This window comes from Streptomyces broussonetiae (assembly GCF_009796285.1).
Lineage (GTDB): Bacteria > Actinomycetota > Actinomycetes > Streptomycetales > Streptomycetaceae > Streptomyces > Streptomyces broussonetiae.
In genome coordinates this window covers 4,601,598-4,654,954 of the sequence record NZ_CP047020.1, presented here as the reverse complement: position 1 = coordinate 4,654,954, position 53,357 = coordinate 4,601,598, and the positions used below count along the sequence as shown (strand labels likewise).

At 71.5% G+C, this 53,357-nt stretch carries 59 protein-coding genes and 4 pseudogenes; 34 read left to right on the top strand and 29 right to left on the bottom strand.

Annotated features, from left to right (window positions below; genetic code table 11):
- Window positions 1-185: 185 nt before the first annotated feature.
- Both GQF42_RS21575 and GQF42_RS21570 read left to right on the top strand, forming a co-directional pair.
- Entirely contained in the window at window positions 186-359 is a 174-nt protein-coding gene (locus GQF42_RS21575) for a hypothetical protein (protein WP_158922339.1), read from the top strand.
- Window positions 334-1,001: pseudogene (locus tag GQF42_RS21570) on the top strand (ATP-binding cassette domain-containing protein); the annotation flags it as partial. The gene GQF42_RS21575 and the pseudogene GQF42_RS21570, both read left to right, overlap by 26 nt.
- 387 nt (window positions 1,002-1,388) lie before the next feature.
- Here the strand turns inward: GQF42_RS21570 and GQF42_RS21565 are convergent.
- From GQF42_RS21565 to GQF42_RS21540, 6 genes are all read right to left on the bottom strand, one after another.
- A complete protein-coding gene (locus tag GQF42_RS21565; protein ID WP_375992746.1) occupies window positions 1,389-2,801 on the bottom strand; it encodes a sensor histidine kinase in 1,413 nt (470 codons plus the stop codon).
- 50 nt (window positions 2,802-2,851) lie between these two features.
- The gene (locus GQF42_RS21560; RefSeq protein WP_158922336.1) at window positions 2,852-3,586 is read right to left on the bottom strand and encodes a response regulator transcription factor; all 735 of its coding nucleotides are present in this window, start codon (window positions 3,584-3,586) and stop codon (window positions 2,852-2,854) included.
- Between the two features lie 101 nt (window positions 3,587-3,687).
- Window positions 3,688-3,912 (bottom strand): hypothetical protein, encoded by a 225-nt coding sequence (locus tag GQF42_RS21555; RefSeq protein ID WP_158922334.1) that lies wholly within the window; start codon window positions 3,910-3,912, stop codon window positions 3,688-3,690.
- Between the two features lie 43 nt (window positions 3,913-3,955).
- Window positions 3,956-4,957: a S1C family serine protease gene (locus GQF42_RS21550; protein WP_158922331.1), complete on the bottom strand. Its 1,002-nt coding sequence runs from the start codon at window positions 4,955-4,957 to the stop codon at window positions 3,956-3,958.
- A gap of 129 nt (window positions 4,958-5,086) precedes the next feature.
- A complete protein-coding gene (locus tag GQF42_RS21545) occupies window positions 5,087-6,109 on the bottom strand; it encodes a LacI family DNA-binding transcriptional regulator (protein ID WP_158922329.1) in 1,023 nt (340 codons plus the stop codon).
- A gap of 149 nt (window positions 6,110-6,258) precedes the next feature.
- Window positions 6,259-7,050, bottom strand: coding sequence for a winged helix-turn-helix transcriptional regulator (locus GQF42_RS21540; RefSeq protein ID WP_158922328.1), 792 nt, complete (start codon window positions 7,048-7,050; stop codon window positions 6,259-6,261).
- Between the two features lie 181 nt (window positions 7,051-7,231).
- Between GQF42_RS21540 and GQF42_RS21535 the strand changes: the two genes are divergently transcribed.
- Genes GQF42_RS21535 through GQF42_RS21525 form a run of 3 tightly spaced genes read left to right on the top strand, consistent with a single transcriptional unit; the run spans window position 7,232 to window position 9,697 of the window.
- A complete protein-coding gene (locus tag GQF42_RS21535) occupies window positions 7,232-8,083 on the top strand; it encodes an alpha/beta hydrolase family protein (RefSeq protein ID WP_158922326.1) in 852 nt (283 codons plus the stop codon).
- Between the two features lie 57 nt (window positions 8,084-8,140).
- Entirely contained in the window at window positions 8,141-8,395 is a 255-nt protein-coding gene (locus GQF42_RS21530) for a MoaD/ThiS family protein (RefSeq protein WP_053658162.1), read from the top strand.
- 6 nt (window positions 8,396-8,401) lie between these two features.
- Window positions 8,402-9,697 (top strand): hypothetical protein, encoded by a 1,296-nt coding sequence (locus GQF42_RS21525; RefSeq protein ID WP_158922324.1) that lies wholly within the window; start codon window positions 8,402-8,404, stop codon window positions 9,695-9,697.
- A gap of 124 nt (window positions 9,698-9,821) precedes the next feature.
- Here the strand turns inward: GQF42_RS21525 and GQF42_RS21520 are convergent, their stop codons facing one another.
- From GQF42_RS21520 to GQF42_RS21510, 4 genes are all read right to left on the bottom strand, one after another.
- Window positions 9,822-10,109: a DUF1416 domain-containing protein gene (locus GQF42_RS21520; RefSeq protein WP_067049055.1), complete on the bottom strand. Its 288-nt coding sequence runs from the start codon at window positions 10,107-10,109 to the stop codon at window positions 9,822-9,824.
- A gap of 32 nt (window positions 10,110-10,141) precedes the next feature.
- Complete coding sequence (locus tag GQF42_RS21515; RefSeq protein ID WP_158922322.1) at window positions 10,142-10,987, bottom strand: sulfurtransferase; 846 nt, start codon at window positions 10,985-10,987, stop codon at window positions 10,142-10,144.
- Window positions 10,988-11,117: 130 nt separating this feature from the next.
- On the bottom strand, window positions 11,118-11,198 hold the full coding sequence (locus GQF42_RS47715; RefSeq protein ID WP_351055874.1) for an Ms5788A family Cys-rich leader peptide: 81 nt from the start codon (window positions 11,196-11,198) through the stop codon (window positions 11,118-11,120).
- A gap of 199 nt (window positions 11,199-11,397) precedes the next feature.
- Window positions 11,398-12,141 carry an LmeA family phospholipid-binding protein gene (locus tag GQF42_RS21510; protein WP_158922320.1) on the bottom strand — a complete coding sequence of 248 codons (744 nt, stop codon included), beginning with the start codon at window positions 12,139-12,141 and terminating at the stop codon, window positions 11,398-11,400.
- A gap of 184 nt (window positions 12,142-12,325) precedes the next feature.
- Here GQF42_RS21510 and GQF42_RS21505 point away from each other — a divergent pair, with 184 nt between their 5' ends.
- Together GQF42_RS21505 and GQF42_RS21500 are read left to right on the top strand one after the other, a co-directional pair.
- Window positions 12,326-12,589: a DUF3099 domain-containing protein gene (locus tag GQF42_RS21505; protein ID WP_158922317.1), complete on the top strand. Its 264-nt coding sequence runs from the start codon at window positions 12,326-12,328 to the stop codon at window positions 12,587-12,589.
- A 143-nt stretch (window positions 12,590-12,732) separates the two neighbouring features.
- A pseudogene (locus tag GQF42_RS21500) lies at window positions 12,733-13,119 on the top strand (SDR family oxidoreductase); the annotation flags it as partial.
- Window positions 13,120-13,159: 40 nt separating this feature from the next.
- Here the strand turns inward: GQF42_RS21500 and GQF42_RS21495 are convergent.
- From GQF42_RS21495 to GQF42_RS21485, 3 genes are read right to left on the bottom strand one after another with little or no spacing between them, the layout of a single operon-like run.
- Window positions 13,160-13,522 (bottom strand): DsrE family protein, encoded by a 363-nt coding sequence (locus GQF42_RS21495; protein ID WP_158922315.1) that lies wholly within the window; start codon window positions 13,520-13,522, stop codon window positions 13,160-13,162.
- Window positions 13,519-13,764, bottom strand: coding sequence for a hypothetical protein (locus tag GQF42_RS21490; protein WP_199272747.1), 246 nt, complete (start codon window positions 13,762-13,764; stop codon window positions 13,519-13,521). Before GQF42_RS21490 ends, GQF42_RS21495 begins: the two co-directional genes overlap by 4 nt.
- Complete coding sequence (locus GQF42_RS21485; protein WP_158922313.1) at window positions 13,761-13,955, bottom strand: hypothetical protein; 195 nt, start codon at window positions 13,953-13,955, stop codon at window positions 13,761-13,763. The genes GQF42_RS21490 and GQF42_RS21485 overlap by 4 nt, the downstream gene beginning before the upstream one ends.
- Window positions 13,956-14,129: 174 nt before the next feature.
- On the opposite strand from GQF42_RS21485, the gene GQF42_RS21480 reads away from it, so the two are divergent.
- Together GQF42_RS21480 and GQF42_RS21475 are read left to right on the top strand one after the other, a co-directional pair.
- Window positions 14,130-14,972, top strand: a complete 843-nt coding sequence (locus GQF42_RS21480) for a helix-turn-helix domain-containing protein (protein WP_158922311.1) — start codon at window positions 14,130-14,132, stop codon at window positions 14,970-14,972.
- The gene (locus tag GQF42_RS21475) at window positions 14,954-15,157 is read left to right on the top strand and encodes a DUF397 domain-containing protein (protein WP_158922309.1); all 204 of its coding nucleotides are present in this window, start codon (window positions 14,954-14,956) and stop codon (window positions 15,155-15,157) included. The genes GQF42_RS21480 and GQF42_RS21475 overlap by 19 nt, the downstream gene beginning before the upstream one ends.
- A 14-nt stretch (window positions 15,158-15,171) precedes the next feature.
- Here the strand turns inward: GQF42_RS21475 and GQF42_RS21470 are convergent, their stop codons facing one another.
- Complete coding sequence (locus GQF42_RS21470; protein ID WP_158922307.1) at window positions 15,172-15,549, bottom strand: hypothetical protein; 378 nt, start codon at window positions 15,547-15,549, stop codon at window positions 15,172-15,174.
- A gap of 40 nt (window positions 15,550-15,589) precedes the next feature.
- Window positions 15,590-16,936: a zinc ribbon domain-containing protein gene (locus tag GQF42_RS21465; protein ID WP_158922305.1), complete on the bottom strand. Its 1,347-nt coding sequence runs from the start codon at window positions 16,934-16,936 to the stop codon at window positions 15,590-15,592.
- Here GQF42_RS21465 and GQF42_RS21460 point away from each other — a divergent pair.
- A complete protein-coding gene (locus tag GQF42_RS21460) occupies window positions 16,908-17,276 on the top strand; it encodes a hypothetical protein (RefSeq protein ID WP_158922302.1) in 369 nt (122 codons plus the stop codon). The genes GQF42_RS21465 and GQF42_RS21460 overlap by 29 nt on opposite strands.
- A gap of 3 nt (window positions 17,277-17,279) precedes the next feature.
- Here the strand turns inward: GQF42_RS21460 and GQF42_RS21455 are convergent, their stop codons facing one another.
- Genes GQF42_RS21455 through GQF42_RS21445 form a run of 3 tightly spaced genes read right to left on the bottom strand, consistent with a single transcriptional unit; the run spans window position 17,280 to window position 20,571 of the window.
- The gene (locus GQF42_RS21455; protein ID WP_158922300.1) at window positions 17,280-18,941 is read right to left on the bottom strand and encodes a protein kinase family protein; all 1,662 of its coding nucleotides are present in this window, start codon (window positions 18,939-18,941) and stop codon (window positions 17,280-17,282) included.
- 20 nt (window positions 18,942-18,961) lie between these two features.
- Window positions 18,962-19,891 (bottom strand): protein phosphatase 2C domain-containing protein, encoded by a 930-nt coding sequence (locus tag GQF42_RS21450; RefSeq protein ID WP_158922298.1) that lies wholly within the window; start codon window positions 19,889-19,891, stop codon window positions 18,962-18,964.
- A complete protein-coding gene (locus GQF42_RS21445; protein WP_158922296.1) occupies window positions 19,888-20,571 on the bottom strand; it encodes a vWA domain-containing protein in 684 nt (227 codons plus the stop codon). The genes GQF42_RS21450 and GQF42_RS21445 overlap by 4 nt, the downstream gene beginning before the upstream one ends.
- Before the next feature lie 484 nt (window positions 20,572-21,055).
- Between GQF42_RS21445 and GQF42_RS21440 the strand changes: the two genes are divergently transcribed.
- The gene (locus tag GQF42_RS21440) at window positions 21,056-22,921 is read left to right on the top strand and encodes a hypothetical protein (protein WP_158922294.1); all 1,866 of its coding nucleotides are present in this window, start codon (window positions 21,056-21,058) and stop codon (window positions 22,919-22,921) included.
- A 259-nt stretch (window positions 22,922-23,180) separates the two neighbouring features.
- Window positions 23,181-23,756, top strand: coding sequence for an FABP family protein (locus GQF42_RS21430; RefSeq protein ID WP_158922292.1), 576 nt, complete (start codon window positions 23,181-23,183; stop codon window positions 23,754-23,756).
- 54 nt (window positions 23,757-23,810) lie between these two features.
- Here GQF42_RS21430 and GQF42_RS21425 read toward each other — a convergent pair whose 3' ends face one another.
- The gene (locus tag GQF42_RS21425) at window positions 23,811-24,269 is read right to left on the bottom strand and encodes a MarR family winged helix-turn-helix transcriptional regulator (protein ID WP_158922290.1); all 459 of its coding nucleotides are present in this window, start codon (window positions 24,267-24,269) and stop codon (window positions 23,811-23,813) included.
- A gap of 97 nt (window positions 24,270-24,366) precedes the next feature.
- On the opposite strand from GQF42_RS21425, the gene GQF42_RS21420 reads away from it, so the two are divergent.
- From GQF42_RS21420 to ygfZ, 3 genes are read left to right on the top strand one after another with little or no spacing between them, the layout of a single operon-like run.
- Window positions 24,367-25,221 carry an SDR family oxidoreductase gene (locus tag GQF42_RS21420; RefSeq protein WP_158922288.1) on the top strand — a complete coding sequence of 285 codons (855 nt, stop codon included), beginning with the start codon at window positions 24,367-24,369 and terminating at the stop codon, window positions 25,219-25,221.
- 28 nt (window positions 25,222-25,249) lie between these two features.
- On the top strand, window positions 25,250-25,687 hold the full coding sequence (locus GQF42_RS21415; protein ID WP_158922286.1) for a Fur family transcriptional regulator: 438 nt from the start codon (window positions 25,250-25,252) through the stop codon (window positions 25,685-25,687).
- A 10-nt stretch (window positions 25,688-25,697) separates the two neighbouring features.
- Window positions 25,698-26,663 (top strand): CAF17-like 4Fe-4S cluster assembly/insertion protein YgfZ, encoded by a 966-nt coding sequence (gene ygfZ, locus GQF42_RS21410; RefSeq protein ID WP_158922284.1) that lies wholly within the window; start codon window positions 25,698-25,700, stop codon window positions 26,661-26,663.
- A 106-nt stretch (window positions 26,664-26,769) separates the two neighbouring features.
- On the opposite strand, the gene dtd is transcribed toward ygfZ, so the two are convergent.
- Window positions 26,770-27,195: a D-aminoacyl-tRNA deacylase gene (gene dtd / locus GQF42_RS21405; RefSeq protein ID WP_158922282.1), complete on the bottom strand. Its 426-nt coding sequence runs from the start codon at window positions 27,193-27,195 to the stop codon at window positions 26,770-26,772.
- 159 nt (window positions 27,196-27,354) lie between these two features.
- Between dtd and GQF42_RS21400 the strand changes: the two genes are divergently transcribed.
- The 7 genes and pseudogenes from GQF42_RS21400 to GQF42_RS21375 all read left to right on the top strand — a co-directional run bounded on the left by GQF42_RS21400 (window position 27,355) and on the right by GQF42_RS21375 (window position 31,853).
- A complete protein-coding gene (locus GQF42_RS21400; RefSeq protein WP_158922280.1) occupies window positions 27,355-27,969 on the top strand; it encodes an RsiG family protein in 615 nt (204 codons plus the stop codon).
- Between the two features lie 50 nt (window positions 27,970-28,019).
- Window positions 28,020-29,270: a GNAT family N-acetyltransferase gene (locus GQF42_RS21395; RefSeq protein WP_158922278.1), complete on the top strand. Its 1,251-nt coding sequence runs from the start codon at window positions 28,020-28,022 to the stop codon at window positions 29,268-29,270.
- Between the two features lie 91 nt (window positions 29,271-29,361).
- Window positions 29,362-29,463, top strand: a pseudogene (locus GQF42_RS45990) (GntR family transcriptional regulator); the annotation flags it as partial.
- Complete coding sequence (locus GQF42_RS21390; RefSeq protein ID WP_233273413.1) at window positions 29,463-30,209, top strand: HAD family hydrolase; 747 nt, start codon at window positions 29,463-29,465, stop codon at window positions 30,207-30,209. The pseudogene GQF42_RS45990 and the gene GQF42_RS21390, both read left to right, overlap by 1 nt.
- 182 nt (window positions 30,210-30,391) lie before the next feature.
- Window positions 30,392-31,006 carry a TetR family transcriptional regulator gene (locus GQF42_RS21385; RefSeq protein ID WP_158922274.1) on the top strand — a complete coding sequence of 205 codons (615 nt, stop codon included), beginning with the start codon at window positions 30,392-30,394 and terminating at the stop codon, window positions 31,004-31,006.
- A 10-nt stretch (window positions 31,007-31,016) separates the two neighbouring features.
- Window positions 31,017-31,202 (top strand): annotated as a pseudogene (locus GQF42_RS21380) (ATP-binding domain-containing protein); the annotation flags it as partial.
- 18 nt (window positions 31,203-31,220) lie between these two features.
- Window positions 31,221-31,853, top strand: a complete 633-nt coding sequence (locus GQF42_RS21375; protein WP_158922272.1) for an RraA family protein — start codon at window positions 31,221-31,223, stop codon at window positions 31,851-31,853.
- Window positions 31,854-32,011: 158 nt separating this feature from the next.
- On the opposite strand, the gene GQF42_RS21370 is transcribed toward GQF42_RS21375, so the two are convergent.
- Together GQF42_RS21370 and GQF42_RS21365 are read right to left on the bottom strand one after the other, a co-directional pair.
- Complete coding sequence (locus GQF42_RS21370; RefSeq protein WP_158922269.1) at window positions 32,012-34,387, bottom strand: ATP-binding cassette domain-containing protein; 2,376 nt, start codon at window positions 34,385-34,387, stop codon at window positions 32,012-32,014.
- 97 nt (window positions 34,388-34,484) lie between these two features.
- A complete protein-coding gene (locus tag GQF42_RS21365) occupies window positions 34,485-35,087 on the bottom strand; it encodes a LysE family translocator (protein WP_375990371.1) in 603 nt (200 codons plus the stop codon).
- Between the two features lie 154 nt (window positions 35,088-35,241).
- On the opposite strand from GQF42_RS21365, the gene GQF42_RS21360 reads away from it, so the two are divergent.
- From GQF42_RS21360 to GQF42_RS21335, 6 genes are all read left to right on the top strand, one after another.
- Complete coding sequence (locus GQF42_RS21360) at window positions 35,242-36,582, top strand: aminotransferase-like domain-containing protein (RefSeq protein ID WP_158922265.1); 1,341 nt, start codon at window positions 35,242-35,244, stop codon at window positions 36,580-36,582.
- An 87-nt stretch (window positions 36,583-36,669) separates the two neighbouring features.
- Complete coding sequence (locus GQF42_RS21355) at window positions 36,670-37,221, top strand: carboxymuconolactone decarboxylase family protein (RefSeq protein WP_158922264.1); 552 nt, start codon at window positions 36,670-36,672, stop codon at window positions 37,219-37,221.
- Window positions 37,222-37,264: 43 nt separating this feature from the next.
- Window positions 37,265-38,134, top strand: a complete 870-nt coding sequence (locus GQF42_RS21350; RefSeq protein WP_158922262.1) for an RNA polymerase sigma-70 factor — start codon at window positions 37,265-37,267, stop codon at window positions 38,132-38,134.
- 76 nt (window positions 38,135-38,210) lie between these two features.
- Window positions 38,211-38,726 (top strand): helix-turn-helix domain-containing protein, encoded by a 516-nt coding sequence (locus tag GQF42_RS21345; protein WP_158922260.1) that lies wholly within the window; start codon window positions 38,211-38,213, stop codon window positions 38,724-38,726.
- 78 nt (window positions 38,727-38,804) lie between these two features.
- Complete coding sequence (locus GQF42_RS21340) at window positions 38,805-39,401, top strand: hypothetical protein (RefSeq protein ID WP_158922258.1); 597 nt, start codon at window positions 38,805-38,807, stop codon at window positions 39,399-39,401.
- A gap of 109 nt (window positions 39,402-39,510) precedes the next feature.
- The gene (locus GQF42_RS21335; protein WP_375994821.1) at window positions 39,511-39,849 is read left to right on the top strand and encodes a DUF2516 family protein; all 339 of its coding nucleotides are present in this window, start codon (window positions 39,511-39,513) and stop codon (window positions 39,847-39,849) included.
- Between the two features lie 101 nt (window positions 39,850-39,950).
- Here the strand turns inward: GQF42_RS21335 and GQF42_RS21330 are convergent, their stop codons facing one another.
- The 3 genes from GQF42_RS21330 to GQF42_RS21320 all read right to left on the bottom strand — a co-directional run bounded on the left by GQF42_RS21330 (window position 39,951) and on the right by GQF42_RS21320 (window position 44,072).
- On the bottom strand, window positions 39,951-41,252 hold the full coding sequence (locus GQF42_RS21330; protein WP_158922256.1) for a PP2C family protein-serine/threonine phosphatase: 1,302 nt from the start codon (window positions 41,250-41,252) through the stop codon (window positions 39,951-39,953).
- Between the two features lie 694 nt (window positions 41,253-41,946).
- Window positions 41,947-43,026: a C40 family peptidase gene (locus GQF42_RS21325; protein WP_158930402.1), complete on the bottom strand. Its 1,080-nt coding sequence runs from the start codon at window positions 43,024-43,026 to the stop codon at window positions 41,947-41,949.
- Window positions 43,027-43,223: 197 nt separating this feature from the next.
- The gene (locus GQF42_RS21320; protein ID WP_375994824.1) at window positions 43,224-44,072 is read right to left on the bottom strand and encodes a class I SAM-dependent methyltransferase; all 849 of its coding nucleotides are present in this window, start codon (window positions 44,070-44,072) and stop codon (window positions 43,224-43,226) included.
- 459 nt (window positions 44,073-44,531) lie between these two features.
- On the opposite strand from GQF42_RS21320, the gene mshA reads away from it, so the two are divergent.
- From mshA to GQF42_RS21305, 3 genes are all read left to right on the top strand, one after another.
- On the top strand, window positions 44,532-45,869 hold the full coding sequence (gene mshA / locus GQF42_RS21315) for a D-inositol-3-phosphate glycosyltransferase (protein ID WP_158922252.1): 1,338 nt from the start codon (window positions 44,532-44,534) through the stop codon (window positions 45,867-45,869).
- A complete protein-coding gene (locus GQF42_RS21310) occupies window positions 45,862-46,362 on the top strand; it encodes a type III secretion system chaperone family protein (RefSeq protein ID WP_158922250.1) in 501 nt (166 codons plus the stop codon). Before mshA ends, GQF42_RS21310 begins: the two co-directional genes overlap by 8 nt.
- 106 nt (window positions 46,363-46,468) lie before the next feature.
- On the top strand, window positions 46,469-48,130 hold the full coding sequence (locus GQF42_RS21305) for a glycosyl hydrolase family 28-related protein (protein WP_199272746.1): 1,662 nt from the start codon (window positions 46,469-46,471) through the stop codon (window positions 48,128-48,130).
- Here the strand turns inward: GQF42_RS21305 and GQF42_RS21300 are convergent.
- Window positions 48,109-48,906, bottom strand: coding sequence for a helix-turn-helix domain-containing protein (locus GQF42_RS21300; protein ID WP_158922246.1), 798 nt, complete (start codon window positions 48,904-48,906; stop codon window positions 48,109-48,111). The two genes, GQF42_RS21305 and GQF42_RS21300, sit on opposite strands and share 22 nt — an antisense overlap.
- A gap of 49 nt (window positions 48,907-48,955) precedes the next feature.
- On the opposite strand from GQF42_RS21300, the gene GQF42_RS21295 reads away from it, so the two are divergent.
- Window positions 48,956-49,399 (top strand): DUF2000 domain-containing protein, encoded by a 444-nt coding sequence (locus tag GQF42_RS21295; RefSeq protein WP_158922244.1) that lies wholly within the window; start codon window positions 48,956-48,958, stop codon window positions 49,397-49,399.
- A 28-nt stretch (window positions 49,400-49,427) separates the two neighbouring features.
- Here the strand turns inward: GQF42_RS21295 and GQF42_RS21290 are convergent, their stop codons facing one another.
- A complete protein-coding gene (locus GQF42_RS21290) occupies window positions 49,428-49,904 on the bottom strand; it encodes a carboxymuconolactone decarboxylase family protein (RefSeq protein ID WP_158922242.1) in 477 nt (158 codons plus the stop codon).
- Window positions 49,905-50,041: 137 nt separating this feature from the next.
- Between GQF42_RS21290 and GQF42_RS21285 the strand changes: the two genes are divergently transcribed.
- A complete protein-coding gene (locus tag GQF42_RS21285) occupies window positions 50,042-50,305 on the top strand; it encodes a DUF3592 domain-containing protein (RefSeq protein WP_158922240.1) in 264 nt (87 codons plus the stop codon).
- 214 nt (window positions 50,306-50,519) lie between these two features.
- Here GQF42_RS21285 and GQF42_RS21280 read toward each other — a convergent pair whose 3' ends face one another.
- Both GQF42_RS21280 and GQF42_RS21275 read right to left on the bottom strand, forming a co-directional pair.
- On the bottom strand, window positions 50,520-50,759 hold the full coding sequence (locus GQF42_RS21280) for a chaplin (protein WP_158922238.1): 240 nt from the start codon (window positions 50,757-50,759) through the stop codon (window positions 50,520-50,522).
- A 328-nt stretch (window positions 50,760-51,087) separates the two neighbouring features.
- The gene (locus tag GQF42_RS21275) at window positions 51,088-51,516 is read right to left on the bottom strand and encodes a MerR family transcriptional regulator (protein ID WP_158922236.1); all 429 of its coding nucleotides are present in this window, start codon (window positions 51,514-51,516) and stop codon (window positions 51,088-51,090) included.
- A 119-nt stretch (window positions 51,517-51,635) separates the two neighbouring features.
- Here GQF42_RS21275 and GQF42_RS21270 point away from each other — a divergent pair, with 119 nt between their 5' ends.
- Window positions 51,636-52,709, top strand: coding sequence for an alkene reductase (locus tag GQF42_RS21270; protein ID WP_158922234.1), 1,074 nt, complete (start codon window positions 51,636-51,638; stop codon window positions 52,707-52,709).
- Window positions 52,710-53,357: the final 648 nt, after the last annotated feature.

Genomic DNA, 53,357 nt, shown 5'->3' with positions numbered 1-53,357 from the left:
CTGAGACGACAAGCGCCGAGACGACAAGCGCCGAGACGACGGGCGCCGGGACAACGGGCGCCGAGTCGATCCGTCGTGAGGCGGGGTCACCGGTCATGACGAGGTCGCACCGGTGGCCCCGCCTCGGCCGTGTCCACGAACGGTGGACCTCGGCCCGTGTCCACCGCTGTGGAAAGGAGTCGTCGATGCTGAGGGAAGCCCGGGAGGCCTTCAGCCGGTTCTGGCCGCTGACCCGCGGGGACCGCGGGTGGCTCGGCGCGATCATCGGCTGCGTGGTCGTGGTCGTGGTCGTGGTCGTGGTCGCGCTCGCCGAGACCGCCGCGATCCCGCTGCGTCGAACTCGCCGCACAGCCAGGTGAGTTGGTGATCGTCACCGGTCCGAGTGGCGCCGGCACGTCCACTCTCGCCGCGCTCCTCACCCGCCGCTACGACCCCTCGGCCGGCACGATCACCCTGGACGGCGTCCCTCTCACGGATGTGCCCCTGCGCTTCCTGCGCGAGCAGATCGCCCTGCTGCCGCAGCAGACCCTGATCCTCAACGGCACCATCCACGAGAACATCGCCTGCGGCCACCCCGGCGCGACGGACGCCGAGATCGAGCGGGCGGCCCGGGACGCGGCGGCGCACGACTTCGTCACCGCCCTGCCCGACGGCTACGACACGCACATCGCCCCCGGCACCGCAGCCCTCTGGGGCGGCCGGCTGCAGCGCATCGCCATCGCCCGCGCGATGCTGCGCCCGTCCCCGGTCCTCGTCCTGGACGAGCCGACCTCCGGACTGGACGCGCGCCGTCCGCCAGGTGGGTCCAGCCGCTGCGCCGTCTGATGCCCGACCGTACGGCGATCATGATCACCCACGACCTGTCCCTCGCGCCCGACGCCGACCGGATCCTGGTCGTCGACCGCGGCCGGCTCGTGGAGACGGGAGCGCACGCGGAACTCGTGGGCAGGGGCGGCGCGTACGCCCGGCTGGCGGCGCCGCTGCCGGAGGCGGTCGCGTGATCGTGCCCGCAGGCGCCGACGGCGGTGAGGTGGAGGGCGACGTCCGCGGTGGCGCCGTCGTCCTCCCCCGAGGTGTCGGTGAAGCCGTGCCGGCCGGCCTCGGGGCGGGCGCGGCGCGGGGCGGTGGCTCATGGTGAGGTCGGTCGGGCCGGCAAGCCGCCGGACGGTGAGCCGATCGCGGCCTGCCCGGCCGCCCGCTCACCGTCGGGGCGCCCTCGATCACGCCGGGACGGGCCACCGGGCGCTGGTCACCCCGGTGCCGGAGCGCCTTGCCCGTGTCGAGGTGGCCGGGGGTGGGCCGGTTCGCGGCCGGCAGCCGCTGCTGGGTGGCGTCGGCGTCGGCGCCTGCGCAGCCGGCCGGAGCCGGATCGACCCCGGCCGGGGTGTTCAGGCTGTCGTCGTGCCCGGCGGAGGCATGGGCGCCCCGGGCAGTCGTACCGTCGCCACCGTGCCGCCGCCCTCCGCGCGGGTCAGGGTGACCTCGCCGCCCGCCTGCTGGACCGTGCGGGCCACGATGGACAGGCCGAGGCCCGAGCCGGGCAGGGCGCGGGCGCTGGGGGAGCGCCAGAAGCGGTCGAAGACGTACGGGAGTTCGTCCTCGAGGATGCCGGGGCCGTGGTCGCGGACGGTCAGCACGCCGTCGGTCAGCCGTACCTCGACCGTGCCGCCCTCGGGGCTGAACTTCACCGCGTTGTCGAGGATGTTGACGACCGCCCGCTCCAGCGCGGACGGCTCCGTGCGGACGTACCAGGGCTCCAGGTCCGCCTTGATCGTCAGCTCCGGCCCGCGCAGCCGTGCCCGGCGCAGGGCCGCCTCGACGGTGTCCAGCAGCGGCACCACCTGGACCCGCTCACCGCGCTGGCCCTCCGCGCGGGACAGCTCCTGCAGGTCGCCGATCAGCGAGGCCAGTTCGGTCATCTGGGCCTTCACCGAGGCGAGCAGGGCCTTGCGGTCCGCCGGCGGGATCGGGCGGCCGGTCTCCTCGCTGCGGGTGAGCAGTTCGATGTTCGTGCGCAACGACGTCAGGGGCGTGCGCAGTTCATGGCCGGCGTCGGCAATCAGCTGCTGCTGCAGCTCACGGGAGCTGGCCAGCGAGGCGGTCATCGAGTTGAAGGACCGGGACAGACGGGCCACCTCGTCCTCGCTGTCGTCCTCCACCGGGATCCGGATGGTCAGGTCCTCGGTCCGCGCGACATGCTCCACCGCCTCGGTGAGCTTGTCGACGGGCCGCAGCCCGGCCCGCGCCACGGCGAGCCCGGCGGCACCCGCGCCGAGTACTCCTATGCCGGAGACGAGGAGGAGGACGAGGGCCAGCTCGTTCAGGGTCTTCTCGGTGTTCCTGAGCGGGACGGCGGTCATCCAGGCGGCATCGGGGTACACCCGGGGCACACCGTTCGTGATCACGATGAGCGGCATGGTGAGCACCCGCACGTCGTTGCCCTCGCTGTCGACGCCGTTGCGCAGGATGCCGCCCTGGCCGATGTCGCGCCCGACCACCGAGCGGTCGGCCGCGGTGGTCCGCACCACGCCGGTGGAGTCCGCCGAGACACAGGCCGTGCCGTCCGCCTTGACCAGCTGCGAGTAGACGGTGTCATGGGCCCGCAGGCCGCTGTACGTGGAGTCCGTCGGCTTCTGCGGGCACGCGGTCAGCAGGTCGAGCACCTGCCCGGCCTGCACGGGACGCTGCGACGACTTCTGCAGATCCTCGTCGACCAGGTCGTACAGCTTGCCCTGCACGATGAACCAGCAGGTCACCGAGACCGCCGCCACCGCGAACGCCACCGCCGCCGCGACCAGCATCGCCAGCCGGGCCCTGATGGGCAGGGACCGGTACCGGCGGACCAGCTTCCTCACTCGGCGCCGCCCTGACGCAGGACGTACCCCACGCCCCGGACCGTGTGCACCAGGCGCGGCTCGCCGCCGGCCTCGGTCTTGCGGCGCAGGTACATGACGTAGACGTCGAGGGAGTTGGACGAGGGCTCGAAGTCGAAGCCCCACACCGCCTTCAGGATCTGCTCACGGGTGAGGACCTGGCGCGGGTGCGCCATGAACATCTCCAGGAGGGTGAACTCCGTGCGGGTCAGTTCCACCTGGCGCCCGCCCCGGGTGACCTCGCGGGTCGCGAGGTCCATGCGCAGGTCGCCGAAGGTGAGGGCCTCGTCCTCCTGGACCTCGGGCGACACGGCGGCGGCGTACGAGCTGCGCCGCAGCAGTGCCCGGATCCGGGCGAACAACTCGTCCAGCTCGAACGGCTTGACCAGGTAGTCGTCGGCGCCCGCGTCCAGCCCGGTCACCCGGTCGCCGACCGTGTCCCGGGCCGTGAGCATGAGGATCGGGGTCGTGTCGCCGGCGCCGCGGATGCGGCGGGCCGCCGTCAGGCCGTCCATGCGCGGCATCTGGATGTCCAGGACGACCAGGTCGGGCCTGTAGGCGGTGGCCTTCTCCAGCGCGTCCGCGCCGTCGACGGCCACCTCCGTGTCGTACCCGTCGAACGCGAGGCTGCGCTGCAGCGCCTCGCGTACCGCCGGCTCGTCGTCGACGATCAGGATGCGCTGGGGGTCACGGTCGCCTTCGGCGGGGCTCATCGCTCGCGATTCCTCGGATTCGGTGGGTGGGGGGGCAGGGCTGTGTACGGCTCTCTCTCAGCCTGCCACGGACAGTGGGCCGAAACGCACACCTGCCGTGCTCAGGCGCGGACCGTGCTCAGGCGGTTCAGCGGGACCTTGCGGCGGTGGGTGCGGACGGCGGAGGTGCGCAGGCCCATCAGCTGGGGCTGGGGTACCGGGGGCGTCACGACCTCGGGGGCGCGGGGCTTGGGGATCGGCAGGTGCAGATCGCGGGCGATGAACAGCGCCAGGGTGAAGTCGGCGGGGCCGCGGCCGGTGATCTGGTGCGAGACATGCGTGATCATGACGTACTCCCTGCTGACGTGCCGGTGTGAGCTGGTGGAGCGGTTAGCCGTTGGAGCCCGATCGCAGCTTGGCCAGGTCGGACTTGACGGTGTTGACGGGGATCGCGAAGCCGAGGCCGATGCTGCCCGCGTCCGAGGACGAGGAGGACTGCTGACTCGACGAGTACATCGCGGAGTTGATGCCGATGATGTTGCCGCTCGCGTCGATCAGCGCACCGCCGGAGTTGCCGGGGTTGAGCGACGCGTCGGTCTGGATGGCCTTGTAGGTCGTCGTGGACGAACCGGTGTCGCCGTTGAACTGACGGCCGCCGAACTGGAACGGCCAGTTGCCGTCGCCGCCCTGGTTCTGGCCCTGGCTCTCGTCGGTGGAGACGGTCACGTCCCGGTTGAGCGCGGAGACGATACCGCTGGTGACGGTGCCGGTCAGACCCTCGGGGGAGCCGATCGCGACGACCGAGTCACCGACCTGGACGCCGCTGGAGTTGCCGAGCGAGGCGGCCTTGAGGCCCGAGGCGCCCTGCACCTTGATCAGTGCGAGGTCCTTGGAGCTGTCGGTGCCGACGACCTGGGCGGTGTAGCTGCTGCCGTCGCTGGTGCGCACCTTTATGGACTGCGCGCCGGCGATGACGTGGTTGTTGGTGACGATCTCGCCGCCCGACGTGATGATCACGCCGGAGCCGGTGGAGGAACCGCTGCCGAGGGAGGCGTTGACCTCGACCACGCTCGGGCTGACCGCGGCGGCGATCGCGGCGACGTCGCCGCGCTTGCTGGAGGGCACCACGTTGGTGGTCGTGCCGCTGGAGGCGACCGTGTCCTTGCCGGTCAGCTCCTGGAAGGCGTAGGCGGTACCGCCGCCGACGGCCGCCGCGACGATCGCGACAGCGGCGAGGAGGGCGACGGGACTGCGGTCGCGCTTCTTGCGCGGCGCGGGCTCCGGGGCTGCCATGGCCGTCACCGGCTGGTACGGCGGCGGGGGCGGCCACTCGGGGGTCACAGGAGCGGAGTAGTAGTGCTGCTGCGTCTCATTGCCCTGGCTCTCGGTCATGAGTAGAGAGTCCCCCGCGAACGTGAGAGCTTCCTGAGTGCCCGCTGAGAAGCCCGGCAGAACCGCGTTTGCCCGATATAAAGAAGCTTCTCGCGGCTCGCGCAGGCCTCTCAGACGGGCCTCATGAACCTACTGACAACCGCAGCTGGTTCGCACCACCAGCCGCGACGGGAACGTCTTCAGCCGCTCCCGCCGGGAGCCCGCCACCCGCAGCCCGTCGTCCAGGACGAGGTCGACCGCCGCCCGGGCCATCGCCGAGCGGTCCGAGGCGACCGTGGTCAGCGGCGGGTCGGCGAGCGCGGCCTCCTTGATGTCGTCGAAGCCGGCCACCGCCAGCTCGCCGGGCACGTCGATGCGCAACTCGCGCGCGGCCCGCAGCAGACCGATCGCCTGGTCGTCGGTGGAGCAGAAGATCGCGGGCGGCCGGTGCGGCCCGGACAGGACCTCCAGGGCGACCTGGTAGGCGTCGTAGCGGTTGTACGGCGCCTCGAACAGCCGGCCCTCGGTGGTCAGGCCCGCCTCGGCCATGGCCCGCTTCCAGCCCTCGACGTGGTCGGAGACCGGGTCGCCGACGGCCGGCGTCTCGGCCGTACCGCCCATACAGGCGACGTACTCGTAGCCGTGCTCCAGCAGGTGGCGCACGGCGAGCTGGGCACCGCCCAGGTCGTCGGTGACCACGGCGACGTCGTCGATGGCCTCGGGGCGCTCGTGCAGCAGCACCACCCGGGCGTCCCAGGCGTCGATCTCGGCGGCGGCCAGGTCGTTCAGGGCGTGCGAGACGAGGATCAGGCCCGAGACCCGCATGCCGAGGAAGGCGCGCAGGTAATGGACCTCGCGTTCGCTGATGTAGTCGGTGTTGCCGACCAGGACCATCTTTCCGCGCTCGGAGGCGGCCTGTTCGACCGCGTGCGCCATCTCGCCGAAGAACGGCTGGCGGGCGTCCGGGATGATCAGGCCTATGAGGTCGGTGCGCCGCGAGGCCATCGCCTGGGCGACCCGGTCCGGGCGGTACCCCAGTTCCTTGATCGCGGCGAGGACACGCTCGCGCGTGGCCGGGGCGACCGGCCGGGGTCCGTTGTTGATGACATAACTGACGACGGCGGTGGAGGTTCCAGCCAGCCGTGCCACGTCATCCCGAGTCACCTTGGCCACGCGCGGAGTCTACGCGGATGGACCCGCTCTGGGCAGGGCATATCGCGGCTCGGATGTGCGCGGGCAGGACCCGCGCCCGGTGGCCGCCGCACCGCGACCGTGATTCCGTTATTCCTCCGTTATGCGGCGGAGCGGAAATCCATGCGCCGCTAGGCGTCGGCGTGGACGTCGGCACCGTCCCGGGCGGCCGATGTGTCCGCTTCCTCAGTCTTTGCCTGCTCGGCCTTGGCCTTGGCTCCCTCAGCGGCCCGCTCGGCGCCGCGGTCGGCCTTCTCGGGGGTCACGAATCGATAACCGACGTTCCGTACGGTGCCGATCAGCGACTCGTGCTCCGGGCCGAGCTTGGCCCGCAGTCGTCGTACGTGCACATCGACGGTCCGGGTGCCGCCGAAGTAGTCGTAGCCCCAGACCTCCTGCAGCAGCTGGGCGCGGGTGAAGACGCGGCCCGGGTGCTGGGCGAGGTACTTGAGCAGCTCGAACTCCTTGAAGGTGAGGTCGAGCACCCGCCCCTTGAGCTTGGCGGAGTAGGTGGCCTCGTCCACCGACAGATCGCCGTTGCGGATCTCCATCGGGGAGTCGTCGTTGACGATCTGCTGGCGCCCCATGGCCAGCCGCAGGCGTGCCTCCACCTCCGCGGGACCGGCGGTGTCGAGGAGGACGTCGTCGATGCCCCAGTCGGCGGTGACGGCGGCGAGACCGCCCTCGGTGACGACGAGGAGCAGCGGACAGCCGGGGCCGGTGGAGCGCAGCAGCTGGCACAGGCTGCGCACCTGCGGCAGGTCACGGCGGCCGTCGACGAGGATGACGTCGGCGCCCGGGGTGTCGACCAGGGCGGGGCCCTCCGCCGGAGCGACCCGCACGTTGTGCAGCAGCAGGCCGAGGGCGGGGAGCACCTCCGTCGAGGGCTGGAGGGCGTTGGTCAGGAGCAGCAGAGAACTCATACGTCTGGTTCCTCCTCGGTCCCTGCGAGCCTGTGCGGACGGGCACTGCTCTGCGATCCCGAAGGCCCCGTACACACCCGCGGTCACCTGAGGTTTCCCACTTCGTATACAACGCGTCCGAAAGCACAAAAGGACCCGGGGGCTGCGCTGCCCGAGTCCTCTGCCCAGCAGAATAGCCCACATGAGGAACCGTTCGGCAGGTCAAGTGGAGCATTCCACCGTTCGTCCGAATCCCGAGACGCACAGACAGGGCCCTATCCGGACGTTCTTGCGCACTGCCGACGGGGTTCCGGTCGATTCCGTATACGAACCGGGAACCGTTGTATACGAAACCGCGCCGGACACCCACCGTTCGGCCCCCTGTGACCTGGTGTTCGTCGTCGCCCACGGATTCACCGGGGACGTGGACCGGCCGCATGTGCGAAGAGTGGCGGGCGTGCTCGCCCGTTACGGCGCGGTCGTCACCTTCTCCTTCCGCGGCCACGGGCGCTCCGGCGGCCGCTCCACGGTCGGCGACAAGGAGGTACTGGACCTCGCCGCCGCCGTGGAGTGGGCCCGTGGGCTCGGGCACGCGCGCGTGGCGACCGTCGGTTTCTCCATGGGCGGCTCGGTCGTCCTGCGGCACGCGGCCCTGCACCCCGGTACGGCCGACGCGGTGGTCTCGGTCAGTGCCCCCGCCCGCTGGTACTACCGGGGCACGGCCCCCATGCGCCGGCTGCACTGGCTGGTCACCCGCCCCGAGGGCCGCCTGGTCGGCCGCTACGGCCTGCGCACCCGCATCCACCACCGCGACTGGAACCCGGTCCCGCTCTCCCCGGCGGGGGCGGTCCCGAAGATCGCCCCGACACCGCTGCTGATCGTGCACGGCGACCGGGACGGCTACTTCCCCCTCGACCACCCCCGGATGCTCGCCGAGGCGGCCGGTGACCACGGGGAACTCTGGGTGGAGCCGGGCATGGGCCACGCCGAGCACGCGGCGGACGACGTGCTGCTCGCCCGGATCGCGGACTGGGCTGTCGGCGCGGCGGGCTAGCCTGACACCATCTGTCTCCTGTCTTTGAATTTTCCTTGCCGTCGATTGAGGAACGAGATGCCCAAGGTCACGGTGCGCTACTGGGCCGCAGCCAAGGCCGCGTCCGGTGTCGCCGAGGAGCCGTACGACGCGGACACACTGGCCGACGCGCTGGCAGCCGTGCGCGTGCGACACCCCGGTGAACTCACGCGCGTGCTGCAGCGATGCTCCTTCCTCATAGACGGTGACCCCGTCGGGACCCGCGCGCATGAGACGGTACGGCTGGCCGAGGGCGGCACGGTCGAGGTGCTCCCGCCGTTCGCAGGAGGATGAGGCGCGATGAGCGACCAGCCGTATCAGCAGGGCAGACCGCCGTACGAGGGTTACGACCCGTATCAGCAGCAGCACCAGCAGCACCAGCAGCAACAGCACCAGCAGCACCAACAGCAGCAATGGCCCGGGTACGAGCAGCACGGGCAGCAAGGACAGTACGACCAGCAGTACGGGCAGCAGTCCGGGCAGCAGTCCGGGCAGCAGTCCGGCTACGACCCCCAGCTGACCCAGCACTGGCAGGGCCAGACGTGGGAGACGCAGACCCACGCGCCGATGCAGCCGCCGGTGCAGCCGGCGGAGGAGACGGCGTATCTGCCGCCGCAGACATACGAGGGGCAGTACCAGCAGCAGTATCAGCAGCCCCAGCAGCAGTACGCGGGCCCGTACGCGCAGCCGCAGCCGCAGCCGCAGCCCCAGCCGCAGCAACAGCCCCAGCCGCAACGTCAACCGGCGCCGGCACCGGAGGCAGCGCAGGGGCCGCAGCCGGGGGCGCCGCAGGAGGCCGGTCCGGAGTACGGCCCCGCCACGGTCGCAGGCAACGCCCGGATCACGGACGCCCAGCGGGCGCGCCTGGAGGGCCGTTCGCCGATCATCGAGCCCGGGATGCAGCCGGCGCTGCTGACCGCGCTGCTCGGTCTGCTGCTGGCCGCGACGGCACCGGTCGCCTCGTACGCGCTGGTCGTCCCGCTGGTGGTGCTGCAGGCGGTGACGGCAGCGGGCTGGTTCCGGCTGAACGGCATGTGGCCCGCCCGGCAGGGCATCGCGCTGGCCTTCGCGGGCGGGCTGACCGCCGACGCGGCGGTCCTGGTCGCGGGCCGTGAACACGCCCCGGCCGCGATCCTCGGCCCGCTGGGCGTCTGGGTCCTGCTGTCCCTCGTTCTCCAACTGCGCTCGCACGCCTCGCCGGACGAGCGGATGTACGGCCTGATGGCGACGGTGGTCTCGACGGCGCTGTCGGTCCTGGCCACCGGGTATCTGGGCGCCGACCCGCACGCGGTCTCGGTGGGCGCGGCGGCCGTCGCGGTCGCCGTCCTGGCCCGGGCCCTGCCCCTGCCGACCGCGGCCTCGTTCGTGGTCTCGCTGCTGGCCGCGGCCGGCGCGGGGATCGCGCTCGGGGGAATGACGGGCTTCGGCACCAAGGGTGCCGCCCTGGGTGCGGCGGCGGGAGCCTGCGCCCTGATCGGCCACCGGGCGGCGAGCTACGACTACCCGTCCCGCTTCGTGCACTTCACGGCCGGCGTGGCACTGCCGCTGTCCGCCGCGGCACCGGTGGTGTGGGCGCTGGGCCGCGCGCTGGGCTGAGGCGCCCCGCCCCGTGAACGACGAGGGCGGGCAGTCGGACCTGAGGGCCGTACCCCCATGGCGTCCAACCCAGGGGTACGGCCCTCAGGCCCGTCACTCAGCCGTCACTGAGCCCTCGTCCCGCTCAGATCGCGATGGCGACCTCGGCCAGCCCGCCCTGCTGGGCGACAACCGTGCGGTCGGCCGTACCGCCCGGCACCAGCGCGCGCACGGTCCATGTGCCCTCGGCCGCGTAGAACCGGAACTGACCGGTCGCCGAGGTCGGCACCTCGGCCGTGAACTCGCCGGTCGAGTCCAGCAGACGGACGTAGCCCGTCACCGGCTCGCCGTCGCGGGTCACCTGACCCTGGATCGTGGTCTCACCGGGCTTGATCGTCGAGGCGTCCGGGCCACCGGCCTTCGCACCGCACATGTTGAACTCCTTGAGGGGTAAAGGGCGTTGGTCTACTTGCCGGCGCCGAGTTCGATCGGCACGCCGACGAGAGAGCCGTACTCGGTCCAGGAGCCGTCGTAGTTCTTGACGTTCTGCACACCGAGCAGCTCGTGCAGTACGAACCAGGTCAGGGCCGAGCGCTCACCGATGCGGCAGTAGGCGATCGTGTCCTTGGCGAGGTCCACGCTCTCCTCGGCGTAGAGGGCCTTGAGGTCCTCGTCCGACTTGAACGTGCCGTCGTCGTTGGCGTTCTTCGACCACGGGATGTTCTTGGCGCTCGGCACGTGACCCGGGCGCTGCGACTGCTCCTGCGGCAGGTGCGCCGGGGCGAGCAGCTTGCCGGAGAACTCGTCGGGCGAACGCACGTCGACCAGGTTCTGCGAGCCGATCGCGGCGACGACGTCGTCACGGAAGGCGCGGATCGAGGTGTCCTGCGGCTTGGCCTTGTAGTCCGTCTTGGCGCGCTCGGGGACCTCGTCGCCGGCGACCAGCTCGCGGGCGTCCAGCTCCCACTTCTTGCGGCCGCCGTCGAGGAGCTTGACGTTCTCGTGGCCGTAGAGCTTGAAGTACCAGTACGCGTAGGACGCGAACCAGTTGTTGTTGCCGCCGTAGAGGATCACCGTGTGGTTGTTGGCGATGCCCTTGTCGGACAGCAGCTTCTCGAAGCCGGCCTGGTCGATGAAGTCGCGACGGACCGGGTCCTGCAGGTCCTTGGTCCAGTCGATGCGGATCGCGTTGCGGATGTGGTTCTTCTCGTAGGCGGACGTGTCCTCGTCCACCTCCACCAGGGCGATGGTGGTGTCGTCCAGGTGCTCCTGGACCCAGTCGGCGTCTACGAGGACGTCGCTGCGGCTCATGCTCTTTCTCCTCCGGGGCAGTCGCGGCGGGGCGTGCAGAAGTGAGGGGTGCGTGCTCGACGGTCCGGGCGGCGCACGGGTGCCCTTACCAGCAGGGCGGCTGAGGGATGCGGAAGTGGGCGACTTCCACTCAGAAAGGGCGACAGAGCATGGCGGCAACGCGGCACAGGTCCACTGCCCGCCGCTTCGTGAGATCCGCCTGTCGCCTCATGGCCCCGATCGTAGGGACGTCCGGGCGGGCGTGTCACCGGTGTGTCATATGACGAGACACGATCGTCCGCATGTCGAGACCAGGAACCCGTCCGGGCGTGTGCCCCACCGCCGTGGGGCACACGCGCGGGTGAGGGCATCTACGGTGCGGACATGCCTGTCTCGCCTGTCGGACAGGGCGCGTCCACCGCGGGTGGCCCCTACCCCGCCAGCTTGACGTCCGAACCCTTCACGTGGATCTCCACACCATCCTGCGCGGCCTCCACCTTGTCCAGCTTGATGCCGCCGGGCAACTGGTCGATGGCCTGCTGGAAGTCGGTGATCTCGCGGACGCGGTTCTCGGCGAGGGAGACGGCGGCCAGCCTGGGCAGCGAGTCGGCGTGGACCTCGACCTTGTCGTTCACGACGGAGACGGTGCTGAGCACGGACATGGTCTGGTCGACCGGGATGGACAGGAACGTGCCCGTCACCCGGACCGCGACCTTGATCTTGCCGTTGCCGCCGTCGGACAGTCCCACGACATGGGCCTTGATCCCCGGGGCCACGTCGGTCGGCTCGGACTTGGCGGTCCTGAGCAGCTCGGCGTAGGAGACGGTCGCGGTGCCGGTGGCGGTGTCCGCGGTGGCGGAGCTGTAGTCGCCGGAGAAGGAGACGCCCTTCATGTCGGCCTTGAGGTCGTCGATGCGGATGGTCTGGCCGCCGGTCCCGGTGGCGGCCTGGTAGTTCTTGATCCCGACCTCGACGTCGTCCAGCGAGCCGCCGGCGAGCTGGGTGAGGAACGGGAACCCGTTGATGCTGACGTCCGGCGTCGCGGCCAGGTTCTGAGTCGACTTGAGCTTGTCGGCGGCCTCCCCCTCGGCGAAGTGCACCGCGATCCGGTCCGCGATCACGAACAGTCCGCCCAGGATCACGACGAGGATCAGGATTATTCGCAGGGCGCGCATGTGGTGATTCCCCCCGGGTCGGCGGCGTTCTGGGGCCGTGCGGTACGGACGGCGTACGCCACGGTAACCCTGCGGGCGGGCTCGACGGGTGTTTGTAGATCACTTGTGACAGGGCCCGGGGGCAGCCGCGTGCGCCCCGTGCGGACAGGGGGGCGGACGCCGCCTCGCGCCCTACCCTGGAGCTATGTACGCGCGGCGGCGTCACATCTACTTCGCCATGATGGGGACCTGTATCGGGCTCTTCGTCCTGGCCTGGGGAGTCGTGCGCATCTGGTCGGTGCCCGCGGCGGTCGGCCTGTGCGTGGTCGCCATGGTCATCCCGCCCGTCGCCGCGATGGTTGCCAACCGCCGGGGGCCGGAGGACCGCTGGTGGGACGACCCGTCCGGTGATCCGCAGTCCGACGAGTGGTGGGACGAGCTGGACGGCAAGAAGCGCCCGCCCCGCTAGACCGCTCCCTCCCTCCTTCCCTCCCTCTTCCTTCCTTCCTTCCCTCTTCCTTCCTTCCGCACCTTCCACCACCCCCGCATGAACCCTTCCCCTGGCGCATCGTGACGTCATGGCAAAACGTGCCACCTAGGCGTAACGTGAAGAAGGAGAACGGCGGCGGGTCGATCGTCAACATCTCCTCCGCCGCCGGCCTCATTGGCCTTGCGCTCACCGCCGGTTACGGCGCCTCGAAGTGGGGTGTACGAGGCCTGACGAAGATCGGCGCGGTGGAGCTGGGGACGTCCCGGATCCGCGTGAACTCCGTGCACCCGGGGATGACGTACACCCCCATGACGGCGGCCGTGGGCATCGAGAGGGGCGAGGGCAACTACCCGAACGCGCCGATGGGCCGCGTCGGCGAGGCCCACGAGGTCGCCGGCGCGGTCGCCTTCCTGCTCTCCGACGCCGCGTCGTACGTCACCGGCGCCGAACTGGCCGTCGACGGCGGCTGGACCACGGGCCCGACGGTGAAGTACGTCATGGGCCAGTGAGCGCCGGCCGGAACCACCGGATTCACCGGAACCACCGGATTCAGTAGACGAGGGCCTGGGTGTCGTCCGCCAGGGCCTCCTGGACGAAGACCTGGGCGCCCGCGATCCGCACGCCCTCGATGACGTCCTTCTCGGTGATCTCCCGGCGGGCCGCGCACTGCGTGCACAGTGTGATGCGGCCCGCCGCGAGGATCGATTCGATCAGATCCGGCAGCGGGGCGGCGTGCGGCAGCTCGAACTCCGCCGCCCGCCCCGACAGTGCGAACCAGGACGACTCCCCGGTCAGCCACAGCGAGACCTCGACGCCGCTGGCCACGGCCACGGCCGCCACGGTGAAGGCCTGTGAGCAGCGCTCGGGCGCGTCGGCCCCGGCCGTCACCTTGATCACGAGCTTCTTGGTCATGCCGGAAGCGTAGCCGCGACGACGACGGTGACGATCAGCGTGACGACACAGAGGGCGGTGAGCGCGCCGCTGACGAGGGCTCCGTCGACCCGCCGCGTGCGCCGGTGCGGTACGCGGGTGCGGGGCGGGTGGCCGGGGTGGAACGGCGGCACCGCGTAAGCGGGTGTGACGGTCTCGCCCTCCGGTAACGCCCGCCCCTCTTCCCGCCACCGCTTGCACTCCTCGTACGGCAGCCCGTTCATGCGCGGTGCTCCTGAAGCTGGTGCTGCCGGAGCAGCACGTTGGCATCGGTCTCGGCACTGCGGTCGTACGCCACCTGTGCCGCCTCGCGCAGCTTCCCGAGCTTCCGGCATGTGGCGCAGTCGGGCAGGGGCCGGGGTGGACGGCCGAGGTCCTCGGGGTCGTAGAGCGGGGTGGCCTGATCCGTTCCCATGAACTTTGCTCCTTTCCTCAACATCTGTACGGAATGCGACAGTTGCACTACTCTGCGTGCTCCTGGGCTGATACGAGGATGGCCCAGGGCGGAGGCGGATACGAGCGGAAAGGCCGCTAGTGCCACACCGGGCGGCCCAAATTCCACAAATTCCAAAGCTTTGGGGAGGGTTCGGTGCCGCAGCGCAGGGCGATCACGGGTCGCAGCCAGGAGCCGAGGGCTCGTTTCGCGGAGGAGCTGCGGATACTGCGGGCCCGGCGGGGAGTCAGCCTGCGCGTGCTGGCCGACGCCGTGGACTGGGACGCGTCCCTCTTCGGGAAGATGGAGAACGGTCAGACGCTGGGCGGCCCGGAGGTCGTGGAGGCGCTGCACCAGTACTACGGCACGACGCCCTTGCTGCTGACCCTGTGGGAACTGGCGGTGGCCGACCCGACGCAGTTCAAGGAGCGGTATCGGCGGTACATGGCGATCGAGGCCGCGGCGGTGAGTATGTGGCAGTACTCGGTGACGATGGTGCCGGGCTTGCTTCAGACCGCCGGTTATGCAAGCGAGGTGCTGACAGCCGGTGGTCTCGCGGGGCAGGAGCTTGAGCAGCAGGTCAATGCCCGGCTAGGTCGGCGTGCGCTGCTGGAATCGGAGGCGCCGCCGTCGTTCCGCGTGGTCCTCTCGGAAGCGGTACTGCGCAACTCGCCCCGGGAGACTCGCGTATGGCGGGAGCAGTTGGAGTACCTCTTGGAGGCGTGCGAGCGTCCAAACATCGCTCTCTACGTGTTGCCGTTCGGCCGGGGATTTCACGCCATTGTCAACACCGATCTGATGCTCATGCGGCTGCTGGACGGCCGAGCCGTGGCCTACGCTGAAAACGACGTACTGGGCGAACTCATAGAAGAGACAAGCCGGGTTGAGCGCCTGTTTCGCACCTATGATGACGTGCGCGACCTGGCGCTGAGCCCCGCTGAGTCGCGCAGGTTCATCTTGCGAGTCTTGGAGGAAGCGCCGTGCGAGCCATCGACCTGAGCACCGTGACGTGGCGCAAGAGCAGCTACAGCAACCAGGACGGCGGCGAGTGCGTCGAGGTCGCCGCCAACGCCCCCGCGCAGGGGCTCGTTCCCGTCCGTGACAGCAAAGACGTCAGCCGCACCCCCCTGCTGATCGGCGAGGGCGCCTGGGAGGCGTTCGTGGGCGGGGTCAAGAAGGGCTAGTCGCGTCCGAGGCGCTACAGCCTTCTGATCGCCTCCTCGATCGTCACCGCCAACGAGGTCAGCGCCGTGAAGCCCGGTACCGCGTCGACGATCGCCCGTGAGAGCAGTTTCAGCTTGCCCACCCGGGGTGTCTCGGAGCCGAGTTCGTCGCGCGCGTCCTGAGCGGCCTCGATCAGGTCGGTGCGGTCCGGATGCTCGGAGCGGCCGAGTTCGTCGATCAACCGCGTGAACAGGTCACCGATCTCCTCGGGCGTGCGCTGCGGGTCGCCCCCCGAGTGGTTCAGGGCGCTGTCCCGGATGGTGACCTCGGCCTTGGCGTTCTCCGCACTGGCGACGGCGTTGCCGGTGACGTTCGAGCCGCCGGCCGCGATGATGCCGTTGTTCTTCCGCATTCCGTTCCCCTCTGTCCCTTCTCCGCCCCGCCGGTGGACCTCAGTCCATGTTGACCAGCGGGATCTTGTTGAGGATGCGCATGGAGACCCGCGACCTGCTGCCCGAGACGACGGAGCTGGACGACACCGTCGACCCCTGGGTCGCGATGATGCCGTTGTTGATGATCGTCTCCTGGCGCTGGATCAGTTCGCTCACGTCGATGCCCCGCACCTCGGCGAACTCGATGAGCGCGTCCAGAACGCGCTTTTCCATCACCTTCAGCGCCATGCCGCTGTCGGACTTCTGGAAGTGGCGGTGATGCTTCGACTTCGCGGCCTTCTCCCGCACGCCGAGGCGTGCCCCGTAGTCGAACTGGCGCAGCGCGGTGATGCGCTCGTTCTGCCGCCGTACGCGCTTGCGGATCCCGAAGTCGGGGGAGAAGCCGATGGCCGCGCGCAGGGGAGAGGCCAGCATCACGAACGGGGTGCTCACCAGTGTCTCGGACAGCACCTGGAACACCTCCCGCAGCGGCGGGTGGGGCATGAGGGTGTCGATGACCCGATAGCGGTCGTCGAGGGGCGGCAGCACCGTCTGGACCGCTTCCACGCACAGGTTGGAATCGGACCGGACGAAGCGCAGGAACAGTGACGTGACCAGTTGGCCGCCCCACCCCGTGGAGTGTGCGACCAGATAGGGGCGGGCGCCCTCTTCGGGCGCACGCTTGAGCGCGTTCATCTGGCCCCGGCCGATCCGGTGGACGGGCCTGCCGAGCGGGTCGGGGAGGAAGCGGGGATCCCCGATGAGGGTCGTGCCGTCGACGAAGAGCCGTTCCTCGATCTCCAGACCGGGCAGGGCCAGGGTGCCGAGGCGCTTGGCGATGTGATCGTAGAGTTCCGTCACGTCCACGTCCTGCGGCGTGCCACCCTGCGGGCCGGGGGCGGTGACGTCGAAGGCCAGGGACCACGACTCGAGCGGGATCCCGTACCCGATGAAGGGCGAATAGCCGCTGTACGTGGTGACGTTCCCGCCGGCGTACGCGCCGACCTGGAGAAGGCGCGCCGCGATGCCGCGGTTGGGTGGAGAGGGCGCGGCGGCGGGGTCGAACCGGTTCGGACGCAGGCTCTGCAGATGCCTGCCGTACCGGGTGGAGAACTCGAAGGACAGGACCGTCACCCAGGCGAGGAGCAGGACCAGCAGCGTGATCCCCGTGTTCTGGACTCCCGCGTAGAAGAGCAGGGTCAGCGCGAGCAGGAGCGCGAGCACGAGATCGCGCACATGGCGTCGGGCGTTGGCCAGGTAGGCGTGGTGCAGCACCACGGGGATGTCGCACGCCGGGGCCGGTGCCACGCCCAGGTGGGGTTCCGCGGAGACCTGCTTGATGAGCAGCTCGGCGTACTGGCGGTCCAAGTACGCGGCCGCGCACAAGTACCGGGTGACGTCCTGGCCGCCGCCCCACTGGGGGGAGGCGGCGGGGGCAGGGGCCGAGGCAGGGGAACCGGGCTGTGTGCTGGTCCAGGTGGAGGTCCCCCCGGACCCGGACGCCGGCGGTGCAGGGGTGTGGAAGGTGGACGGCGCCGAGGGCCGGCGCGGCGGGGCGGCCGGTTGCCCGGCCACGGTCCCGGTCCCGCTCCCGGCCTTCAGGGACGTCCCGCACGCGCTGCAGCGTGTGGCCCACGTCCCCGTGTCCTGCCCGCATCCGGGACATCTTCCCGAAGTCGTCATGGCTCCCCCGTTCTCGGCAAGTTGAGTACTACATGTCGGGCAGGCCGGTGAGCTTGTAGACGGCTCTCCCGCACAGGACAGCGCTGCTGTTGTCGGGTTTCCACTGCTTGTCGCTGCCGCAGGCGTCGGCGGGTGCGCCGTTGGGGTACACCTGCGTGAGCTTGACGGTGTACTGGTAGTGGCTCGGGATGTTCGCCTCGCACGGCGTGGCGGCGTTGAAGTACATGGAGAGCAACTGGTTCCTGGCAACGGCGAACATGCACTGGCCGGTCGCGTAGTTGCGGTTCAGGCAGAGATCCGTCGAGGAGCCGTCGTCGTTGTGGTGGTACCAGGTGATGTCGTCGGAGGTGCAGCTTCCGTACTTCTCGACCGACGCCACACGGAAGTAGGCGTCGGTGCCGTAGCAGCTGGTCGTCGACGGCGTGGCGGGCGTCCAGTCCGTGTCCATGTTGGTGTAGTTGCTCAGGCAGTCGTCGGTGGAGACCTCGCTGAACGCCACGTCCTCGGCGCTGGGCGCAGTGGTACTGGGGTCGGCTGCCACCCCGTCGCTGCCGCTCCCGCTCCCGCCGTCACTGCTGGAGGAGCCGTAGCTCGAGCCCGGCGACGGGTCGTAGGGGTAGCTCTGGGAGAACCTCGGCTGCGGTGAACCGCTCGACTCGGAGCCGGAGCCACTGTGCGAGTGCGCGACCACGAGCGCGATGACGACCACGATGATCGCGGCGACGGCGGCGAGTACCTTGAGCCCTTCGGCGTTGCCGGTCGGCCGGCGCGGTCCCGGCGAAGGCGGGGTGTTGGCCGTGGAGCGGTGAGCGGGCTTCTTGGCCGGGGCGGTCGATGCCGTCGCGGCAGCCGCGGTGAGTTGTGCGCCCCAGGCGGCCGGTGCCGGCCTGCGTGCCGGGTCGGGATCGAGGCCGGCGCGGGCCAGGGCGCCGAGCGCCGGACTGGCCGTGGCCAGGGCGGCGGGGTCGGTGGCGATCTGGTCGCGGGCGAAGAGCCGGACGGCGAGCAGGGCGAACTTGTAGACATCGCTCGTGCGGGTGGCCTTCTCCTCGCCGGCCGGGATCTGCCAGTCGGGCGTCTCGGCCTGGGGCAGTACGGTGGCGCCCCGCAGACGCATGGCGTCGCAGTCGATGAGGAAGCACTCGGGCCGTGGGCCGGTGGTGAAGAGCAGGTTCTTGGGAGAGAGGTCACCGACGGCGATATCCATGCGGTGCAGCCGGGTGAGTGTGGCCGCCAGGTCGGCCAGGAGCAGGAGCCGGTCGCGTTCGCTGATGTTCAGACCGACCGAGGCGACGTACGCGTCGTCGTTGAGCAGGAACTCCAGGTTCGCCAGGCGCCGCGTTGCCGTGCCGGTGCTGCCCAGGCTCCGGTAGTCGAACCGGAAGCGGTCGGGAATGGCCCGCATGAGGAACCCACAGGCGTGGCCGTCGCGTTCCACCACGGCCGCGGGCCAGGCCGTCTTCTCGCTCAGCCACCGGGCATCGGCGGCGCTCAGCTCCTTGAGCAGGCCCACCTGCGAGGCCAGTGCGGTCGCGTCGAGGCCGGGCAGCACGGTGGCGGTGTACTCCTTGTAGGCGACGTCCCAGCCGCCGCCCTCCGCCTCGTTGATCTTCTTGTTGACCACCTCGTACACCGTGCCCTGGCCGCCTTGGCCCAACTGGCGTCCCAGGCTCAGCGTGCGGTGCTCCACGGTCGGTGGACGCCCGGCGTTCAACGTGAACCCGCTGTGCCGTGGGGCCAGACGGCGAGCAGGGTGCGGTCGTCGTCGAAGGTCTCCCGGGAGAAGTCCAGCAGGTGCCCGAGCCATGACGGAGGCGGCGGCGCCGCGAGGTGCTGGGCGAACAGTGCGCCGACCTGGCCGTCTCCGTCGCCGAGCGGATCCGCGAAGCCGTCGGTGCCGATCAGCAGCACCTGGCGGGCGGTGAGCCGGACGCGCGCGTGTTCCAGCTGGTCGGGCACGTGGGGCAGTGGTGTCACCTCGTTCGACACCACCACGGCGTCGGCGGCGCTCTTCGAGCCGAACAACGGCTGGTACCACCCGCTCGGCGAATCCAGGATCCAGGCCCCCGAGTCGCCGACACGGCAGACCTCGACCAGGGGCCCGGCCCGGTCGGGGCGTACCACTCCGGCGACGAGCGTGGTCGCGTACAGTCCCGCCACCTCGCGCTGCTGGGGCTCTGTGCCGTTCAGACGCCACCGGGCGGCATCCCGGAGCCGCTCGGCGGCATGCCGGGCCACGCCCTGGAAGTCCAGCTCGCCCTCGTCCAGGGACAACTGCTGGAGCATCTTCTCCAGCGCGGCCCGGCACGCCTCGAGGGCGCCCAACTCGGAGCTGGACGCGCTGGACACGCCGTCGGCGACGGCGAAGGCGACGCTGCCCGTGGCCTCGTGGACGGCGGCGCGTGCGGCGTCCTGGCGCGGCTGGCGGTAGTAGCGGTGCTTGGCGCCGCGCACCGAGGCGGAACGCAGGACCAGAGAGGGCGCCGACCAGCCGTCGCATTCGGTGTCGGGAAAGTCGAAGGCGTACTGCCCCGGTGGGCGCGCCTCGAACTCCGGTCCGGGCACGCCCACGGTGACCCGTTGCCAGGCAGCGGGGACGATGGACGCCGCGGCACCGCCGTCGCCACCCGGCGACGTCACTCCCCGACCTCGTCGATCGCCATGGTGAACTGGTCCGGCCTGTTGACCACCAACGTCGGGGCGTCCGAGTTCAGGGCGTGCCCCGAGGCGACCAGACTCGCGGTGAGCGCATGGAAGAACTCGGCGACCGCCCGGCCGATGTCGGTCCCGGGCCTGGCGACGAAGGCGAACTCCTTGCGCGTCGCGACTTCGACCATGGTGTGGGCCTGGGCATCACCGATCCCGCAGGCCACGATGTTCGGGGCGGTCGGGGTCAGCGCCCTGTCGGTCAGCTGGGCGTGCGGCCGGTGCCAGGCCCCGCCGTCGGTGGGCTGCCCGTCGCTGAGGAAGAACACCACCGGGCGGTGCACCTTGTATCCCTCGCCGCGCAGCCACTGCACGTCGGACGGGATCCGGCTCAGCAGATCGTCGAACACCGCCTCGTAGTTGGTCAGCCCCCGGATCACGACCTGGGGGAGGCTCGTCTCGGTGCGCATGTCGGCCACCGCGAGACGCACCTGCACGTCGTCGGAGAACCCCAGCACGGCCAGACGGAGCTTGGCCGCGACCATCGGCTCGGCCCGGAGGCCCTCGCATAACGACACCAGGCCGTTGGACAGATCCTGCCGGTACGGGCCCATCGACCCTGACTCGTCTGCCAGCACATAGGCCGGCAGCAGCACGCCCCTCGTTTCCGCCATGGTGATCAAACTCCCCGTTGCTGACGTGCACTTGAGAGGATTCGCCCCCTAGGAGCGCTCTCGCTGGTGTCGTATCTTCCCAAAGAGCAATGGTGTGCGGAAGCGACTCGGGGGATTCGACGTGGGCGACCAGCGCTGGCAGACCGGCCCCAACGAGCCGGAGCTGCCCTTATGGCACCGGACACCACGGGCGGTGCCGCCGCCTCTGGGACCACCCCCGCCGTTGACACCGCATTCGCCACCTGCGCAAACCGGTCCGCCCCGCGCAGTCCCGCCCGGCCCCGGCGGACAGACCTGGTCGACCACGTCGACGCCCGGGTCCCCGACCACCACCCCTTTGCCACCGGCCCGGCCGTTCGCCGCGCCCCCGCCGCCCGGGCAGCCGCGGCCGGCCGCGGCGTGGCACCGCCGTCCTTCCCCGGACGTCGCGGGCACGCCCGTTGCGTTCCTGCACCGCAGAGGGGGTGCCACGGCCCTCGTCGCCATGGGCGCCGTCCTGGCGGTCGTCCTGGCGAGCGTCGGGTATGTCCTGTGGTCGAGCGGTTCCGGTGCCTCCCGCCGGGAGTCCCCGGTCTCTCGCGTGACAGCGGCCGGCCGCGGAGCGTCGGCGGCTCGGGCGCTGGGCGCGCTGCCGGCCGTCAACCTCTCGATGGCCTATGCCCCGGCCGGGGGCCGGCCCGTGACCCACGCGAACCTGACCGCCACCGCGTCGGGAGAAGCGTCGGGAACCCTGCACGAACCGGTGACCGGCGAAGCCGCGATGGCATGGTCCGGTGGCCGCCTCTACCTCAAGGGGGACACCGACTTCTGGGCACAACAGGGTCCCTCGTACGGGACGGACCTGACCGGCAGCGGCCACTGGATCGCGGCGCAGAAGCGCTCCGGCCGTGACACGCTCGACAGCTTCGGGGTGAACGCGGGCTCGCTGTCCCCCAGATCGCTGGCCGCCCTGGTACGACAGGTCACCTCCGATCCGGGCGCGGTGCAGGAGGACGCAGGGACGGTCGCGGGGCACCGGGCGGTCTCCTACCGTGCGCGGGGCTGGACGGTCCTGCTCGCCTCGAGTGCCCCGTACGCGGTCCTCGCCGTGGGCGGGGAGCCCCTCGACGCCGGCCCGGTCAGGCCGGCCGCTTCCGCCGGCGGCTCGGACAAGGACTCCGGCCCCTACCTGGTGATGGTTCCGAAACCCGCCACCGGCGGGCAGGCGGGCGCCGCCCGTTCGGCAGCCGCACAGGCCGCGGCCGCCGCCGTGTCCGCCGCTCCCTCCGGCGACGCGGTCTCCGGCTCACAGGGGCCGGACTTCACGATCACCGACAACAGCGCCTACCCGTGCGCGACCGATCCCTGCCCGTACTCCCTGACGGTCACGAACAGCGGGGACGAGGCGGGCGAGGCCACCCTGTATCTCAGCTTCCCGGACCTGCCCGACCAGTCCCACCCCCTCGGCACGCTGGAACCCGGGCAGTCCCAGCAGCTCGACGGCATGCGCCCCGCTCCGGCGCCCGCCGGGCAGACCGTGCAGCATGCCGACTTCGCCTGGATCTACTCACCCGCCCTGTACGGTCCGGACCCCGGCGTGGGGAGCCGTCTGCACGCACGGAGACTGGGGCCGGACGCCGTCTCCGTCGCCGCACCCCTGAAGCCCGCCGCCGCGAAGCTCCTCGACCTGATGACGAAGAACGCTCCCGTGTCGGACACGCAGGCCGGTGACAGGGCCGTCGATGCGCTCAACGAGGCCGCCGGCCGGGGCTGGCTTCCCACCCTGGCGGCGATCGCGGGCTCCGGCCGCCTGCAGAATCCGCAGGACCTGAGCGAGGTCGTCCGCACCGCTGCCCGGCTCGGTGACCAGCGCGTGATGGAGCAGGTGGCGCACCTGCTCAAGACCGATCCGGACGCGAAGGTCACGTGGGACGGGGCGTACCGGGCCGACGGCGGGACGTACCGGGCCGACTACCTCTACACCAGTACCCTCAACGGCCGGGCGGTCAGGCGTGCCGTGCAGGTGCAGAGCGTGGACAGCCTCGGAGAGTTCGGGGCGTTGACGGGGCAGGACACCGGGCAGCTCGACGGAGACGGGCCGGGAGCCGGGAACAGCCGGGGCGGGAAAGCGCCGTCCCGCTTCGAACGGGTCCTCCAGATGGACCTGCGGCCGGCCGTGGGACCGCTGTTCGCCCTGGCCTCCACGGCCGACCTGCAGAAGTTCGTCTCGACAGGCCGGGAGTTCCGGCAGGCGCGGGAGAACCTGTGCACGCCGCACGGCGGCGGCTCACGGTTCGACCGCCTCGTGCTGGTCAACGAATCCGGCAACCATCAGTGGACGGACCTGAGCAAACTCGGCGTGCACTGCTGAGCCGTCGCGGCGCTCGGCGCGCGCCCGCCGCCGGGTGGGCCCCGGACAGCGCACCTCATCAGGAGGGCCCGGCTCCGGCCGCGTAAGCTGGGCCCCGGCTCTGTCGTATGCCCACCCTCGCTCAAGGAGCACCCGTGGAGATCTTCTTCGAAACCCTGCTGGTCCTGGTCTGCGTCGGCGTGCTCGCCTTCGCCGGTCTGACCGTGAAGAAGCTGTACCAGGGCCAGCGCTGACTCATATCCACGAAGGCTTTCCGCTCATGATCGAGATCCCGTCCGACCTGCACAAGGACCTTGTCCCGCTCGCCTTCCTGCTCGGCAACTGGGCCGGTGCGGGCGTGCACGACTTCCCCGGCTCGGAGAAGTGCAACTTCGGCCAGGAGGTCAGCTTCACCCACGACGGGCGGGACTTCCTGGAGTACCGCTCGCACTCCTGGGTGCTGGACCAGGACGGCAACAAGGTCCGCCCGCTGGAGTCGGAGTCCGGCTTCTGGCGGATCGACGCCGACCGCAAGGTCGAGGTGACGATGACCCGCGACGACGGTGTCATCGAGATCTGGTACGGCGAGCTGGCCGACAAGAAGCCCCAGATCGACCTGGTCACGGACGCCGTCGCCCGGACGGCCGCCTCGCAGCCGTACACCGGGGGCAAGCGGCTCTACGGCTACGTCAAGAGCGACCTGATGTGGGTCGGCGAGAAGCAGACCCCGGAGGTCGAGCTGCGCCCCTACATGTCGGCGCACCTGAAGAAGGTCGTCACCCCGGAGGACGTCGAGCGCTGGGCCAAGGCGCTGCCCGACGACATGCCGGACGACGGCATCGCCTTCTTCAAGTAGGCGCCCGCTTCCCGCGGGCGCCCGCCTGCACCACGAGCCCACAGGCCCGCCTCGTCAGGCGGGCCTTCGCTTGAGTTTGTCCCACACCCGCTCCAGGTCCGCGATGTCCCGCTCGTCGAGACGGTCGTCGAAGACCTCGGCCAGGGCCTCGCGGCGGGTGGCGTCGGCCTCGGCGAAGGCGCGGCGGCCGGCGTCGGTGAGGGCGATGTGGACCGACCGGGCGTCGGTGGGCGAGGCCGCCCGGGTCACCAGGCCCCTGCCCTGGAGCGCGTTGATCACCCGCGAGACCTGGCTGCGGCTGAGCAGTGTCTTCGCGCCGAGGTCGGAGGCGGCGACCGGTTCGCGCTGCCCGTGCAGCCAGAGCATCACCTCGAACCACGACATCGGCAGGTCGTGCGCGCGCATCAGGGCCTGGTCGACGCGTGCGGCGAGGGTGGTGCCGGCCCAGACGAGTCCGTAGAAGGCGTGGTCGCGGGCGGCGAGTTCGCCCAGGGTGAGGTCGGCGCGGTCCATGGGGGCAGTTTAGTCGGCTGGTTGTGTGTGCACGCACGCAATCCATGTATGGTGTGTGTACACGCACAGAAATTGCCGGGAGAGGACAGGCTCAGCCATGAGTGACAAGACCGTCGTGATCACCGGGACCTCCTCGGGTATCGGCCTGGCCGCCGCCGTGGCCGCCGCCCGGGCCGGGTGGCAGGTCGTGGCCACCCTGCGGGACCCGGGCAGGTCCGAGGCGCTGCGGAAGGCCGCCACCGAGGCGGGGGTGGGGGAGCGGGTGCAGGTCAAGCGGCTGGATGTCGTGGACCCGGACTCGATCGCCGCCTGCCTGGACGAGGTCGTCGCCGAGCACGGGCGGCTCGACGCGGTGGTCAACAACGCCGGCGCCGGGCACGTCGGCACGATCGAGCAGGGCACGGTGGACGACGTCCGGGCCGTGATGGAGGTCAACTTCTTCGGGGTCGTCCAGGTCACCCGGGCCGCGCTGCCGCACCTGCGCGCCCGCGGCGGGCGGCTGATCACCGTCACCAGCGTCGGCGGCGTCGTCGGCCAGCCCTTCAACGAGGCGTACTGCGCGGCCAAGTTCGCCGTCGAGGGCTTCATGGAGTCACTCGCCCCGGTGGCCGCCACCGTCGGTGTGTCCGTCACCGTCATCGAGCCGGGCGCGGTCGCGAGCGAGTTCGTGGCCAACGTCGGCCTGGACGTCCCGGCGATGCTGGCCGCCGCCGGCCCGTACGCGCCCGCGTTGCAGTCGTACATCGAGCGCACCCGGACCTCCTTCACCGGCGCGCAGAGCCCGGCCGAGGCCGCCGCGCCGATCGTCGCCGCCCTGAGCGCCGACGAGCCGCCGCTGCGGGTGCAGACCTCCGAGTGGGCCCGTGACTTCGTGCACACCAAGCTCGCCGACCTCGACGGGGCCGCCGTGCAGGCCCTCACCGGCGGCTGGGTGGGGCGGACGATGTCATGAACGGCCCGGCCGCCCTAGACTTTCCGGTGTGGTGAGCACCGACTGGAAGAGTGACCTCAGGCAGCGCGGCTACCGGCTGACGCCGCAGCGGCAGCTTGTGCTCGAAGCCGTGGACACCCTTGAACACGCGACCCCCGACGACATCCTCACGGAAGTGAAGAAGACGGCGTCGGGGGTCAACATCTCCACGGTCTACCGGACGCTCGAGCTGCTGGAGGAACTGGGCCTGGTCAGCCACGCCCACCTCGGGCACGGTGCGCCCACCTACCACCTCGCCGACCGCCACCACCATCTGCACCTGGTGTGCCGGGACTGCGAGAGCGTGATCGAGGCCGATGTGGCGGTCGCCGCCGAGTTCACGGCGAAGCTGCGCGCGCAGTTCGGCTTCGACACCGACATGAAGCACTTCGCGATCTTCGGCCGCTGCAAGGACTGTTCGCTGAAGAGTTCAACTACCGCGTCGTAGGCTGGCCCGTATGAAGAGTCCTCTGCTGTCCCTGCCCGGCGCCGTCCCCGCCGAGGGCGTGGACGAAGGTGTCGCCGCCCACTACGGCGATCTGTTCCGCGAACAGCGCGCCCTCGCCGACGGCAACGGATTCGTCGACCTGTCCCACCGCGGTGTCGTCACCGTCTCCGGCGAGGACCGGCTGAGCTGGCTGCACCTGCTGCTCACCCAGCACGTCAGCGACCTGCCGGCCGGCGAGGCCACCGAGGCCCTGATCCTCTCCGCGCACGGGCACATCGAGCACGCGCTGTATCTGGTCGACGACGGCACGACCGTCTGGGCACACGTGGAGCCCGGTACGCAGGACGCGCTCCTCGCCTACCTGGAGTCGATGAAGTTCTTCTACCGGGTCGAGGCCGCCGACCGCACCGCGGACTTCGCGGTCGTCCAGCTGCCCGCCGGTTCGATCGCCGACGTGCCGGACGGGGTCGTCGTACGGGAGACCCCGTACGGGCGTGATCTGTTCCTGCCGCGCGAGGACCTGGAGTCCTTCGCCGACACACACGGGCCCGCCGCCGGGCTCCTCGCCCACGAGGCGCTGCGCGTCGAGCACCACCGGCCCCGGGTCGGCTTCGAGACCGACCACCGGACCATCCCGCACGAGCTGGGCTGGATCGGCACCGCGGTGCATCTGCAGAAGGGCTGCTACCGGGGTCAGGAGACCGTCGCCCGCGTGCAGAACCTGGGCAAGCCGCCGCGCCGGCTGGTCTTCCTCCACCTGGACGGCAGCGAGGTCCATCTGCCGGTGCCGGGCACCGAGATCCGCCTCGCGGACGACGGTCCCGACGGGCGCAAGGTCGGCTTCGTGACGACCTCCGCGCGCCATTACGAGCTGGGGCCGGTGGCTCTTGCGCTGGTGAAGCGGAACGTGCCCGTCGACGCGCGGCTGCTGGCCGGAGCGACGGCGGCGGCGCAGGAGGTCGTGGTCGAGCCGTAGCCCTGCGACTGCGGGTGGGTGGTGGGCCGGTCGCGCCCACGCGGCGGGGCCGCACATCGAAAGGGCCCCGCGGATACGGCCCCGCGCCCCTCGGGGGCTCGGGGCGCTACATCTCCAGCAGCACCGTGAACGGGCCGTCGTTCGTCAGGGACACCCGCATCTGCGCGCCGAAGCGGCCCGTGGCCACCGTCGCGCCCAGCGCCCGCAGCTGAGCCACCACCTCGTCCACCAGCGGCTCGGCCACATCGCCCGGGGCCGCCGCGTTCCACGTCGGGCGGCGGCCCTTGCGTGCGTCGCCGTAGAGCGTGAACTGGCTGATGACCAGCAGCGGGGCATCGACGTCGCTGCACGACCGCTCGTCCTGCAGCATCCGGATCGACCACAGCTTGCGGGCCAGCTGCGCCGCCTTCTCCTTGGTGTCCTCATGGGTCACCCCGACGAGGACACACAGTCCCTCGCCCTCGATCGCGCCCACCGTCTCGCCGTCCACGACGACACTCGCACCGTCCACCCGCTGCACCACCGCTCGCATGCGGACCATCATGCCGGGTGCCCCGCGCGCGCTCACAGGGGGTCCATTATCGATCCCTTACCCCCCATCTGGGGCCGTTCGGGGGCACACGGTCACATAGGGGTCGGTTGGGGTGGCACGATGCTTCCACACGCCGGTCGAGGGGACGGTCACAAGCACATGAGCACACCGAGTACCAGCGGGCGGCTGGGGACGCAGGGGCTGCCGGAGATGCCGTACCGGCCGCCCGTTCAGCGTGCCGACGGCATCCCGGTTCCCGCGCTCGCCGCAGGGCCCCGCGAGCACGACCTGGCCCGGCTCAGTCTGCCCGAACTGCGCACCCTGCGCCGGGACTCCCAGCGCGACGAGGCGGACCTCAGCTATGTGCGGCGGCTGTTGCAGGGCCGGATCGACATCCTGAGCGCGGAGCTGTGCCGGCGCGGCCGGGCCTCCCTGCCGGCGCCCGCGGACGGCTCCGTGGTCGACCGGCTCCCGGAGATCCTCAAGGACGCCCCGGCCCGGCACCGCTCCTCGGCCCGTCATGTCACGCTCGGCACCCCGCACAACGAGGAGTACCGGCAGCTGGCCGCCGAGATGCTGGGCGAGGTCGAGCTGAGCGACCTCGTGGCCCGCACGGACCTCGAACTGACCAGCGCGATGGGCCGGTTGGTCCGGTACGAGCAGGAGGTCTCGCGGCGACGGCAGCGCCTGCAGCAGACCACCGACGAGTGCAGCGGGGAGATCGCGCGCCGGTACCGGGTGGGCGAGGCCCAGGTGGACGACCTGCTGACCTGAGCGCGGAAATCGGGGCGACATCCGGGACGGCTGGTGCCTATCGTGAGGTGATGAGCGCGCTGGACATACGCACCGTGGGCGGGTCCGAGTACGAGAACTGGCTGCGGGCCGTGAACACCGGCTTCCTGAGCCCGCCCACCCCGGGCACGGACCAGGTGGAGAGGAACCGCCGGACGGACGCCGAGGGGGCGTCCCGGCTGCTCGGCGCCTTCGACGGCGACCGGTGCGTGGCGACCCTGCGCTCCTTCCCGCAGGAACTCACCGCGGTCGGCGGCGCGTTCGTCCCCGCGGACGCCGTCTCCGCCGTCACCGTCAGCCCCACCCACCGCCGTCAGGGACTGCTCACCCGCATGCTGGGGCGCGACCTTGCGGAGGCGAAGGAGCGCGGCGACGTCGTCGCCACGCTGATCGCCGCCGAGTACCCGATCTACGGCCGCTACGGCTTCGGCCCCGCGACCTGGGCGTCCCAGTGGACCGTCGAGGTGTCCCGGGCGGGCCTCGACCCACGCCGGACCGGTTGCGCGGGCGGCGGCCGGATCAGCCTGGTGGACGGCGCCGAGGTGCGCAAGCTGGGGCCCGAGCTGCATGAGCGGTTCCGGGCCGGCCGGCCCGGCGCGGTCAGCCGCGTCCCGGCGTGGTGGGACACGGCGACCGGCCTCCTGCGCTCCGGCCCGAACTGGACCGAGCCGTACCTCGCCGTCCACCGCTCCGCCTCCGGCGAGACACAGGGCCTGGTGTCGTACCGCGCCGAGCACCTGTGGCAGGGCAACCAGCCGGAGCACACCATCGCCGTGGACTGGCTGCTCGCCACCACCCCGGCGGCCGAGCGCGCCCTGTGGCACTACCTGTGCTCGATCGACTGGGTGACCAAGGTGACCAGCGACGGGCGCGCCCCCGACGACCTGCTGCCCCAGTTCCTGCCCGACCCGCGGGCGGCCCGGATCACCGAGCACTCGGACTGGCTGTGGCTGCGGATCCTGGACGTCGTACGGGCCCTGGAGGCGCGGACGTACGAGACGTCCGGCACGACGGTCCTCGAGGTCGTCGACCGGCAGGGAGGATACGGCGGGGGCCGGTTCCGGCTGGAGGCCTCGGCGCAGGGCGCGTCCTGCACGCCGACCACCGGGAGTGCCGATCTCACCCTCGGCATCGGGGAGTTGGGCACCGTGTGGCTCGGCGGGGAGTCGCTGACGCGGCTCGTGGCGCTGGGCCGGGTGCAGGAGGAGCGCGAGGGCGCCGCCCGGAAGGCCGACGCCCTGTTCCGCTCGCCCGGGCACCCGTGGTGCCCGGACCTCTTCTGACCGCTCCCCTTCTCCCGGCCTGGAAGTGTTCTCCCGGCCTGGAAGTGATCTGTAACCGCCTGTCGGGCAACTCTCGCGAGATGACACGGAGTTGCGGCGGGACGGGCGGCGGGACGCGGCGTTCGTGGAGCAGTCGCAGAAGTGGTTCGATGCCCTCTGGGAAACCGTCACGACGGGCCCGACACTCTCCTAGTGACTTCTGATGCGACTTCTGATGCGGCGTCTGACGCGAACGAGATCGAAAAGCTTCGGGAACTGATCACACCTGCCCGCTTCGTGCTGTGGGACTTCGACGGGCCGATCTGCCGGCTGTTCGCCGGGCGCCGGGCGGAGCAGGTGGCGGCCGGCCTTGTGGAGTGGCTGGAGCGGCAGGGCCTGCACGGGCTGCTCACCGACACCGAACGCGAGACCCCGGACCCGCAGACCGTGCTGCGCGCGGTGGGCCGCCGCCACCCGGACGGCGACCTCGTCACCGCGCTGGAGGAGCGCCTCACCCAGGAGGAACTGCGGGCCGCCCGCTCCGCCCTGCCCACCGCGTACGCCGACCCGCTGATCCGCACCTGGACGGCCGTCGGCGCCCGGCAGGCCGTCATCACCGACGCCTCGCCCCGCGTGGTCCGTTCCTACCTCGAGACCCGCGGCCTCCTCGGTTGCTTCGGTTCTCGTCTGTACGGCCGCACCGAGGATCTGCACCATCCCGAGCCGGACCCGCACCGCCTCTCGCGTGCCCTCGGCGCGATGGGTGCCGAGCCCTCGGCCGCCCTGATGATCGGCGGTGCGGCCCGCGACATCACCGCGGCCCGTCGGGCGGGCGTCCCGTTTCTCGGCCACGCACGCAACGAGGCCGGGTGGAGGGTTCTGCGCGCGGCGGGCGCCGGTCCGGTGGTGTGCTCACTGCAGCCTCTGCTGCGGGCCCTGCGGGCGGGGCCGCTGCGCTAGCCCTGTCGTCGAACTCCCGCCTGCCCGGCGACGCCATGCACGCCCTCTCGCCGCACGCACCTGACGCCGCGAGGCCCGCCCTCCGGGCGGACAGCGGGAGTTCGACGGCAGGACCTGGCTCGCCGGGCGGTGCCACGACGCCGTACCGCGGGCCGTCGCGCGCCTTGCGTAGGCTCGGCCCCATGGGTGAGATGGGCCTGCGTGAGCGCAAGAAGCAGCGGATGTACCAGGACGTGTCGGACATCGCCGTGCGGCTGTTCCTGGAGCGGGGCTTCGACGCGGTGCCCGTGGCGGAGGTCGCGGCGGCGGCCGGGATCTCCAAGCCGACCCTCTTCAGGTACTTCCCGGCCAAGGAGGACCTGGTCCTGCACCGGATCACGGACCACGAGACGGAGGCCGCGCGGGTGGTCGCCGGTGCGGCCGACCCGGTGGACGCGCTGCGCCGGCACTTCCTCGCCGGGCTGGAGCGCCGCGATCCGGTCACGGGCCTGAACGGCCACCCGCAGGTGCTCGCCTTCCACGCCCTGCTCTACGGCACCCCGTCCCTGGTGGCGCGGGCGTACCGGCACCAGGAGCGGTCGGAGGCGGCGCTCGCCGAGGCGCTCGGCGGGGACCTGGACGCGCGGCTGGCGGCCGGCCAGATCATCGCCGTCCAGCGGATCCTCGCCATGGAGAACTTCCGGCGGATCGAGGCCGGGGAACCGGTCGGGGAGGTGGCGCCGGATGCCGTGCGGGCGGCCGAGCGGGCCTTTCGCCGGCTGGCGGAGGGCCTTCCGGGGCTGAGGGACGGCGAATGAGACTTGGTCGCTGGGCGCCCGGGTGACCCTCGTGCCCGCGAGCATGGTCAAGGGCCTGGAGTACGACCATGTCGTCGCCGTGGAGCCGGCGGCCGTGGCGGAGGCGGAGGAGCGGGGCGCGCACCGGCTGTACGTGGTGCTGACCCGCGCGGTCTCCCGCCTGGACGTCGTGCATGCCCGCCCGCTGCCGTTCTGACGGCTGTAGCGTGCGGCCATGACCGACACCGGGATCTTCGCCGCCCTCCAGGACGTCCCGACGACCACCCTCGCCGACCTCCTCGGTCGCAAGCAGGTCATGGACGTCGTGATACGGCCGCTGTGGGAGCCCGTACCGCGCGTCGCCGGACCGGCGTTCACGGTCAGCTGCCCGCCCGGCGACAACCTCATGCTGCACGCGGCCGTCCACCGGGCCGGTCCCGGTTCGGTCATCGTGGTCGAGTCCGGCGACCTCGACCACGCGCTGGCCGGCGGCAACGTGTGCGCGGTCGCGCAGCGCCGCGGAGTGGCCGCCTTCGTCGCCGACGGACTGATCCGCGACCTCGGCGAGGTCCGCGGGCTGGGCTTCCCCGTCTTCGGCCGGGGGATCATCCCGATCCCGGGCGCGAAGAAGGCGGTACGCCCGCTGAACGAGCCCGTGCGCTGCGGGGGCGTACGGGTGGAGTCCGGGGACGTGGTCGTGGCGGACGGGGAAGGGGTGGTCGTCGTACCGGCCGGGCGTGCCGCGCAGGTGCTTCAGGGGGCCCGCGCCAAGCTCGCGAAGGAGGCCGGGGAGACCCTGGACGACTGGGAGAAGGCGCATCGGGCGCGGATCGACGAGATCCTCGCGGCGGGCGGTTTCGAGGGCTGAGCGCGCCGCCGGCACCGGCGCTTCGCCGTGACCGACGCCCTGGCCTCCGGTGCCCCTGCCCGCCTGCCCCTGCCCGCCTCCGCCCGCCCCCGCCCGCCTTTGACCTGCGCCTGCGGCTGGACTGGAACGGGGGGTGGCGAAAGGAGCCCGACGGCGCTTCAGCGCGCGTCCGCACCGACGTACGTCGCCAGGTGCTCTCCCGTGAGCGTCGGCCGCGTGGCGACCAACTCCGCCGGGGTCCCCTCGAAGACGACCCGCCCGCCGTCGTGCCCGGCCCCCGGGCCGAGGTCGATGATCCAGTCCGCGTGGGCCATGACGGCCTGGTGGTGCTCGACCACGATGACCGACTTGCCGGAGTCGACCAGCCGGTCGAGCAGGCCGAGCAGATGCTCGACGTCGGCCAGGTGGAGGCCCGTCGTCGGCTCGTCGAGGACGTAGACGCCGCCCTTGTCGGCCATGTGCGTGGCCAGCTTCAGGCGCTGGCGTTCGCCGCCGGAGAGGGTGGTCAGCGGCTGGCCCAGGGTGAGATAGCCGAGACCGACGTCGGCCATCCGCCCAAGGATCCGGTGGGCGGCCGGGATGTGCGCCTCGCCGGAGGCGAAGAACTCCTCGGCCTCGGTCACCGACATCGCCAGCACCTGCGCGATGTCCCGCCCGCCGAGGGTGTAGGTGAGCACGGACGCCTCGAACCGCTTGCCCTCGCACTCCTCGCAGGGGGTGGCGACGCCGGCCATCATCGCCAGGTCGGTGTAGATGACACCGGCGCCGTTGCAGGTGGGGCAGGCACCCTCGGAGTTGGCGCTGAACAGGGCCGGCTTCACGCCGTTGGCCTTGGCGAAGGCCTTGCGGATCGGCTCCAGCAGGCCGGTGTAGGTCGCCGGGTTGCTGCGCCGGGAGCCGCGGATCGGGCTCTGGTCGACCGATACGACATCCGCGCCCCTGGGGACCGAGCCGTGCACGAGCGAGCTTTTGCCCGAGCCCGCGACACCCGTGACCACGCACAGCACCCCGAGCGGGATGTCCACGTCCACGTCCTGGAGGTTGTGCGTCGTCGCGCCGCGGATCTCCAGCGCGCCGGTCGGCTTGCGGAAGGTGTCCTTCACGGTGGCCCGGTCGTCCAGGTGGCGGCCGGTGAGGGTGCCGGCGGCCCGCAGACCGTCGACGGTGCCCTCGAAGCAGAGCGTGCCGCCCGCCGTACCGGCGCCGGGGCCGAGGTCCACGACGTGGTCGGCGATCGCGATGACCTCGGGCTTGTGCTCCACGACGAGGACCGTGTTGCCCTTGTCGCGCAGGCGCAGCAGCAGTTCGTTCATGCGCTGGATGTCGTGCGGGTGCAGACCGGTGGTGGGCTCGTCGAAGACGTACGTGACGTCCGTGAGCGAGGAGCCGAGGTGGCGGATCATCTTCACGCGCTGTGCCTCGCCGCCCGACAGCGTGCCCGCCGGCCGGTCCAGCGAGAGATAGCCGAGGCCGATCTCCACGAACGAGTCCAGCGTGTGCCGCAGCGAGGCGAGCAGCGGTGCCACCGACGGCGCGTCCACGGAGCGCACCCACTCGGCGAGGTCGCTGATCTGCATCGCGCACGCGTCGGCGATGCTGGTGCCCGCGATCTTCGAGGAGCGGGCCGCCTCGGTGAGCCGGGTGCCCGCGCACTCGGGACAGACGGTGAAGGTGACCGCGCGGTCCACGAAGGCCCGGATGTGCGGCTGCATGCCCTCCTTGTCCTTGGCGAGCATCGACTTCTGGATGCGCGGGATCAGACCCTCGTAGGTCATGTTGATGCCCGCGATCTTCATCCGGGTCGGCTCGCGGTACAGGAAGTCCTGCAGCTCCCGCTTGGTGTACCTGCGGATCGGCTTGTCGGGGTCGACCAGGCCGGACTCGGTGTAGAGGCGGTAGTTCCAGCCGCCGGACTTGTAGCCGGGGACGGTCAGCGCGCCCTCGTTGAGGGACAGGGAGTCGTCGTAGAGCTGGGTGAGGTCGAGGTCGGAGACCGTCCCCCGGCCCTCGCAGCGCGGGCACATGCCGCCGGTGATGCTGAACGCGCGCCGCTCCTTCACCTGCTGCCCGCCGCGCTCGATGGTGACCGCGCCGGCGCCGCTGATCGAGGCCACGTTGAAGGAGAACGCCTTGGGCGAGCCGATGTGCGGCCTGCCGAGGCGGCTGAAGAGGATGCGCAGCATGGCGTTGGCGTCGGTGGCGGTGCCTACGGTGGACCGGGGGTCGGCGCCCATCCGCTGCTGGTCGACGGTGATCACGGTCGTCAGCCCGTCGAGGACGTCGACCTCGGGGCGCGCCAGGTTCGGCATGAAGCCCTGGACGAAGGCGGGGTACGTCTCGTTGATCAGCCGCTGCGACTCGGCGGCGATCGTGTCGAACACCAGCGAGCTCTTGCCCGAGCCGGAGACGCCGGTGAAGACCGTCAGCCGGCGCTTGGGCAGCTCGACGTCGATGTCCTTGAGGTTGTTCTCACGGGCACCGTGCACCCGGATCAGGTCATGGCTGTCGGCTGCGTGCGCTGCAGTGAGGTCCATGCCGGTCACGCTAACGCGCCCCTTGTCACCGGCGCTTCTCGAATCCTGACCACGTCCGCTCTTCCAGACGCCCGTCACGGCGCTTCCGGCGCAGCGCTCAGGCCGGGCCCGAGGTGTCCACGGCCAGCGAGACGGCGAGGGTGCCGAGGACCGTGCCCATCAGGTACCGCTGCACCTTGAGCCAGGAGGGCCGGCGAGCGAGGAAGACAGCGATCGTGCCGGCGGCGAGCACGATGGTGAGGTTCACCGCGATGCTCACCACGACCTGGACGGAGCCGAGCGCCAGGCCCTGGAGCAGGACGTGGCCCTTGTCCAGGTCGATGAACTGGGGAATCAGGGACACGTACATGATGGCGATCTTGGGGTTGAGCAGATTCGTCATCAGGCCCATGGTGAACAGCCTGCGCGGCGAGTCGTGCGGCACGTCCTGCGGGGCGAAGACCGAGATACCGCCCGGCTTGAGGGCGTTCCAGGCGAGGTGGGCGAGGTAGGCGGCGCCGGCCAGCTTCACGGCGACGTACAGCTCGGGTACGGCGAGGAGGACGACCGACAGGCCGAGGTTCGCGGCGAGCAGGTACGCCAGGAAGCCCAGGGCCACCCCGCCGAGGGAGATCATCCCGGCGCGCCTGCCCTGGGTGATGCTGCGTGAGACGAGATAGATCATGTTCGGCCCGGGCGTGAGCACCATGCCGAGTGCCATCACGCTCACGCCCAGGACACTGCTCGGATCGATCACGAAAACCCCCTGGACCGCCGCTGACTTCCGGTGCAATGCGGTGAGCGTAGGGCAGGGCAATAGCTCAGTGCAATCAGGAGATTGCACTCGGTGCAATCGTGTGGTGGGATGGCGTGCCGTGAAGGACTATCAGAGCGTCGCCGACACGGTGGCCGAGGAGATCCGCTCCGGCGTCCTGCGGCCCGGCGACCGGCTGCCCCCGCAGCGCGCGTTCGCCCGGCAGCACGGCATCGCCGACTCCACCGCCACGCGCGTGTACCGGGAACTGGCCCGCCGCGGCCTGACCGTGGGCGAGGTGGGACGCGGCACGTTCGTGCGCACGGCGGCCGTGGGCTCCGCCTCGGCGCTCACGGAACCGGCGGCCGTCGGCCGGATCGACCTGGAGCTGAACTACCCCGCGGCGCCCGGGCAGAGCGCGCTGCTCGCCGAGGGGCTGGGTGAACTGCTGCGCCCCGAAGCCCTCGGCCCTGCGCTGCGGCCGGTCGGTACGGCCGGGCTGCCCGCCGTCCAGGAGTCCGCCGCCGGGATCCTCGCCCGCGGCGGCTGGCGCCCCGATCCCGCCCGGATCCTGTTCGCGGGAAACGGCCGGCAGGCCCTCTTTGCGGCCGTCACCGCGCTGGTGCCGCCGGGCGGGCGCCTCGGCGTCGAGGAGCTGACGTACCCGGTGATCAAGGCGGTGGCCGCGCGGCTCGGCATCACGCTCGTCCCGCTGGCGATGGACGGGGACGGCCTGGTGCCCCAGGCGGTGGTCGAGGCGCACGCCGCCGCGCCGCTGCACGCCGTCTACGTCCAGCCGAGGCTGCACAACCCGCTCTCGCTGTCGATGCCCGAGCAGCGGGTCGCCGAGCTGGCCGAGGTCCTGACGCGGCTCGCGCTGCCGGCCGTGGAGGACGCGATCTGGGCGTTCCTGCGCGACGAACTGCCGCCGCTCGCCGCCTGCGCCCCCGAGCGGACCGTCCTGATCGACAGCCTCTCCAAGCGGATCGCCCCCGGCCTGACCCTCGGCTTCGCGGTCGCCCCGCCCGCCCTGACCGGCGAGATCGCCGCCGCCCTGCGCTCGGGCGGCTGGGCCCCGATGCGCTTCGCCCTGGAGGCCGCGCACCGCTGGCAGCAGGACGGTACGGTGCGCAAGCTGGTGGCCGCCAAGCGGCGGGAGGCGGCGCTGCGGCAGGAGATCGCGGCCCGGCACCTGACCGGGTTCGCGGTGCGCGGCGACGCCCTCTCCTACCACTGCTGGTGGCAACTGCCCCGCCCCTGGCGTGCGGACACGTTCGTCGCCGCCGCGGCCCGGCACGGCATCGGGGTCGTCCCCGCGGCCGCGTTCACCGTGGGCGCCGGCCACGCCCCGGCCGCCGTCCGCGTGGGCCTTGCCACACCGCCGCCGGACGTCCTCGCCCAGGCCCTCGCCACCCTCGCCGACCTCGCCCGCTCGGCCCCGGAGGATCTGGTCGCCGACTGACCGCGGCGCGGTGGGTGTCACGTTCTCGGTCCGGCCGGTGTCTTCATGCCGGACAACCGCACACGAGGTCCGAGGAGGACACCCGGCATGACCCCACGCATAGCGAAGGCAGAGCTGCCCGTCGAGCTGCTCGAGACGATGATCGAGCAGCTCGGCGCCGTGCCCGAACCCGTCGAGGTGACCTGGCACAACCCCGAAGTGGCCCAGTCCAACCTGGACTTCTCGGCCAGGCTGGCCCGGTGGAGCGCGGCCGACGCGAGCCTGAAGTCGTTCGCGCACATGGCCGTGGCGGCGAAGGTCGGCTGCAGCTGGTGCCTCGACGTCGGCTACTTCCAGGCGCAGAACGAGAACCTGGACCTGGCCAGGGCGAGCCAGGTGCCGCGCTGGCGGGAGTCGGAGGTGTTCTCACCGCTCGAGCGGGACGTGCTGGAGTACGCCGAGGCCATGACGGACACGCCGACCACCGTGACGGACGAGCTGTACGGGGGTCTGCTCGACCGGATCGGCCCGGCGGCGATGGTCGAACTCACCGCGTACATCGCCTTCGTCAACCTGGCGACCAGGAACAACACGGCCCACGGCATCCGCTCGCAGGGCTACTCCGACGCCTGCGAGATCCCGCTGGCGCCGACGGTGTGAGGGGCGAGGACTCGCACCGAGGCTCACCGAGGAAGGAGTGTTCATGAACGGGGAGGACCCCTTCACCGCCCACCGCGGCCTGTTGTTCACCGTCGCCTACGAGATGCTCGGGTCGGCGGCCGACGCCGAGGACGTGCTCCAGGAGTCCTGGCTGCGATGGGCCGGGGCCGACCGGGCCGAGGTCCGTGACCCGCGGTCGTACCTCGTCCGTATCGTCACCCGGCAGTCGCTCAACCGGCTGCGCACCCTGGCGCGCAGCCGCGAGGAGTATGTCGGCGAATGGCTGCCGGAACCGCTGCTGACCAGCCCCGATGTCGCCGAGGACGTCGAACTCGCGGAGAGCGTCTCGATGGCGGTGCTCACCGTGCTGGAGACGCTGGCGCCGACGGAGCGCGCGGTGTTCGTGCTGCGCGAGGTCTTCGACCTGCCGTACGGCGAGATCGCCGAGGCCGTCGGGAAACCGGCGGCCACGGTCCGGCAGATCGCGCGCCGGGCCCGCGAGCACGTGGCGGCCCGGCGGCCCCGGATGCGGGTGAGCCGCTCGGAACAGCAGGCCGTGGTGGAGCGGTTCCTGCGGGCGCTGCGCACCGGGCGGCTGCAGGAGCTGCTGGACGTCATGGCGCCGGACGTGGTCATGATCACCGACGGCGGCGGGGTGGTGGCCGCCGGGCTCGCGCCGTTCCACGGGGCCGACGAGGTGGCCCGGATCCTGGCACGCGCGCACCGGGTGGGGGCCGACTTCGAGCCGAGGCCCGTGTGGCTCAACGGCGCCCCCGCCGTACGGATCGACCTGGACGGCGCACCGGGCACGATCGGCGTCACGGTCGCTGACGGCCGGATCACCGGCCTGTACGTCGTACGCAACCCGCACAAGCTGACCCGCCTGGACGAGCCGTCCGAGCTGGTCCGGTGAGCGACCGGCCGCCGCCGACACACTTTTGCAAGCGAGTTGCTTGCAATTGTTAGCAGGGGTGGGGCAAGGTGGAGGCATGGCATCGCTGAACGTCGGCAACCTCGGTGAGTACCTGCGCGAGCAGCGGCGGAACGCCCAGCTGTCGCTGCGGCAACTCGCCGACGCCGCCGGGGTGTCCAATCCGTACCTGAGCCAGATCGAGCGCGGGCTGCGCAAGCCCAGCGCGGAGGTGCTCCAGCAGGTCGCCAAGGCGCTGCGCATCTCCGCCGAGACGCTGTACGTCCGCGCCGGCATCCTCGACGCCGAGCGGGACGGGGAGGAACGTCTCCGGGAGGGGGCGACGCGCGCCGTCATCCTCGCCGATCCCTCGCTCAACGAGCGGCAGAAGCAGGTGCTGCTCCAGATCTACGAGTCCTTCCGCAAGGAGAACGGATTCGGGGTCGGCGAGCCCGCCGCGAACGGGGACGGCACGGGACGTACGGACCACGACACCGTCGGCACGGCTGCGGCAGCAGCGGAAGCAGAAGCAGAAACAGACGCAGACGCGGACACCGACGACATCGATGCCGGTCCGCGGCGGACGGCCGGATAACCGGACCAGGGCGCCGGCCGCTCCACCGCGGACCACACCAACCTCAGCCGAACGCGAATCCGGGAGGACCAGATCACCATGGCCATCACCGACGACCTGCGCAAGACCCTCAGCGACCCGACTCCGCTCTACTTCGCCGCCGGCACCGCCGACCTCGCCTACCAGCAGGCCAAGAAGGTGCCCGCCCTGGTGGAGCAGCTGCGCGCCGAGGCCCCGGCCCGCATCGAGGCCGTGCGCAACACCGACCCCAAGGCCGTGCAGGAGAAGGCCGCCGCCCGCGCCAAGGAGGCGCAGGAGACCCTCCAGACCAAGGTCAACGAGTTCCTCGGCACCCTCGACGTGGACCTGAAGAAGATCGGCGAGCAGGCCCAGGACCTCGCCCTGCGCGGCGTCGGCGTCGCCGCCGAGTACGCCGTCAAGGCCCGTGAGACCTACGAGAAGGTCGCCGAGCACGGCGAGCAGGCCGTGAAGACCTGGCGCGGCGAGGCCGCCGAAGACCTCGAGGAACTGGCCATCACCGTCGAGGGCAGGACCGAGCCGGTCGAGGTCAGGGACGAGCCGAAGCCCGCCGAGGCCGCCGCCGAGCCCGCCGCCGAGAAGAAGCCGGTTGCGAAGAAGGCCCCGGCCCCGCGCAAGAGCACCACCGCGAAGAAGACCACCCCGCCCGCGAAGTGAGCGCGAGCGACGAGTCGATATCGGGCCGGGCACCTTCGGGGTGTCCGGCCCGTTGTATGGGTACCGTGGCTGTACGGACGACACGAATCGGGTGGTGGGTACTGTGCTGATGACGGCAGTCGGCGGAGTGATGTGGCTGATCTTCACCGCCATGCTGGCGTTCGCCATCGTGGCGTTCGTGATGGCGGCGATCTTCCGCGAGGACGCCTACCGCGCCGCGGACAAGCAGAACAAGGGCTTCTGGCTGATCATCCTGGGCATCGCGGTGGCGGTGAACCTGTTTGTGCCGATGCTGTTCCTGCAGCTCGCGGGCCTGGTGGCCACGATCGTCTTCTTCGTGGACGTCCGCCCGGCCCTCCAGCAGGTCTCGGGTGGCAAGGGCTTCCGCAAGAGGCGGGGCGGAAGCAGCAGCGACGGTCCGTACGGGCCGTACAACGGAGGCCGCTGACCTCGCGTCCCCGGCCCGCCCGGGGCGGCGGGAGCCGTGCGTGCCACCACGACGGACCAGCAGCCGGCGACGGAGCGGTACCTCCTACGGCGAGGTACCGCTCATGACGTCCGGTCCAGCAGTACAACCGCCACGTCGTCGGTCAACTCGCCCCCGTTGAGTTCACGGACCTCGGTGACCGCGGCCCGCAGCAACTGCTCCCCGCGCAGCCCCTCGGCCAGCTGGCGGCGGATCATCGACACCATCCCGTCCTGCCCGAGCCGCTCGCGCCCCTCGCCGACGCGGCCCTCGATCAGACCGTCGGTGTAGAGCATCAGGCTCCACTCACTGCCCAGCTCCACCTGCATCCGCGGCCAGCGGGCGCCGGGCAGCAGGCCGAGCGCGGGGCCGTTGTTGTCGTACGGCAGCAGCTGCGCGGTCCGGCCGGGGCGGGCGAGCAGCGGGGCGGGGTGGCCGGCCAGGCACAGGCCCGCGTGCCGGCCGTCCGGTGCGATGTCGACCGTGCACAGCGTCGCGAAGATCTCCTCGTCGGCGCGCTCGTGCTCCAGCACCTCCTGGAGCGTGCTCAGCAGCTCGTCCCCGCACAGTCCGGCCAGCGTCAGCGCCCGCCAGGCGATGCGCAGCTCGACGCCGAGCGCGGCCTCGTCCGGGCCGTGGCCGCAGACGTCACCGATCATGGCGTGCACGGTGCCGTCTGGCGTGCGGACGGCGTCGTAGAAGTCGCCGCCGAGCAGCGCCCGGGAGCGGCCGGGGCGGTAGCGGGCGGCGAAACGCAGCGTGGAGCCGTCCAGCAGGGGCGTGGGCAGCAGGCCGCGCTCCAGGCGGCGGTTCTCCTGCGCGCGCAGCCGGCCCTCGGCCAGCCGCCGCTCCGCGGTGTCGGAACGTTTCCGCTCCACCGCGTACCGGATGGCGCGGCTGAGCAGCCGGCCGTCGAGTTCGTCCCGGAAGAGGTAGTCCTGCGCGCCCACGCGCACGGCCTCGGCGCCGCGCTCGGCGTCCGCGGAGGCGGTCAGCGCGAGCACGGCATGCCGGGGCGCGAGCCGGAGCACATGCCTGAGCACGGCCAGCTCGTCGTCGGCGTCGCTGCCGCCCGGCGCCGGGAGCGCGAGGTCGAGCAGGATGCAGTGGACGTCGTCGGTGAGCAGCCGCTCGGCCTCGGTGAGGTTGCGGGCGGTGCGCACACGGATCGGCTTGCCGGCCGAGTCCAGCAGCTCGGGCACGATCGGCGAGGCCGTCGGATCGTCCTCGATCAGCAACAGGGTGAGAGTGGCGCCGGTGCCGCTCGTGGGCGTGGCGTCGCGGTGGGCCTCTTCCTTGAGGGGGCCGCCGACTGCGGAGGCGGCCTGCGCCTGACCACTCTCCACGGCCGGGATCGCTCTCTGCCGCGGTATGGGTACGGGCATCGTGTGGGTTCCTTCCCTCCCCCCGAGGGCACGGCGGCGTCGAGGGCCTCGAGGCCACCGACGGGTGACCATAGCGGCATTGCCCGCCCCGATGGAATGGTGTGAGCCGCGTCGCTCATGCGCAGGCCGCTGTCATATGCCGCGTTCCGTACCGCAGTTGGACAGGGCGACAGTCCGTCCGGAATGACGAAGCTCACGTCCTGCCGGGTTTGGGCGGTGGTTGGCGTGCGGTGGGTCACATGGCGTGGGTCACGAGGACTCCCTGAGCGGCACGCGAAGCCGTGTTCCCTCCAAGGACGACCGCGCTTGACGCCCCGCACGGCCCTGCCCGCCCCGGCTTGCGCTGTACGGGGGCGGGGGGGGCTCTGCGTGGGGTGGTGGTGTGGCTTGCGTGCGGCGGTGGTGTGGCTCCGCGTGGGGCGGTGGTGTGGCTTGCGTGCCGCGGCGGTAAGGCTCACGCACCCAGGTGGTGAGGCTTGGGCGTTGCGACTGTGCGGCCCGCGTGCCCCTGCCGTGAGGCCGGCGGACCTCGGCTGTGCGGCCCGCGTGCCCCTGCCGTACGGCCAACGCACCCCGGCTGCGAGGCTCGCGTCCCTCATCCGTGCGGCCCGCGCCCCCAGGCCGTGCGGCCCGCGTCTCTCGGCCGTGCGGCCGGCGCCCCTCATCCGTGCGGCCCGCGCCCCCGTCGTGAGGCCTACGCGTCCGGTCGTACGATGCCCAGGATCGGCATCGAACCGGCGCCCGCGATCGTCACGTTCCGGCCTGGGCGGGGGGCCTGGATGATCGCGCCGTCGCCGATGTAGATGGCGACATGGCTGGCGTCGGTGAAGTAGATGATGAGGTCGCCGGGGCGCATGTCCTTGACGTCGATGTGCTTGAGCTGCTGCCACTGCTCCTGCGAGGTGCGCGGGATGGGGTGGCCGGCCGCCTCCCAGGCCTGGGAGGTCAGGCCCGAGCAGTCGAAGGAGCCGGGGCCCTCGGCACCCCATACATAGGGCTTGCCGAGCTGGGCGGTGGCGAACGCGACGGCCTTCTTGCCCTGCGCGGAGGCCTTGGAGTTGATCTCCTTGAGGACACCCGTGTCCAGCCAGGCGGTCTGCGCCTTCAGCGCGGCCTGGTCCTCGAGCTGCCGAAGCCGCTCCTGGTCCTTCTTCGCCAGCTCCGACTCGAGCTTCTTGGCGGCGGCGATCTGCTGCTCGATCTTCTTCTTGGCGGCGGCCTTGGCCTTGCGCTCGGTGTCCAGTTTCTTCCACTGCTCGGCGGCGTCGGCGGCGTACGCCTGCAAGTCCTTCTGGATGCCTGCCAGTTCGCCGATCAGCGTGCCGGCCGCCCGCTGGCTCTGGAGCACCAGTCCGGCCCCGTCCAGGACCTGACCCGGGTCGTTGCTGAGCAGGAACTGGGCGGTGGGCGGGACGCCTCCGGTGCGGTACTGCTCGCGGGCTGCCGCGCCCGCCCGGTCCTTGAGCCCGTCGAGCCTCTGCTGCCCCTCGTCGATCCTCTTGGCCAGCGCGACGATCTCGGCGGACTGCTTCCTGGTCTTCTCCTCGGCCGCGTTGTAGGCGTCGGTGGCCACGGCCGCGTCGTGGTAGAGCCGGTCGAGCTTCTCGCGGACCTTCTCGAGGTCCTTGCTGGGCGCGGGTGCGGGGGACGGCGTCGGGGAGATGCTCGGCGTGGGTGCCGGGACGGCGAAGGCCGCTCCGGGTGCCGCCAGCGCGGTCACCGCGCAGACCACGGTCACGGCGGCCGTCAGGATGCCGCGCTTGCCCCAGCCCATCACACGAGCCCCCAACTGATTTACCGTCAGTAACTTACGGTGCCTGGGGGATCGTGCCATGTCACGGCGTAAAACGACAGAGGCACGGAAAGCGACACAGGAAGGAATCCCCCGTTGGCCGCGTCCGTATGTCGATCTCCCGCCGGTGTGACGAACGGCGCACGGAGATCGTTCCCTCGCCGCCCCGGGTGCGGATGTCAGCCGCGCGGCGCCAACGCCCCCCATGCCACCGTCACTTCACCCTGCCGCCAGCGCGCGGGGGAGTCCGACACCGGCCAGTCGGCCCTCAGGTCCCGTACCGCGCGCAGCCAGCGCTGCCGGGCGCCGTAGGAGGCGTAGGGCGCGGCGGCGGCCCACGCGCGGTCGAAGTCGCGCAGGAAGGCGTGCACCGGCTCGCCGGGGACATTGCGGTGGATGAGTGCCTTCGGCAGCCGTTCGGCGAGGTCCGACGGGCGCTCCAGCGAGCCCAGCCGAGTGGCGAAGGTCACGGTCCGCGGCCCCTCCGGACCGAGCGCCACCCATACGTGCCGTCGGCCGATCTCGTCGCACGTGCCCTCGACCAGCAGTCCGCCGCGGGAGCGGGCGCCCGCCGGGGCGAGCCGCGCGCACAGCCGCTCCCACACGGCGGCGACCTGGTCCTCGTCGTACTGGCGCAGCACGTTGGCGGCCCGGACGAGCAGCGGGCGCCCGGCGACGGGGATCTCGAACCCGCCGTGCCGGAAGGCGAGCCCGTCCCGCTCGTACGGCCTGGCCGCCGCGACCCGCTCCGGTTCGATCTCGATGCCGACCACGCGCGCGTGAGGCGCGACGGTTCGCAGCCGGCCGAGCAGTTCCACGGCGGTCCACGGCGCGGCGCCGTAGCCGAGGTCGATGGCCAGCGGGTCCTCGGCGCGGCGCAGTTCGGCGCCGTGCGTGGCGGCGATCCAGCGGTCCATGCGCCGCAGCCGGTTGGGGTTGGTCGTCCCGCGCGTCACCGTTCCCACGACGGGTGTCCGCCCGCTCGGGCGATGCCGAGAGTGGGGGAGGGGCGCTGCGCGGGCTGTCATGCCTACGAGGGTAAGCGGGGCCCCGCAGGCGCCGGGCCGGCCGAGCGGGGCCGGGCGGCCCGGGCGGCGGGGTCGGTGCGAGCGATGTGCCGCCCGGCGGCGCAGGGCGGGGACGATGCCGCCGCCCGCGACGACCGGCGCGGCAGCCGCGTCGGCGACCACCGGGGTGGTGCCCAAGGCGCCGGTCTCGGCGAGGCGGGCGCCGCCGCCCGTGGGCGAGGGGGCGCCGCTCGTGGCCGGCGTGGGGCCGCGCCGCCGCCGCGTCTGGCTGGGCCCGGGGCGGCGGACGGCGTCGCGGAGGCCGGCACGGACGCGCACCCGAACGGTTGAGCGAGTTGTGGTCATGATTGAGTAAAGGAGGCCGATCGGGAAATGGCGGCGCCCCCGCCCGCTGTTGCACCCCTGGGAGGGCGTCGTCAGTCCTCCGCCCGGCATGCCCGCAGCGAGGAGGAACGCCACATGAGCCAGTACGTCAGCAGGCTCGGGCGACGTTCCCCGTCGGCCGCCTCCCGGCTCCGGCTGCACCGCCGGCCCCGCCGGGTCGCCATGCTCTCCGTGCACACCTCACCGCTCCACCAGCCCGGCACCGGCGACGCCGGCGGCATGAACGTCTACATCGTGGAGCTGGCCCAGCGCCTCGCCGCGCACGGCATCGAGGTCGAGATCTTCACCCGCGCCACCTCCGGCGGCCTCGCGCCCACCGTCCAGCTGGCGCCCGGCGTCCTCGTCCGGCACGTGGACGCGGGTCCCTACGAGGGCCTGGCCAAGGAAGACCTGCCCGCCCAGCTGTGCGCCTTCACCCACGGTGTGATGCAGGCCTGGGCCGGCCACCGCCCCGGCCACTACGACCTCGTCCACTCCCACTACTGGCTCTCCGGCCACGTCGGCTGGCTCGCCGCCCAGCGCTGGGGCGTGCCCCTGGTGCACGCCATGCACACCATGGCCAAGGTCAAGAACGCCAACCTGGCCGACGGCGACACCCCCGAGCCCGCCGCCCGCGTCATCGGCGAGACCCAGATCGTCTCCGCCGCCGACCGGCTCGTCGCCAACACCACGGAGGAGGCCGACGAGCTGGTACGGCACTACGCGGCCGACCCCGCCAAGGTGGCCGTGGTCCATCCCGGTGTGAATCTCGACCGCTTCCGCCCCGCCGACGGCCGCGCCGCCGCCCGCCTGCGCCTGGGCCTGCCGCAGGACGCCCTGATCCCGCTCTTCGCCGGCCGCATACAGCCGCTCAAGGCCCCGGACGTGCTGCTGCGCGCCGTGGCCGTCCTGCTGGAGGAGTGCCCGCAGCTGCGCTCGCGCATCGTCGTCCCGGTGGTCGGCGGCCCCAGCGGCAGCGGGCTCGCCAAGCCGGAGGGGCTGCAGAAGCTCGCTGCGCGGCTCGGCGTCGCGGACGTCGTACGGTTCAGGCCGCCGGTCGGCCAGGAGCAGCTCGCGGACTGGTTCCGGGCCGCGTCCATGCTGGTCATGCCGTCCTACAGCGAGTCCTTCGGACTGGTCGCCATAGAGGCGCAGGCGGCCGGTACGCCGGTGCTCGCGGCCTCGGTCGGCGGGCTGCCGGTGGCCGTGCGCGAGGGCGAGACCGGCTTCCTCGTGCACGGTCACGATCCCGCCGACTACGCGCGCGTGCTGCGCCGTTTCGCCGACCAGCCCTCCCTCGCCGACACCATGGGCCGGGCCGCGGCCCGGCACGCGCAGTCCTTCGGCTGGGACAGGGCCGCCACCGCCACCGCCGAGGCCTACACGGCCGCGATCCAGGCCCACCGCCGTCGCGTACGCTCCCACCATGGGTGATGCGCAGAAGGCGGGACAGATCCTCGAGGGCGCCCTCAAGGACGCCGAGCTGGAGTGGGAGAGCCCCGAGCCGGGTACCTACGTGGCCAAGCTCCCCGGCACCCGCAAGCTGTCCACGACGGTCTCCTTCGTCGTGGGCCGCCACTCCCTCTCCCTGAACGCCTTCGTCGTCCGGCACCCCGACGAGAACGAGGCGGGCGTCCACCGCTGGCTCCTGGAGCGCAACCTCAAGCTGTACGGCGTGAGTTACGCCGTGGACCGGCTCGGCGACATCTACGTCACCGCCCGCCTGTCCCTAGCCTGCGTCACCCCCGACGAGATCGACCGCCTCCTCGGCCAGGTCCTGGAAGCGGCCGACGGCGCCTTCAACACCCTCCTGGAGCTGGGCTTCGCCTCCTCCATCCGCAAGGAGTACGCCTGGCGCGTGTCGCGCGGCGAGTCCACGCGGAATCTGGACGCGTTCAAGCACCTGATCGACCGTCCGGCGGACTGACTTCTTTTCTTCCGTACGACCTCTTTCCCGGCACGGCCCGGAAGTGGCATGCTCGCGGCCATCGCATCCCTGAACGCGGTTCATGTATATGAAGAGGCGGTCGGATATGGACAGCGGGCGTATCACCAGACGAAGCGTGCTCGCCGGTGCCACCGCGGTGGCTGTCGGCGCGGCGACCGGCAGGGCCGAGGCGGGTGCGGAGGGCGGGGAAGTGCCGTCGATCTGGCGGGAGTTCACCCGCACCCCGGTCACCCACCCGCAAATCCCCTACATCGGCCGCGCAGGCTGCCACGGCGGAGCGTCCCGCTTCCCCTGCCCCCGCACGGTCGCCGACGTCACCGACTACGGCGCCGTACCCGACGGCACCACGGACTGCGCTTCCGCGATCAACCGTGCCATCGCCGCCGCCGGAAGGGCCGGCGGTGGCACGGTCACCATTCCGCCCGGCACCTTCCGCATCGACGGCCTGATCCGCATCGGCGACTCGAACGTCGTCCTGCGCGGCGCCGGCAGCGGCCGTACGACCCTCTACGCGACCAGGAACCTCACGGAACTGATCGGCGCCTACGGTTCCCGCTACGGCGGCGACAAGTCGTCCTGGTCCTGGGCCGGCGGGCTCGTCTGGCTCGCCCCGCAGGCCCGTTGGGACTCCCTGACCGCCGCCATCAAGGCCAGGGCGTGGCCCTTCGAGGGCTGGACCGGCAACACACGCGACGAGTGGACGACCCTCACCGCCGTCGAGCCGGCCCGCCAGGGCTCATGGACGGTGACGGTCGCCGACGCGCGGGGCCTGCGGCCGGGCCGGCTGCTCCTGCTCCGCCTGGCCGACGACTCCGCCCACACCCTCCTGCAGCACATGGCGGGCGGCGGCCCCGGCCCGGCCTCGTACCTCTGGGACGACAAGACCAAGTTGCTGTCCTACGTCCCCTACGAATGGCCGGTCCGTGTCGCCCGGGTCGACGGCCGCCGCGTGACGCTGGAACGCCCCCTGCCGCTCGACCTCCGCCCCGAGTGGAACCCGCAGTTCACCACCCACGTACCGGAGCTGACCGGCTCGGCCGTCGAGGGCCTCACGCTGGACGTGATGGAGACGCCGATGTCGCCCCACCTCCTCGACAAGGGCTACAACGGAGTCGTCCTGCAGTGCGCCTACGACTGCTGGGTGGACGACGTGACGGTCCGCAACGTCGACAACGGCTTCGGCCTGGTCGCGGCCTCCGCCTGCACCCTGCGCCGCACCCGCGTCGGCGGCCGCGGCTCGCACCACCCGTACTTCTGCCGCGAGGGCTCGCACGACAACCTGATCGAGGACTTCACCATCGAGCAGCGCACGGTCCCGGCCCCGCCCGGCACCCAGCTGCACGGCATCAACGTCGAGGGCCTGTCCTCGCACAACGTCTGGTCACGCGGCGAGATGGAGATGGGCACCTTCGACAGCCACCGCGGCCTTCCCTTCGCCAACGTCCGCACCGACATCACGGTGAACAACAACGGCCGCCACGGCGGGGACGCCAACGCGGGCCCGCTCTTGGGCGCCCGCTTCACGCACTGGAACATCCGGGTCACCAACGGCCGCGCGGGCCTGATGAAGATCGACGGCCTGGCCCCGTACTCGGCGACGGTCGGCCTCAACACGGTGACCGAGTTCGACCAGATCGACGTCCCCGACTTCACCGGCGACCTGCACTCCCGCCTGGAGCTGTACGGCACCACCGACGTCGTACGCCCGCGCAACCTCCACGACGCTCAGCGCGCGCTGAGCCGGTAGCGGCCGGGAGTGACCCCGACCAGCTTCTTGAAGTGCCGGGTGAGATGGGCCTGGTCGCAGAACCCGGTGGCGACCGCCACCTCACCCGGAGCCCGCCCGTCCAGCAGCAGCCGCCGGGCCCGCCCGACCCGCCGGGACACGAGGTACTGATGCGGGGCGATGCCGTACGCGCCGCTGAACGCCCGCACCAGATGGGCGGGATGGGCGTGCAGCAGCCGCGCCGCCTCCTGCAGTGCGACCCCGTCCTCGACGCGCGCGTCGAGCAGCTCGCGCAGCCGCCCGGCGAGGACGGGATCGGGGCGGTGCGCGGGCGCGTCCCGGCCCCGCAGATGATCCCGCAGCCGCTCCCCGACCAGGGTCAGCCGGCTCTCCGCCTCCAGCTCGTCACCGGGCCGGGCGAGCGCGGAGTGCAGCTGTCCGACGCGCCGACGCAGCAGGGGATCGACCAGGTCGGGCCCGTCGACGGCCGGACCGATGAGGTCGGTGCCGAGCCGGCTGGTGTCGAGGTACACGACCCGCTTGCGAAATCCGTGCGGGGTGGCGGGGGAGCCGTTGTGCGGGACGTGCGGCGGCAGCAGCGAGACGGTACCCAGCGGGGTGCCGTGCTCGTGCCGCTCCAGGTCGTAGCGCACGGCCCCGTCGTCCACGACGAGCAGCGTCCACACGTCGTGGACGTGCATCGGATAGGCGTACTCGGTGAAGTGGGCATGGAAGACTTCCACGACGCCCGGGACGGACGGACGCCAGGCGGAGACTTCCGGCTGGGCTGCGGCCACGCAAAGAACGTACAAGACCGGACCGCGGGCCGGTCGGCAGTCTCAGTACATGAACACCGAGCCGATGACGAACCCCGAGCCGATCCGCTTCGACACCAAGATCGCGGTACTGCTCCGCGAGGACCTGGAGCCCTGGCAGCGCCTCAATGTGACGGCGTTCCTGGTCAGCGGGTTGGGCAGCCGGCTTCCCGAGGTGATCGGCGACCCGTACGAGGACGCGGACGGCGTGGCGTACCTGCCCATGTTCCGCCAGCCGGTCCTGGTCTTCGAGGGCACGAAGGAGACCCTGAAGGCGGCCCACACCAGGGCGCTCAGCCGCGCCCTGCCCCGCGCGCTGTTCACCGCGGACCTGTTCATGACGGGCAACGACCGCGACAACCGCGCGGCGGTACGCGCCGTGCCGACGGCCGGGCTGGACCTGGTGGGGCTGGCGGTGTACGGCCCGCGTAACGGGGTGGACAAGGTGCTCAAGGGGGCGCGGATGCATCCGTGAGGCCGGCGACACCCCCGGCACGCCCGGGTCAGTGCTGGAACATGCCCGGCTGGTAGTCGCCGGCGGGCATCCGGACGATGACGTTCATCCGGTTGTACGCGTTGATCAGGGCGATCAGCGTCATCAGGCCGACCAGCTGGTCGTCGTCGTAGTGCTTGGCGGCGGCGGCCCACACGTCGTCCGGGACGCCGCCGGCCGCGTCGGCGATCCGGGTCCCCTCCTCCACCAGTTCCAGGGCGGCCCGCTCGGCCTCGGTGAACACCTTGGCCTCCCGCCAGGCCGCGACCAGGTGCAGCCGCTGCGCGGTCTCACCGGCCGCGGCCGCGTCCTTGGTGTGCATGTCCGTGCAGAATCCGCACCCGTTGATCTGGCTGGCCCGGATCTTCACCAGCTCCTGCGTGGCGGCGGGCAGCCCGGACTCGGCGACCACCCGGCCCACCGCGTTCAGGTGCTTGACCGCCCGCCCGGCGAGCGGGTTGTCGACGATGTTCAGACGCGCTTCCATGATCTGCTCCTGTGCGGTCGATGGTGACTTCACACCTCTGACGCACGCAACCGCCGCGATGTGACACGACCGGATGTGACGGCTGTCACGGGCCGACGCCCACGTGCCCTGGTACGGACACCCCGGGGGCGGCGCGCATGGTCACGACCGGCCGGCCGCGCGAGCGGCGGCTGATCGAGTTCACCGACCGGCAGGGCCGACCCGTCAGGTTCCGGCCCGCGGCGACAGGGGCGGGGCTGGGGCTGGACCTGGGAGCACAGGTGCCGGTCGTCCATCTGCCCGAACAGCCGGAGAGCGCAAGGGCGTTCACCCGGAGGCACCGCCTGTCCCGGATCGTCGGCCTGTTGACCGGAGGCGTGCTCTTCCTCGGCGCCGCGGTGCCGGCCACGCTCACCCGGTGACCTTGTTCTTGTTCCCGGTTCATCACGTGAGCCGCCGGGCATCCGGCCCGACCCGGCGTTGGCGTGGAGAAGGCGGGTTCAACCCCGCGCGGCGGAACCCGCACGGCCCCGCCCGGTCCAGTAGGTGTGGGCGGCCGGGAAGGGAATGCCGGCCGCCCACGCTCACTCGGACACGCGAAGGCCCACTGGGCCCCGTTCGGCCTGTCCGGTCGGATCAGCCGTCGACGCAGGTGGTGCCGAAGGCCGGGTTCAGTGCGGCGATGCCGTCGACGGTGTCCCCGCACAGTTCGACCGGGACGTGGATCGGTGCCTGAACCACGTTGCCGGAGATCACGCCGGGGGACTTGTCCGCGGCGCCCTGGGCACCGGCGTCGGCGGCCGCGAGGCCCGCTCCGCCCAGGACGACGGCACAGGCAGCGGCGGCAACCGCAAGCATTTTCTTCATGACGATCATGGCTCGCTTTCTTTGAGTTCGAGAGGGCGAGGGTTCGTCTCGGGCAACGCCCGGGGCTGCCGTCCCGGCGGGAGGAGCACCCAGCCCGCCCGGACGACTGACCAGCCCAACAGGCAGCCGATCTGTTGGACACGGACGTTCACCCGGCTGCCGGGCACTCCCATCCGCTAATCGGAGCAGCGGTCGACCGCGCCAGTTGTTGTCGAGGAGTTCCTTCACGCCGGCCCGGACGAGTCGGACCCCGGCGAGGATCTCGTCGGGTGATGATCCCGAACCGGAGCCCGATCGCGTTCAGCCAAGAGGTGACGTGGCCAGGTGACGTGGCTGATCAGGCCTGGGGGATGGTCGAGCCGTCGTCGGCTCCGCCGCGGCTGGACCGACCCTCGCGGGCCGGAGTGCGCAGGCTCTCGCGATAGGCCCGGGCCCTGGCCATCACGCCGTCCAATGCGTCCCGGGTCCGCACCAGCTCGTCGATGTACTCGGAGAGCCGGTGACGCTCCTGTGCCATCCGCTCGAGAGCGGCGTCGGAGTTGCCCTCGCTGGGCATCTCGACGCAGGGCAGCAGCTCGGAAATGGTGCGGCTGGACAGGCCCGCCGCATACAGGCGCTGAATGAATCGCACCCGCTCCACCTCGGCCTCCGTGTAATGCCGCTGCCCACTGGTGCTGCGGCTGCTGGTCAGCAGCCCCTGCTCCTCGTAGTAGCGCAGCGACCGGACGCTGACGTCGGTACGCGCCGCCAGCTCGCCGATCCGCACGACTGCCTCCCCGGGTGAACCACGTCACGTCACTTGCCTCTGACGTCAATGTCAGGTTTTAGCGTAGCGCCGTGCCCGGCACCCGGGCACGCGAAGTACGTACGAAGGAGGAGTCCGGCATGACGACGTTGTTCAGCAGCTACCGAGTCGGTGACCTGCACCTGCCCAACCGGATGGTGATGGCCCCGATGACCCGTGTCAGGGCAGCGGCCGGTGGCCTTGCCACACCGTCCATGGCGACGTACTACGCGCAGCGCGCGACGGCCGGACTGATCGTGTCCGAGGGCGTGCAGCCCAGCCTCGTCGGACAGTCCAACCCCGGCACGCCCGGACTGCACACCGACGAACAGGCCGCCTCGTGGCGTGCCGTGACCGACGCCGTGCACACCAACGGCGGACGGATCTTCGCCCAGATCATGCACGGCGGCCGGGTCTCGCACCCCGACACGACCGGCCACCAGCCCGTCGGTCCCTCTGCGATCGGCGCGGTGGGCGACGTCTTCACCCCGAGCGGCCCGCAGCCCGCACCCGTGCCCCGCGCACTGGACACCGCCGAGGTGCCCGAGCACGTGCACGCGTACGCCGAGGCGGCTCGACGCGCGATCGACGCGGGCTTCGACGGAGTCGAACTCCACGGCGCCAACGGCTACTTGATCTCCCAGTTCCTCTCCTCCAACGCCAACCGGCGCACCGACCGCTACGGCGGCACGATCGCGGGCCGGATCCGGTTCGCCGTGGAGGCCGTGGCCGCGACGGCGGACGCGATCGGGGCGGCCAGGACGGGCATCCGCCTCTCCCCGGGGGGTGGCTTCTGGGGCGTCGAGGAGACCGACGCACTCGCCCTCAACACCGCTTTGCTGACAGAGCTGTCCCGTCTCGGACTCGCCTACATCCACCTGGAGGCGACCACGGACGACGAGGTGCTCCTGGGTCTGCGCCGCGCCTGGTCCGGGACCCTGATCGTCAATCCGGTCTTCCCGATGGGCCCCAAGCAGGCCGGGCGCGAGGAAGCCGACCACTGGCTGAGCCTGGGCGCCGACCTGATCAGCTTCGGCCGCGGCTTCCTGGCCAACCCCGACCTCGTCGAACGCCTCCGCGTCGGCCTGCCGATCGCACCCGTCGACGAGACCACGTACTACCAGGGCGGCGACGCCGGCTACCTCACCTATCCGGCCTATCAGCACACCGCCTGACGGGGGGCAGTCGGCTCCGCCCGTCGGCCATACCGCCCCCAAGCACAGCGACAAGCCCCCCCACCCGCAGAGAACTGGCGCGCCAAGCGCCTGTCACCCTCCAAAAGGGGCTGTCTGCGTACAGGGCCCAGTCCGCTGTCGCTGTGCTCCAGAGCGCCGGCGCCAGAGCGGAGTGGAGACAGGAGCCGGAGCCCGCAGAGCGCACGGCTCCATCGCCCTGACAGCCCAGAGACGGCCCAGGGCGAGAGAAAAGCCCCCTCCCAGCGGAGAAACCGCAGGTAGGGGGCTTACGCGTGGGCGCTTACTTCTTCTTGCCCTGGGTCTGGGGGGCCCGTTTTTTTGCCCCTGGTGAGCGGGGCGCGCACCTCAACTGTCCTGCGGCTGAGGCGTCGTTGTTGGTCGTTGTTGGTCGTCGTCGGTCGACCTCGGAGGGCCCAGAGAGGGCCCGGCGGTGTTGTCCTGGGCCCTCAGGCACGAAGAAGAGCAGCCCCGTGATCCGTCGGCGCGTTCATCTTGGTAGAGCCAGCCGCCAACCGGCCTTTGGCGGCTCCGCTACTAGTGCACTAGTGCGCCCAAGAGTTGATGAGCCAGGCGGTCAGCGCACGCACGGCACCCGCGCACACACCTCCCACGGCTGCGCAGAGGAGG

Bases quoted from the DNA above. Each gene is read 5' to 3' on its own strand.
- GQF42_RS21575 (WP_158922339.1), top strand. From the start codon at position 186: ATGCTGAGGGAAGCCCGGGAGGCCTTCAGCCGGTTCTGGCCGCTGACC.
- GQF42_RS21565 (WP_375992746.1), bottom strand. From the start codon at position 2,801: ATGCTGGTCGCGGCGGCGGTGGCGTTCGCGGTGGCGGCGGTCTCGGTG.
- GQF42_RS21560 (WP_158922336.1), bottom strand. From the start codon at position 3,586: ATGAGCCCCGCCGAAGGCGACCGTGACCCCCAGCGCATCCTGATCGTC.
- GQF42_RS21555 (WP_158922334.1), bottom strand. From the start codon at position 3,912: ATGATCACGCATGTCTCGCACCAGATCACCGGCCGCGGCCCCGCCGAC.
- GQF42_RS21550 (WP_158922331.1), bottom strand. From the start codon at position 4,957: ATGACCGAGAGCCAGGGCAATGAGACGCAGCAGCACTACTACTCCGCT.
- GQF42_RS21540 (WP_158922328.1), bottom strand. From the start codon at position 7,050: ATGAGTTCTCTGCTGCTCCTGACCAACGCCCTCCAGCCCTCGACGGAG.
- GQF42_RS21535 (WP_158922326.1), top strand. From the start codon at position 7,232: ATGAGGAACCGTTCGGCAGGTCAAGTGGAGCATTCCACCGTTCGTCCG.
- GQF42_RS21530 (WP_053658162.1), top strand. From the start codon at position 8,141: ATGCCCAAGGTCACGGTGCGCTACTGGGCCGCAGCCAAGGCCGCGTCC.
- GQF42_RS21525 (WP_158922324.1), top strand. From the start codon at position 8,402: ATGAGCGACCAGCCGTATCAGCAGGGCAGACCGCCGTACGAGGGTTAC.
- GQF42_RS21520 (WP_067049055.1), bottom strand. From the start codon at position 10,109: ATGTGCGGTGCGAAGGCCGGTGGCCCGGACGCCTCGACGATCAAGCCC.
- GQF42_RS21515 (WP_158922322.1), bottom strand. From the start codon at position 10,987: ATGAGCCGCAGCGACGTCCTCGTAGACGCCGACTGGGTCCAGGAGCAC.
- GQF42_RS47715 (WP_351055874.1), bottom strand. From the start codon at position 11,198: ATGAGGCGACAGGCGGATCTCACGAAGCGGCGGGCAGTGGACCTGTGC.
- GQF42_RS21510 (WP_158922320.1), bottom strand. From the start codon at position 12,141: ATGCGCGCCCTGCGAATAATCCTGATCCTCGTCGTGATCCTGGGCGGA.
- GQF42_RS21505 (WP_158922317.1), top strand. From the start codon at position 12,326: ATGTACGCGCGGCGGCGTCACATCTACTTCGCCATGATGGGGACCTGT.
- GQF42_RS21495 (WP_158922315.1), bottom strand. From the start codon at position 13,522: ATGACCAAGAAGCTCGTGATCAAGGTGACGGCCGGGGCCGACGCGCCC.
- GQF42_RS21490 (WP_199272747.1), bottom strand. From the start codon at position 13,764: ATGAACGGGCTGCCGTACGAGGAGTGCAAGCGGTGGCGGGAAGAGGGG.
- GQF42_RS21485 (WP_158922313.1), bottom strand. From the start codon at position 13,955: ATGGGAACGGATCAGGCCACCCCGCTCTACGACCCCGAGGACCTCGGC.
- GQF42_RS21470 (WP_158922307.1), bottom strand. From the start codon at position 15,549: ATGCGGAAGAACAACGGCATCATCGCGGCCGGCGGCTCGAACGTCACC.
- GQF42_RS21460 (WP_158922302.1), top strand. From the start codon at position 16,908: ATGAGCAGCTCGGCGTACTGGCGGTCCAAGTACGCGGCCGCGCACAAG.
- GQF42_RS21445 (WP_158922296.1), bottom strand. From the start codon at position 20,571: ATGGCGGAAACGAGGGGCGTGCTGCTGCCGGCCTATGTGCTGGCAGAC.
- GQF42_RS21440 (WP_158922294.1), top strand. From the start codon at position 21,056: ATGGGCGCCGTCCTGGCGGTCGTCCTGGCGAGCGTCGGGTATGTCCTG.
- GQF42_RS21430 (WP_158922292.1), top strand. From the start codon at position 23,181: ATGATCGAGATCCCGTCCGACCTGCACAAGGACCTTGTCCCGCTCGCC.
- GQF42_RS21425 (WP_158922290.1), bottom strand. From the start codon at position 24,269: ATGGACCGCGCCGACCTCACCCTGGGCGAACTCGCCGCCCGCGACCAC.
- GQF42_RS21420 (WP_158922288.1), top strand. From the start codon at position 24,367: ATGAGTGACAAGACCGTCGTGATCACCGGGACCTCCTCGGGTATCGGC.
- ygfZ (WP_158922284.1), top strand. From the start codon at position 25,698: ATGAAGAGTCCTCTGCTGTCCCTGCCCGGCGCCGTCCCCGCCGAGGGC.
- dtd (WP_158922282.1), bottom strand. From the start codon at position 27,195: ATGCGAGCGGTGGTGCAGCGGGTGGACGGTGCGAGTGTCGTCGTGGAC.
- GQF42_RS21400 (WP_158922280.1), top strand. From the start codon at position 27,355: ATGAGCACACCGAGTACCAGCGGGCGGCTGGGGACGCAGGGGCTGCCG.
- GQF42_RS21395 (WP_158922278.1), top strand. From the start codon at position 28,020: ATGAGCGCGCTGGACATACGCACCGTGGGCGGGTCCGAGTACGAGAAC.
- GQF42_RS21385 (WP_158922274.1), top strand. From the start codon at position 30,392: ATGGGTGAGATGGGCCTGCGTGAGCGCAAGAAGCAGCGGATGTACCAG.
- GQF42_RS21375 (WP_158922272.1), top strand. From the start codon at position 31,221: ATGACCGACACCGGGATCTTCGCCGCCCTCCAGGACGTCCCGACGACC.
- GQF42_RS21370 (WP_158922269.1), bottom strand. From the start codon at position 34,387: ATGGACCTCACTGCAGCGCACGCAGCCGACAGCCATGACCTGATCCGG.
- GQF42_RS21365 (WP_375990371.1), bottom strand. From the start codon at position 35,087: ATGGCACTCGGCATGGTGCTCACGCCCGGGCCGAACATGATCTATCTC.
- GQF42_RS21355 (WP_158922264.1), top strand. From the start codon at position 36,670: ATGACCCCACGCATAGCGAAGGCAGAGCTGCCCGTCGAGCTGCTCGAG.
- GQF42_RS21350 (WP_158922262.1), top strand. From the start codon at position 37,265: ATGAACGGGGAGGACCCCTTCACCGCCCACCGCGGCCTGTTGTTCACC.
- GQF42_RS21345 (WP_158922260.1), top strand. From the start codon at position 38,211: ATGGCATCGCTGAACGTCGGCAACCTCGGTGAGTACCTGCGCGAGCAG.
- GQF42_RS21340 (WP_158922258.1), top strand. From the start codon at position 38,805: ATGGCCATCACCGACGACCTGCGCAAGACCCTCAGCGACCCGACTCCG.
- GQF42_RS21335 (WP_375994821.1), top strand. From the start codon at position 39,511: ATGACGGCAGTCGGCGGAGTGATGTGGCTGATCTTCACCGCCATGCTG.
- GQF42_RS21330 (WP_158922256.1), bottom strand. From the start codon at position 41,252: ATGCCCGTACCCATACCGCGGCAGAGAGCGATCCCGGCCGTGGAGAGT.
- GQF42_RS21325 (WP_158930402.1), bottom strand. From the start codon at position 43,026: ATGGGCTGGGGCAAGCGCGGCATCCTGACGGCCGCCGTGACCGTGGTC.
- GQF42_RS21320 (WP_375994824.1), bottom strand. From the start codon at position 44,072: ATGACAGCCCGCGCAGCGCCCCTCCCCCACTCTCGGCATCGCCCGAGC.
- mshA (WP_158922252.1), top strand. From the start codon at position 44,532: ATGAGCCAGTACGTCAGCAGGCTCGGGCGACGTTCCCCGTCGGCCGCC.
- GQF42_RS21310 (WP_158922250.1), top strand. From the start codon at position 45,862: ATGGGTGATGCGCAGAAGGCGGGACAGATCCTCGAGGGCGCCCTCAAG.
- GQF42_RS21305 (WP_199272746.1), top strand. From the start codon at position 46,469: ATGGACAGCGGGCGTATCACCAGACGAAGCGTGCTCGCCGGTGCCACC.
- GQF42_RS21295 (WP_158922244.1), top strand. From the start codon at position 48,956: ATGAACACCGAGCCGATGACGAACCCCGAGCCGATCCGCTTCGACACC.
- GQF42_RS21290 (WP_158922242.1), bottom strand. From the start codon at position 49,904: ATGGAAGCGCGTCTGAACATCGTCGACAACCCGCTCGCCGGGCGGGCG.
- GQF42_RS21285 (WP_158922240.1), top strand. From the start codon at position 50,042: ATGGTCACGACCGGCCGGCCGCGCGAGCGGCGGCTGATCGAGTTCACC.
- GQF42_RS21280 (WP_158922238.1), bottom strand. From the start codon at position 50,759: ATGATCGTCATGAAGAAAATGCTTGCGGTTGCCGCCGCTGCCTGTGCC.
- GQF42_RS21270 (WP_158922234.1), top strand. From the start codon at position 51,636: ATGACGACGTTGTTCAGCAGCTACCGAGTCGGTGACCTGCACCTGCCC.